Annotated in this window: 58 protein-coding genes (2 of these 58 running past the window's edge); 31 read left to right on the forward strand and 27 right to left on the reverse strand. The window is 64.1% G+C overall.

Features of this window, described 5'->3' with window-relative positions; all coding sequences use genetic code 11:
* The 6 genes from A3E1_RS0128710 to A3E1_RS0128735 all read left to right on the forward strand — a co-directional run.
* Window positions 1-681, forward strand: the 3' portion of a protein-coding gene (locus A3E1_RS0128710) for a hypothetical protein (RefSeq protein WP_157631794.1). Its footprint begins 381 nt before the window's first position; the window shows 681 of its 1,062 coding nt (coding positions 382-1,062); the start codon falls outside the window, past its left edge; the stop codon is at window positions 679-681.
* Between the two features lie 67 nt (window positions 682-748).
* Entirely contained in the window at window positions 749-1,321 is a 573-nt protein-coding gene (locus tag A3E1_RS0128715) for a DUF2975 domain-containing protein (RefSeq protein ID WP_020524253.1), read from the forward strand.
* Window positions 1,321-1,539 carry a helix-turn-helix domain-containing protein gene (locus A3E1_RS0128720; RefSeq protein WP_020524254.1) on the forward strand — a complete coding sequence of 73 codons (219 nt, stop codon included), beginning with the start codon at window positions 1,321-1,323 and terminating at the stop codon, window positions 1,537-1,539. The genes A3E1_RS0128715 and A3E1_RS0128720 overlap by 1 nt, the downstream gene beginning before the upstream one ends.
* 172 nt (window positions 1,540-1,711) lie before the next feature.
* Entirely contained in the window at window positions 1,712-2,137 is a 426-nt protein-coding gene (locus A3E1_RS42590) for a DUF6174 domain-containing protein (protein WP_020524255.1), read from the forward strand.
* A gap of 48 nt (window positions 2,138-2,185) precedes the next feature.
* Entirely contained in the window at window positions 2,186-3,526 is a 1,341-nt protein-coding gene (locus A3E1_RS0128730; protein ID WP_020524256.1) for an O-antigen ligase family protein, read from the forward strand.
* Between the two features lie 99 nt (window positions 3,527-3,625).
* Window positions 3,626-4,021 (forward strand): hypothetical protein, encoded by a 396-nt coding sequence (locus tag A3E1_RS0128735; protein WP_020524257.1) that lies wholly within the window; start codon window positions 3,626-3,628, stop codon window positions 4,019-4,021.
* A 221-nt stretch (window positions 4,022-4,242) separates the two neighbouring features.
* Here the strand turns inward: A3E1_RS0128735 and A3E1_RS0128740 are convergent, their stop codons facing one another.
* Complete coding sequence (locus tag A3E1_RS0128740) at window positions 4,243-4,983, reverse strand: class I SAM-dependent DNA methyltransferase (protein WP_020524258.1); 741 nt, start codon at window positions 4,981-4,983, stop codon at window positions 4,243-4,245.
* A 284-nt stretch (window positions 4,984-5,267) separates the two neighbouring features.
* Here A3E1_RS0128740 and A3E1_RS0128745 point away from each other — a divergent pair, with 284 nt between their 5' ends.
* Window positions 5,268-6,176, forward strand: a complete 909-nt coding sequence (locus A3E1_RS0128745) for an SDR family oxidoreductase (RefSeq protein ID WP_020524259.1) — start codon at window positions 5,268-5,270, stop codon at window positions 6,174-6,176.
* An 11-nt stretch (window positions 6,177-6,187) separates the two neighbouring features.
* Here the strand turns inward: A3E1_RS0128745 and A3E1_RS42595 are convergent, their stop codons facing one another.
* A complete protein-coding gene (locus A3E1_RS42595) occupies window positions 6,188-6,613 on the reverse strand; it encodes a PASTA domain-containing protein (protein WP_211216013.1) in 426 nt (141 codons plus the stop codon).
* A 131-nt stretch (window positions 6,614-6,744) separates the two neighbouring features.
* Between A3E1_RS42595 and A3E1_RS42600 the strand changes: the two genes are divergently transcribed.
* A complete protein-coding gene (locus A3E1_RS42600) occupies window positions 6,745-7,926 on the forward strand; it encodes a low temperature requirement protein A (protein ID WP_020524261.1) in 1,182 nt (393 codons plus the stop codon).
* Here A3E1_RS42600 and A3E1_RS42605 read toward each other — a convergent pair.
* Together A3E1_RS42605 and A3E1_RS48865 are read right to left on the reverse strand one after the other, a co-directional pair.
* Window positions 7,906-10,905 carry an AfsR/SARP family transcriptional regulator gene (locus A3E1_RS42605; protein WP_169454458.1) on the reverse strand — a complete coding sequence of 1,000 codons (3,000 nt, stop codon included), beginning with the start codon at window positions 10,903-10,905 and terminating at the stop codon, window positions 7,906-7,908. The two genes, A3E1_RS42600 and A3E1_RS42605, sit on opposite strands and share 21 nt — an antisense overlap.
* A 77-nt stretch (window positions 10,906-10,982) precedes the next feature.
* Entirely contained in the window at window positions 10,983-11,105 is a 123-nt protein-coding gene (locus tag A3E1_RS48865) for a hypothetical protein (RefSeq protein ID WP_281167406.1), read from the reverse strand.
* Between the two features lie 40 nt (window positions 11,106-11,145).
* Between A3E1_RS48865 and A3E1_RS0128770 the strand changes: the two genes are divergently transcribed.
* From A3E1_RS0128770 to A3E1_RS0128780, 3 genes are read left to right on the forward strand one after another with little or no spacing between them, the layout of a single operon-like run.
* The gene (locus A3E1_RS0128770; RefSeq protein WP_020524264.1) at window positions 11,146-12,258 is read left to right on the forward strand and encodes a globin domain-containing protein; all 1,113 of its coding nucleotides are present in this window, start codon (window positions 11,146-11,148) and stop codon (window positions 12,256-12,258) included.
* A 20-nt stretch (window positions 12,259-12,278) separates the two neighbouring features.
* Window positions 12,279-12,881 (forward strand): pyridoxamine 5'-phosphate oxidase family protein, encoded by a 603-nt coding sequence (locus A3E1_RS0128775; RefSeq protein ID WP_020524265.1) that lies wholly within the window; start codon window positions 12,279-12,281, stop codon window positions 12,879-12,881.
* An 8-nt stretch (window positions 12,882-12,889) separates the two neighbouring features.
* Entirely contained in the window at window positions 12,890-13,423 is a 534-nt protein-coding gene (locus A3E1_RS0128780; protein WP_020524266.1) for a gamma carbonic anhydrase family protein, read from the forward strand.
* Here the strand turns inward: A3E1_RS0128780 and A3E1_RS0128785 are convergent, their stop codons facing one another.
* From A3E1_RS0128785 to A3E1_RS42620, 6 genes are all read right to left on the reverse strand, one after another.
* Window positions 13,424-14,518, reverse strand: a complete 1,095-nt coding sequence (locus A3E1_RS0128785) for a PH domain-containing protein (protein WP_026208940.1) — start codon at window positions 14,516-14,518, stop codon at window positions 13,424-13,426.
* Window positions 14,519-14,523: 5 nt separating this feature from the next.
* Window positions 14,524-16,197: a hypothetical protein gene (locus A3E1_RS0128790; protein ID WP_020524267.1), complete on the reverse strand. Its 1,674-nt coding sequence runs from the start codon at window positions 16,195-16,197 to the stop codon at window positions 14,524-14,526.
* Window positions 16,198-16,267: 70 nt separating this feature from the next.
* Window positions 16,268-17,059 carry a class I SAM-dependent methyltransferase gene (locus A3E1_RS42610; RefSeq protein ID WP_051105180.1) on the reverse strand — a complete coding sequence of 264 codons (792 nt, stop codon included), beginning with the start codon at window positions 17,057-17,059 and terminating at the stop codon, window positions 16,268-16,270.
* Window positions 17,060-17,071: 12 nt separating this feature from the next.
* Window positions 17,072-18,238, reverse strand: a complete 1,167-nt coding sequence (locus A3E1_RS42615) for a histidine kinase (RefSeq protein ID WP_020524269.1) — start codon at window positions 18,236-18,238, stop codon at window positions 17,072-17,074.
* 28 nt (window positions 18,239-18,266) lie between these two features.
* Window positions 18,267-18,779 (reverse strand): 2'-5' RNA ligase family protein, encoded by a 513-nt coding sequence (locus tag A3E1_RS0128805; protein WP_020524270.1) that lies wholly within the window; start codon window positions 18,777-18,779, stop codon window positions 18,267-18,269.
* 31 nt (window positions 18,780-18,810) lie between these two features.
* Window positions 18,811-19,410 (reverse strand): hypothetical protein, encoded by a 600-nt coding sequence (locus A3E1_RS42620; protein WP_020524271.1) that lies wholly within the window; start codon window positions 19,408-19,410, stop codon window positions 18,811-18,813.
* A gap of 69 nt (window positions 19,411-19,479) precedes the next feature.
* Between A3E1_RS42620 and A3E1_RS45205 the strand changes: the two genes are divergently transcribed.
* The 5 genes from A3E1_RS45205 to A3E1_RS0128835 are packed head-to-tail and all read left to right on the forward strand — an operon-like array spanning window position 19,480 to window position 23,855.
* A complete protein-coding gene (locus A3E1_RS45205) occupies window positions 19,480-20,454 on the forward strand; it encodes a tyrosine-type recombinase/integrase (protein ID WP_020524272.1) in 975 nt (324 codons plus the stop codon).
* Window positions 20,454-20,765, forward strand: coding sequence for a GNAT family N-acetyltransferase (locus A3E1_RS0128820; protein WP_020524273.1), 312 nt, complete (start codon window positions 20,454-20,456; stop codon window positions 20,763-20,765). The genes A3E1_RS45205 and A3E1_RS0128820 overlap by 1 nt, the downstream gene beginning before the upstream one ends.
* 2 nt (window positions 20,766-20,767) lie before the next feature.
* Window positions 20,768-21,535, forward strand: a complete 768-nt coding sequence (gene ddaH / locus A3E1_RS0128825; protein WP_020524274.1) for a dimethylargininase — start codon at window positions 20,768-20,770, stop codon at window positions 21,533-21,535.
* Between the two features lie 40 nt (window positions 21,536-21,575).
* Window positions 21,576-22,055, forward strand: coding sequence for a hypothetical protein (locus A3E1_RS0128830; protein ID WP_020524275.1), 480 nt, complete (start codon window positions 21,576-21,578; stop codon window positions 22,053-22,055).
* A 57-nt stretch (window positions 22,056-22,112) separates the two neighbouring features.
* Window positions 22,113-23,855, forward strand: a complete 1,743-nt coding sequence (locus tag A3E1_RS0128835) for an ABC transporter ATP-binding protein (protein ID WP_020524276.1) — start codon at window positions 22,113-22,115, stop codon at window positions 23,853-23,855.
* Here A3E1_RS0128835 and A3E1_RS0128840 read toward each other — a convergent pair.
* A complete protein-coding gene (locus A3E1_RS0128840) occupies window positions 23,852-24,463 on the reverse strand; it encodes an MBL fold metallo-hydrolase (RefSeq protein WP_020524277.1) in 612 nt (203 codons plus the stop codon). The two genes, A3E1_RS0128835 and A3E1_RS0128840, sit on opposite strands and share 4 nt — an antisense overlap.
* Window positions 24,464-24,503: 40 nt before the next feature.
* Between A3E1_RS0128840 and A3E1_RS42635 the strand changes: the two genes are divergently transcribed.
* Together A3E1_RS42635 and A3E1_RS0128850 are read left to right on the forward strand one after the other, a co-directional pair.
* A complete protein-coding gene (locus tag A3E1_RS42635) occupies window positions 24,504-24,938 on the forward strand; it encodes a PaaI family thioesterase (RefSeq protein ID WP_020524278.1) in 435 nt (144 codons plus the stop codon).
* A gap of 15 nt (window positions 24,939-24,953) precedes the next feature.
* Window positions 24,954-26,048, forward strand: coding sequence for a winged helix DNA-binding domain-containing protein (locus A3E1_RS0128850; RefSeq protein WP_020524279.1), 1,095 nt, complete (start codon window positions 24,954-24,956; stop codon window positions 26,046-26,048).
* Here A3E1_RS0128850 and A3E1_RS42640 read toward each other — a convergent pair.
* Window positions 26,038-26,973 (reverse strand): endonuclease/exonuclease/phosphatase family protein, encoded by a 936-nt coding sequence (locus A3E1_RS42640; protein ID WP_063825171.1) that lies wholly within the window; start codon window positions 26,971-26,973, stop codon window positions 26,038-26,040. The genes A3E1_RS0128850 and A3E1_RS42640 overlap by 11 nt on opposite strands.
* A gap of 19 nt (window positions 26,974-26,992) precedes the next feature.
* Here A3E1_RS42640 and A3E1_RS0128860 point away from each other — a divergent pair, with 19 nt between their 5' ends.
* Window positions 26,993-27,697, forward strand: a complete 705-nt coding sequence (locus tag A3E1_RS0128860; protein ID WP_026208942.1) for an N-acyl homoserine lactonase family protein — start codon at window positions 26,993-26,995, stop codon at window positions 27,695-27,697.
* Here A3E1_RS0128860 and A3E1_RS0128865 read toward each other — a convergent pair.
* Both A3E1_RS0128865 and A3E1_RS0128870 read right to left on the reverse strand, forming a co-directional pair.
* A complete protein-coding gene (locus A3E1_RS0128865) occupies window positions 27,680-28,804 on the reverse strand; it encodes a hypothetical protein (RefSeq protein WP_020524282.1) in 1,125 nt (374 codons plus the stop codon). The two genes, A3E1_RS0128860 and A3E1_RS0128865, sit on opposite strands and share 18 nt — an antisense overlap.
* 34 nt (window positions 28,805-28,838) lie before the next feature.
* On the reverse strand, window positions 28,839-29,561 hold the full coding sequence (locus A3E1_RS0128870) for a metallophosphoesterase (RefSeq protein ID WP_020524283.1): 723 nt from the start codon (window positions 29,559-29,561) through the stop codon (window positions 28,839-28,841).
* A gap of 86 nt (window positions 29,562-29,647) precedes the next feature.
* Here A3E1_RS0128870 and A3E1_RS0128875 point away from each other — a divergent pair, with 86 nt between their 5' ends.
* The 5 genes from A3E1_RS0128875 to A3E1_RS0128895 are packed head-to-tail and all read left to right on the forward strand — an operon-like array spanning window position 29,648 to window position 34,047.
* Entirely contained in the window at window positions 29,648-29,929 is a 282-nt protein-coding gene (locus A3E1_RS0128875) for a hypothetical protein (RefSeq protein ID WP_026208943.1), read from the forward strand.
* A 29-nt stretch (window positions 29,930-29,958) separates the two neighbouring features.
* Window positions 29,959-30,594: a GOLPH3/VPS74 family protein gene (locus tag A3E1_RS0128880; protein ID WP_157631795.1), complete on the forward strand. Its 636-nt coding sequence runs from the start codon at window positions 29,959-29,961 to the stop codon at window positions 30,592-30,594.
* A 20-nt stretch (window positions 30,595-30,614) separates the two neighbouring features.
* The gene (locus A3E1_RS0128885) at window positions 30,615-31,550 is read left to right on the forward strand and encodes a DUF2332 domain-containing protein (protein WP_020524286.1); all 936 of its coding nucleotides are present in this window, start codon (window positions 30,615-30,617) and stop codon (window positions 31,548-31,550) included.
* Window positions 31,551-31,559: 9 nt separating this feature from the next.
* Window positions 31,560-32,681: a coiled-coil domain-containing protein gene (locus A3E1_RS42645; protein ID WP_063825172.1), complete on the forward strand. Its 1,122-nt coding sequence runs from the start codon at window positions 31,560-31,562 to the stop codon at window positions 32,679-32,681.
* 40 nt (window positions 32,682-32,721) lie between these two features.
* Window positions 32,722-34,047, forward strand: coding sequence for a trypsin-like peptidase domain-containing protein (locus tag A3E1_RS0128895; protein ID WP_020524288.1), 1,326 nt, complete (start codon window positions 32,722-32,724; stop codon window positions 34,045-34,047).
* Here the strand turns inward: A3E1_RS0128895 and A3E1_RS0128900 are convergent.
* Window positions 34,044-35,576 (reverse strand): sugar transferase, encoded by a 1,533-nt coding sequence (locus A3E1_RS0128900; protein ID WP_020524289.1) that lies wholly within the window; start codon window positions 35,574-35,576, stop codon window positions 34,044-34,046. The genes A3E1_RS0128895 and A3E1_RS0128900 overlap by 4 nt on opposite strands.
* 255 nt (window positions 35,577-35,831) lie before the next feature.
* On the opposite strand from A3E1_RS0128900, the gene A3E1_RS49230 reads away from it, so the two are divergent.
* From A3E1_RS49230 to A3E1_RS42655, 3 genes are read left to right on the forward strand one after another with little or no spacing between them, the layout of a single operon-like run.
* Window positions 35,832-36,941, forward strand: a complete 1,110-nt coding sequence (locus tag A3E1_RS49230; RefSeq protein WP_051105181.1) for a glycosyltransferase — start codon at window positions 35,832-35,834, stop codon at window positions 36,939-36,941.
* Complete coding sequence (locus tag A3E1_RS42650) at window positions 36,931-38,061, forward strand: acyltransferase family protein (protein ID WP_020524291.1); 1,131 nt, start codon at window positions 36,931-36,933, stop codon at window positions 38,059-38,061. The genes A3E1_RS49230 and A3E1_RS42650 overlap by 11 nt, the downstream gene beginning before the upstream one ends.
* A gap of 4 nt (window positions 38,062-38,065) precedes the next feature.
* Window positions 38,066-40,234, forward strand: a complete 2,169-nt coding sequence (locus A3E1_RS42655; RefSeq protein WP_051105182.1) for a N,N-dimethylformamidase beta subunit family domain-containing protein — start codon at window positions 38,066-38,068, stop codon at window positions 40,232-40,234.
* Here A3E1_RS42655 and A3E1_RS0128920 read toward each other — a convergent pair.
* From A3E1_RS0128920 to A3E1_RS42660, 5 genes are all read right to left on the reverse strand, one after another.
* Window positions 40,151-41,701 (reverse strand): lipid II flippase MurJ, encoded by a 1,551-nt coding sequence (locus A3E1_RS0128920; protein ID WP_157631796.1) that lies wholly within the window; start codon window positions 41,699-41,701, stop codon window positions 40,151-40,153. The genes A3E1_RS42655 and A3E1_RS0128920 overlap by 84 nt on opposite strands.
* 91 nt (window positions 41,702-41,792) lie before the next feature.
* A complete protein-coding gene (locus A3E1_RS0128925) occupies window positions 41,793-42,914 on the reverse strand; it encodes a glycosyltransferase (RefSeq protein ID WP_020524294.1) in 1,122 nt (373 codons plus the stop codon).
* On the reverse strand, window positions 42,911-44,257 hold the full coding sequence (locus tag A3E1_RS0128930; protein WP_020524295.1) for an O-antigen ligase family protein: 1,347 nt from the start codon (window positions 44,255-44,257) through the stop codon (window positions 42,911-42,913). Before A3E1_RS0128930 ends, A3E1_RS0128925 begins: the two co-directional genes overlap by 4 nt.
* On the reverse strand, window positions 44,254-45,189 hold the full coding sequence (locus A3E1_RS0128935) for a glycosyltransferase (RefSeq protein WP_245571441.1): 936 nt from the start codon (window positions 45,187-45,189) through the stop codon (window positions 44,254-44,256). Before A3E1_RS0128935 ends, A3E1_RS0128930 begins: the two co-directional genes overlap by 4 nt.
* Before the next feature lie 410 nt (window positions 45,190-45,599).
* A complete protein-coding gene (locus A3E1_RS42660) occupies window positions 45,600-46,679 on the reverse strand; it encodes an LCP family protein (RefSeq protein ID WP_020524297.1) in 1,080 nt (359 codons plus the stop codon).
* A gap of 141 nt (window positions 46,680-46,820) precedes the next feature.
* Here A3E1_RS42660 and A3E1_RS0128945 point away from each other — a divergent pair, with 141 nt between their 5' ends.
* A complete protein-coding gene (locus A3E1_RS0128945; RefSeq protein ID WP_020524298.1) occupies window positions 46,821-47,489 on the forward strand; it encodes a CDP-alcohol phosphatidyltransferase family protein in 669 nt (222 codons plus the stop codon).
* On the opposite strand, the gene A3E1_RS0128950 is transcribed toward A3E1_RS0128945, so the two are convergent.
* From A3E1_RS0128950 to A3E1_RS0128960, 3 genes are read right to left on the reverse strand one after another with little or no spacing between them, the layout of a single operon-like run.
* Entirely contained in the window at window positions 47,453-48,070 is a 618-nt protein-coding gene (locus A3E1_RS0128950) for a thymidine kinase (protein WP_322786268.1), read from the reverse strand. The two genes, A3E1_RS0128945 and A3E1_RS0128950, sit on opposite strands and share 37 nt — an antisense overlap.
* A gap of 14 nt (window positions 48,071-48,084) precedes the next feature.
* Entirely contained in the window at window positions 48,085-49,491 is a 1,407-nt protein-coding gene (locus A3E1_RS0128955; RefSeq protein ID WP_020524300.1) for an MFS transporter, read from the reverse strand.
* Window positions 49,488-50,309 carry a glycerophosphodiester phosphodiesterase gene (locus A3E1_RS0128960; protein WP_051105183.1) on the reverse strand — a complete coding sequence of 274 codons (822 nt, stop codon included), beginning with the start codon at window positions 50,307-50,309 and terminating at the stop codon, window positions 49,488-49,490. Before A3E1_RS0128960 ends, A3E1_RS0128955 begins: the two co-directional genes overlap by 4 nt.
* A gap of 50 nt (window positions 50,310-50,359) precedes the next feature.
* Here A3E1_RS0128960 and A3E1_RS0128965 point away from each other — a divergent pair, with 50 nt between their 5' ends.
* Window positions 50,360-50,590, forward strand: a complete 231-nt coding sequence (locus A3E1_RS0128965; RefSeq protein WP_020524302.1) for a hypothetical protein — start codon at window positions 50,360-50,362, stop codon at window positions 50,588-50,590.
* A gap of 4 nt (window positions 50,591-50,594) precedes the next feature.
* Here A3E1_RS0128965 and A3E1_RS0128970 read toward each other — a convergent pair whose 3' ends face one another.
* Window positions 50,595-51,326 carry an enoyl-CoA hydratase/isomerase family protein gene (locus A3E1_RS0128970; protein WP_020524303.1) on the reverse strand — a complete coding sequence of 244 codons (732 nt, stop codon included), beginning with the start codon at window positions 51,324-51,326 and terminating at the stop codon, window positions 50,595-50,597.
* Complete coding sequence (locus A3E1_RS0128975; protein WP_020524304.1) at window positions 51,323-52,084, reverse strand: lysophospholipid acyltransferase family protein; 762 nt, start codon at window positions 52,082-52,084, stop codon at window positions 51,323-51,325. Before A3E1_RS0128975 ends, A3E1_RS0128970 begins: the two co-directional genes overlap by 4 nt.
* Before the next feature lie 44 nt (window positions 52,085-52,128).
* On the opposite strand from A3E1_RS0128975, the gene A3E1_RS0128980 reads away from it, so the two are divergent.
* Both A3E1_RS0128980 and cydB read left to right on the forward strand, forming a co-directional pair.
* Entirely contained in the window at window positions 52,129-53,550 is a 1,422-nt protein-coding gene (locus A3E1_RS0128980; protein WP_020524305.1) for a cytochrome ubiquinol oxidase subunit I, read from the forward strand.
* Between the two features lie 9 nt (window positions 53,551-53,559).
* A complete protein-coding gene (gene cydB, locus A3E1_RS0128985) occupies window positions 53,560-54,555 on the forward strand; it encodes a cytochrome d ubiquinol oxidase subunit II (protein ID WP_020524306.1) in 996 nt (331 codons plus the stop codon).
* A gap of 191 nt (window positions 54,556-54,746) precedes the next feature.
* On the opposite strand, the gene A3E1_RS0128990 is transcribed toward cydB, so the two are convergent.
* Both A3E1_RS0128990 and A3E1_RS0128995 read right to left on the reverse strand, forming a co-directional pair.
* Window positions 54,747-55,238, reverse strand: coding sequence for a hypothetical protein (locus A3E1_RS0128990; protein WP_020524307.1), 492 nt, complete (start codon window positions 55,236-55,238; stop codon window positions 54,747-54,749).
* Window positions 55,239-55,271: 33 nt separating this feature from the next.
* Window positions 55,272-55,880, reverse strand: partial view of a hypothetical protein gene (locus A3E1_RS0128995; protein WP_020524308.1) — the 3' portion only. The gene runs 105 nt beyond the window's last position; 609 of the gene's 714 nt are visible here — the last part of the coding sequence; its start codon lies off the right edge, out of view — the gene reads right to left on this strand; its stop codon occupies window positions 55,272-55,274.

The following is a 55,880-nucleotide window of genomic DNA, read 5'->3' on the forward strand; positions in this document are numbered from 1 at the left end:
CGCAACCCGGGTGCCGGGCACTTCGCCTATCTGTGGAACGACAATCCCGTGCCTGGCCCGGCTGGGCACACGCCAGCGGCCGCATACTCCTACGATTCCACGGGCGCCCCGATGACCGTGTGGCGCAGTGCCGCAGGGCGCTACCGGGTTCGGGTCGGCGCTTTCCAGGCCGACAGCCCAGGACCATGGGCCGCCGGATACTTGCGGGTCACGCCTTACGGTGCGGCCGCGCGTCATTGCCAGATTCTGGACCCTTTGCTGGTACCAGATGAGCAGTTGATTGAAGTCAGGTGTTATGACGACACGGGTTCGGCGGTGGACACCCGGTTCACGCTGACCTACAGCCGTAATGTCGCCATGCTCGGCGGCAGCGGGACCCGCACGACGGCCACCGTGGATCTGTCCGGCCCAGGTCCGGTGATGCGCGGCTGGACGAACAGTTTCGGTGGTGTCCCGACCGCGACACAGATCGTCCCCGGCACATATGAGGTCGTGTTCCCCAACGCGGGCAACCCGAAGGGCCACGCGATCGCGTCCATCATGGGCACGCCGCCGATGTATTGCACGATCCAGTCGTGGTGGCAGGCGGCGGGGGATCAGCATCTGCTGGTGAGCTGTTTCGACGGCAACATCGGCGTGCCGAACCCGGCTGTGCTGCTCAACGTCTCGTTCATTGGCTGACTTGACAAACGCCTCTCACTTATCGATTATCGAGATATCGTTAATCGATAAGTGAGAGGCAATTATCGTGACCCGCAAACCAGACTGGCTCGCCGAACTCCAGGGACTGCTGACCGTTGTCCTCGCCGTGCTCGGCGCCGTCGCCCTTTTCAGCATCGCCTCGCTGGCCTTCAGCCGCGACATCGTCGTCACCGTCCCGGCCAGCACCATCACCGCGGGACTGCCCGCAGGCGCGACACCCACCGGTGACCTCGACGTCCTCATCCCCAATGCCACCACCGCACAGATCGTCGCGCACCAGCTCACCAGCCTGCCCACCTTCGCCGTCGCCGCCGCGGTGCTCACGCTGCTCTGGAAAGCATTGCGCCGCGCCCGTCGCGAAGACCCCTTTTCCGCTGGTACCGTCCGGAGCCTGCGCGTGATCGGAGCCGTCGCCGTAACCGGCATCCTCGCCCAGGTCATCGAAACCGCGGCCTCCGCCTGGCTCAGCTCCAACGTCCTGCCCGACGGCGGCTGGAGCACCACCCTCGATCTCGCCTCGGCCGGACTGTTCCTGCTGGCAGGATTCGGCTTCTTCGCCATCGCCGAAATCATCAACCGTGGCCTGGCCATGCGTGCCGAACTAGAAACCCTCGTCTAATGCCACCGGAAGAAGACCACCGCATCGACGTGCACCTCGACCGGCTGCTCACTGAACGCGGCATCACCCTGACCGAACTAGCCGACCGCGTCGGCGTCACCCTGGCCAACCTGTCCGTCCTCAAAAACGGCCGCGCCCGCGCGATCCGCTTCAGCACCCTGACCGCCCTGTGCCGAGAACTCAACTGCCAGCCCGGCGACCTGCTCACCGTGCATTGACCCTCGACGCTGTGTGGGGCGGCCTCCACAATGGACGGATGAGCCGATGGACGCGCCCACACGGCACAACCGGTGACATGATCCTGTCCGCGACGTTCCACGAGACCCTCGAGACACTGCGCCAACAGCAAGCGCACGCAACGCCGGAGGCCCCTCGTTCGTCTAGGACGGCATGAGACCTATCCTGCTCGCCACCGTGCTGGCGTTAGCCGGCTGCTCCACCACTAGCCCACAGAACACCATCGCGCCCACGTCGACGTGGCAGCCCACCTCCAGCTACACCTACACGCTGCAGTCGTCATGTGGCGAACAACTGTTGCACGGCATCATGAAGATAACCGTCCAGAATGGACAGACGACCGCCGCTGTGGGCCTCGACGAGTCAGGAAAACGCACCGTCGAAGCCGCCAAACTGACCAGCCTGCCCACGCTCGCGGCACTGATCCGCCAATACGAGGAGGCCGTGAGCAGGGGAGCGGCACTCGCCAACGCCGACTACGCCCCGGCCGGGCACCCGTCGCGCATCTCCATCGACTACGACAAGAACGCCCTGGACGACGAACTCTGCTACGTGATCACCGACTACACCCCAGCGTAGGTTCAGCGGGACAGCGGGGGACAGCCACGTTGATCGATAATCAGCGCCATGTACCTGGGGGCGCTGGTGTCATTGCTGTTGCTGGACACGGCTGTTGAGGCATGGGCCATAACCATCACGGGCTGGCCCTGGCTAAAGACCGGCAAGAACGCGCTCTACGCGCTGATCGCCATAACCGTCGCCGTGCAAGTCATCCGGCAACGGCGCTGGCGCGAATTCACCACGCCGGCCGACATCGCGCTACTCGTGTTCACCGGCACACTCGCCCTTAGCGCCGTGCTTTCTGACGCGCCCGCAACCCAAGCCGCCCAAGGCTCCTACGTCTACCTTCGTGCCGCGGTGGTGTTCTACGCGCTTCGCGTCCTGCGGCCAGGCCCGCCTTGGATTCGCCGCGTCACCATCGGCGCGCTCACGTGGGCGGGCCTCAACGCCGTCCTGGCACTAATCCAGATCGTGGCCGGGCCCACGGCGTACACGATGATGGGCTGGAATGATCTTGAAATGGCGCTGATTCACCGCGCCCAAGGGCTCTATCCACACCCGAACGACCTGGGCCATCTGCTCGGCCTGACTGTCGTGGGACTGTTCGCCTGGCTCATGTTCCGGGGCTGGCATTGGCCTTCCGCGGCGATGCTGCTGCTGTGCGCGGCCGGTCTCGCCGCCACTCAATCACGCGAATCCCTCCTGGGCGCGGGCGCCGCGATCATTGTCGTGGCCGTGAAAATGCGCCTGCCCGTGCGCAAGGCCGCCACGGTGCTAGCCGTCATGAGCGTCCTAGCGTTACTGCCACTCACCCTGCTTCCCGGCGCCCGAGCCGAAGTCGCCCGCCGCGCAACAGGTCTCGGCACCGCCTTAGGCCTCAACATCGCCCAGCCAGCCGCCGACCTGAGCCTGCCCGAATGCGGCCCACCACCACCTGTGCACACGGTCAAAGGCAGCCAGTGCCGTCGCACCGAACCAGAACAAGAAATCCGCGTCGTGTTCGCCAAGCAATCCTTTGTGCTGCTGCAGCAGCGGCCCATCACCGGCTACGGCCCCGGCACCTTCGGCGGCTCCGTCGCCCTCGCGCAGGATCCACAATGGAACCGCCACCCACGCTTCGGCCCCGGCGGCTTCTCCCTGCACGGCTTCCACGGCCGCACCGTCGACTCCTTCCTGCTGCACCTGCTCGTCGAAGCCGGTCTGCTCGGACTTTCCGCCTTCCTAGCGTGGTTCTGGTTCCTCACCCGCACCCCACGGGTGCCGTCGTTGTGGACCGTCCTCGCACCGGCAGCGATCGCGTTCGCCCTCATCACCGCCGTGTTCTCCAACGCCCTCGAAGGCGCACCCTTGCCACCACTCATCTTCGCCATCGCCGGACTCGCCTGGACGTCAGCCAGCACCGACTGATGTCACGGCTCCGATCATGCTGAATCAGAGGATCGTTCGTTATCTGGATCGCAGGGGAGAGGGCTGTCGAAAATTGAGGTGCCCATTCGACGCCTTGGTATGAAGCAGATTATTCGCGGCACGGCCGCTGTCATCGCTGGGATTGTCACTATCGTCGTGCTGTCCAACGGCACCGACTACGTTCTTGAAGCCATTGGCGTCTATCCATCCTGGACACACCAGCAAACCTATGGGTTCCACACGCCGTGGATGGTTGGGCTCGCGCTTGCTTACCGCACGATCGCCGCTGTCGCTGGCGGATACGTCGCCGCGCGCATCGGGCGCACACGAACGCCGGTGATTGTCCTTGCTGTCATTGGCACCGTCGGAGGCGCCGCCGGGATCTTCGCCGCCGGTGACATGGCGCCGTTGTGGTACTCCATCCTGATTCCCGCGCTGAGCCTGCCAGCCATCCTCATCGGAGCGCGTCTCGCAAGCAGGACGCGATCTTCCTAGGACGACAATGGGATTGCTGAAAAGTAGTTTGGCGGTGCCGCATAGTTCGTCACCCTTGACACGCACAACAAACCGCGACGGCGATACCGGCAAGATCTCCCCACTCGGCTCTGACCTGCCAGAATGGACCCTGAAAACGCGTTTGGCCCTAACTCTCACCCACACCGGGCCGAGTTAGGGCCGCTACGGCCTTCTCAGAGCGTTTTGCCTGGTCAGAGGCCCTATGTGAGCGGCTTTTGCCATACGGAGACGTGCTGCGCGCTCTCATTTGTGAACGGTTCCCGCGTCCAGCCGTCCCAACGCTCCACCAACGACAGTCCAGCGATCTGGGCCATCAGATCAAGCTCAGCCGGCCACACGTAGCGAAACGGAATCGACCACACCGACACGCGGCCGTCGGCGACGCTGATGTAATTCGAACTCATCGTCTGCGTCGCCACGTCGTACAAGTCGAACGCCCAGCGCTCGGGACCGGTGCGATATGGAACGGCCCGCTGACCGGCAGGCAGACGGCGCAACTCGGGCACCATCACTTCGACAACGAACAAGCCTCCCGGCTCCAGATGCGCGGCCACGTTACGGAAACACGCGACCTGAGCTTCCTGCGTCGTCAGGTTCATGAGGGTGTTGAACACTAGATATGCGAGCGAAAACGTTCCGTCCACAGTGGCCGTAGCGAAGTCGCCGATCGTCACACCTATAGCGTCACCACCGGGTTTGGCCCGCAACTGGTCGACCATCGCCCGTGACATATCGATCCCGTGGACCTCTACACCACGCCCAGCCAGCGGCAACGCGATCCGGCCAGTGCCAATGCCCAGCTCAAGCGCCCGGCCGCCACGCGCCAGGTCCACGAGAACGTCCACAGTGGAGTCGATCACCTCCGCCTGGAACATCTCCGAATCGGGGTCGTCGTAAGTCTCAGCGACGCCTTTGCCGAAGTACCCGTCCTGATCAATCACGCGCCGACGGTATCGCGTAACTCCTCCGCGATGCGCGCGCTTTTCCGCGTACCAGCTGATTATTTTGATTATTGGTTTAGGAATATCGGTAATTAAATAAATGGTTAATCCGCTCTTCCTGATAAAAACAAGTGTCCCGATAATTCCAGTTATCGGGACACTAAGAAAATAGGGAAGTGGACCTTCAGCAACCTCCGCCGCGCGATAATCTTGGCGTCTCGGATCCGCAACCTCCGGAATGACGGAGGCGCAAGATCTCCGCTTTAGCGTTGGAGGGTCTTGCCATGGGCGATGTATTGCTGACTGCTGTCAAAGCGCGTAAGGATGCCGGCTGCAGCCCCACCGGGATCGTCGGCCGGAGTTTGGCGCGGCAGCTGCTGCAGGCTGGTGATTCGGTGCGGGTGCTGGCCGAGCCGGAACAACTGCACGGCTGGCCGGATGGCGTCGAGGTCGTCGAAGGGTCGATTACGCGGCCGGGTGAGCATGCTGAGGTGTTCGACGGCGTGCGGGCCGTGTTTTTGGCCGGTGCTGTTCCGGAGACGGTCCGTGAGGCGCTGGCTCTGATCACGGGACGGGTTGTCGTCCTGTCGTCGCATGGGCCGGAGTATGAGGAGGCCTATCCGCCGGAGACGTGGTTCTGGCTGGCTATCGAGCGGGCGGTTGAGGCTTCGGGTCTGGAGTGGACGCATATCCGCCCGTCCGCGGTGATGGGTGCGGTGGTTGAGGGCACGTATCCGGCGACGGGGTCGGATTGGCCGGAGACGATCCGGGCGCTGCGCATGGTGCGGGAGGCGTTCGCGAACGACGGCCACTATCCGTTTATTCACGAGGACGATCTCGCGTCGGTTGCCTTGGCGGCGTTGACAAGCGGCCGGTACGCCGGGCGCGTGCTTGAGGCGGTGGGGTTGCCGATCAGCACGCGGTCACGAGTGGACAGCATCGCGAAGGCCATCGGCGCCGACGTCACGGCGGTCGAGCTGACGCCGGAGGAAAGCCACCAGGTGTGGCGTGATCGCGGCTGGCCCGATAGCGGGATCGATGTGACGTTGTATGCGCTTGAGGAGTACGGCGCACGGCTGTCAGAGCTGACGCAGTGGACGCTCGACCAGCGGCCGTCGGTGCGCGAGATCATTGGCCGGCCGTTGCGTGGCTTTGATACCTGGGCGGCCGAGCACCTTCAGTTATTCCGATGAGCCGAACCACATCATGGGCAGGTCTCCGTCAGCTTGACCACACCGAAGTCGATCGCACCCTCAAAATCCGCGGCTTTGCCCTTGATGTGGCTCCCCGCTGCCGGAGTCTGTGTGCAGACCTGCCAGTTCGAGTCCAGGACCTGGTTGCGGCTTCCTCGCAGGTCATGGGAGCGAGAAAAGAAGATGCCGTTCTTCTGGACCTCATTCTGAGCGTCCTGGAGGTTCATTCCCCTGAAGTTCGGCATCGTGAAGTCAACCGTCGGCTCCGGTTTGGACGAAGTTGGAGCAGGGCCCGACGGGCTTGGCTCGGCTGCCGTTGGGGTGGGCTGCGTTGCTGAACTAGCGACGACGTCGTTTGGCTTGTCGCCTGAGCGTGGGTTGGCCGAAGCGCATGCGGCGAAAACCACGACGGCCGCGACGTACATGAATATCCGCACCGTAGATCCCACAAAGCCAGTATGACCGGCCACCGGCACACGGATGCCTGTCAGTCGGATGCTGGCCGCGAAAAGTGGTCGATGAATGGGGGTGCGGGACTCGTGACCGCAGCCAAGGCCATAATGGCCCGATGATCACCGAGACCGTGGAAGAGAAGAAGACCTCGTGGGTCGAGCTGTACTTTGACCTGATCTTTGTGCTGGCCATCGCCCAGGTGGCGCATATGATCGCGAGCGGTTCGCGGTGGACGGTGGTCTGGCCGGCGCTGGGGTTGTTCGCGGTGCTGTGGTGGACGTGGATCGGTTTCGCCTTGTTCTACAACAGGTTCGGCGATGAGAACGTGCTGTGGCAGCGGCTCGCGCTGGTGGTGGCGACGATCCCCTGCGGGCTGGCGGCGATCGCGGTGTACGAGATCGCGCATGGTGAGCGGACCGCTTTCACGCTCAGCCTGGCGGGTGTGCGTGTGGTGCTGGCGGTCGTGAACCTGATGCGGGGTGGGGTTCTCCCCCGCAAGATCGCTGCTGGTTATGGTGTGGCCGCGGTGCTGATTGTGGCGTCGATTCCGCTGGAGGGGCCGTGGTGGTGGTTGTTGTGGGCGGCGGCGATCGTGGTGGAGTCGCTATTTGTGTTCGCTGCTGGGCCGTCGCGCAAGCTGTCTAGTGCCGACGAGAAGATTTTGACCCGTGACTGGGTCAAGGGTCTGCGGCTGATGAAGCCGACGGATCCGGCCTATGCGCTGAATGTGCCGCATCTGGCGGAACGCTTCGGGCTGTTCATGATTATCGTTCTCGGCGAGGTTTTGGTGTCGGCTGGGCGTGGGGCGCTAAGCGGTGGGCATGTGCCGTGGTGGCCGCTGGCCGGGGTGCTGGTGTTGTCGGGGGCGTTGTGGTGGGTCAGTTTTGACTCAGCGGCCCAGAACAATGAGCGGCTGCTGGAGCTGACGGGCGGGTCGCCGCAGATGGCGCGGTCGATGTTCGCGTTTGGGCGGATGATTCCGGCGTTCGCGCTGGTGGTGATCGCTGCCGGGCTGACGTTGTTGCTGGAAGGGCACGCGACGATGGCGGCTTACTGGTTTGTCAGTGCTGGGCTGGGTGTGTATTTGCTGGGGACGCGTGCTGATGTGGGCACGTCGCCGGGGTCGTGGTTCCGGCTGGCACTGGCGTTTTTGGCGTTACCGTTCGGTCTACTGGGTGCGGTGGTTTCGCCGGCGGTGTTCATTTGGATTGTCTGCGGCTGGACGGTCGTGTGTGCGGTGGCGGCGACAGTTGGCGGGCGGGAGCTCAAGACGGTGTTAAGCGCTGAGGCGGGCTAACAGCTTTTCGGTCTGTTCCAGTCCGGGCTGGTGTCCGGTGGCGGTGTGCAGGTCCAGGGCGAGCTGTGCGCTGACTAGCGCGTTGCGCATGTCGCCAGACAGGTAGTGGGCGGTGGCCAGGGCGGTGTGGGCCCGGCCTTGCAGGACGCGGTAGCCGCAATTTTCGGCGATCGATAGCGCCGTGCGGCACCACGATGGTGTGCCGAGGCTGACGGCGATGTCGGCTTCGATGTAGCGGTCGCCTGCGGTGCGGGCACAGGCCAGGGCCTGCTTCAGAACTTCAGCGTTGGTGCCGATGATGCCGAGGGTGTGGCGGGCCATGGCTTCCAGCCGTGGTTCGGGTGGGTCATGGGCCATGGTGAGTGCTTGCTGGGCGAGACGGGTCGCTTGTGGACGGTCGCCGCGATCGGCGTGGATGCGGGCCAGGGTGCACAGGGTGGCGGCGCGGCCGCGGCTGCCGGTTTGCTCGTGCAGCCGCAGGGCTTCGGCCAGCGTCTGGAACGCTTCGTCGCAGCGGCCGAGCAGGTGGTAGACGTCGCCGAGGTTGGTTAGCGCGAGTGCCTGGCTGGGCACCGATTTCGCTTGCCGGGCAAGGGCTAGGGCGGCTTGGCAGTGTGCGGCGGCTTCGGTGAGCCGGCCAAGGTCGAGGCAGACGAGGCCGAGATTGTTGTGGTTGACGGCGACTCCGGCGACGCGGCCGGTGCGCCGGTTGAGGGTTAGCGCCTCGCCGAGGGTGTCTAACGCGTGTTGTGGGCGGCCTTGCATGCGGTAGACCGGGCCGAGGTTGCCGAGGGCGGCGGCTTGCCCTTCGGGCCAGGAAGCGTCGCGTGCGCACGCGACAGCTCTTTGGTAGTCGGCGATCGCGGCGTCGAAGTGTTCGAGTCGCCAGTTCAGGGCGCCGAGGCTCAGGTGTGCGGCGGCTTCGGCTTGGCGGTTGCGGTCGGCTTGTGCCGCTGCCAGGCCGAGGTGAGCGACTTCGGTCCAGGCGGTGGTGTGCATGCCCAGCCATAGGTACCCGCGCAGGGCGTCGGCTAGGGCCCAGACGAAGGTGTGTTGTCGTTGCTGTGCCCCGTGACGGATCGCGCTGACAAGGTTGGGCAGGTATCCGTCTAGCCAGGAGCGGGCGTGTACATGCGAGTCGAAGGTGTGTGAGGTGGCTGTCGGTAGCCGCAGGACTTGTGGGCACAGGCGTTCCGCGGCTGCGCTGGCCGTGTCGAGATACCAGGAGAGCAGGTCGGCAAGCGGCGAACGGTCGGTGGCCAGTTGTGCGGCGTACAGGCTGAGCAGGTCGTGTGTGGTGAACCGGCCGGAGGCGCGTTCGTGGATCAGGTGCGCGCTAGCCAAGGATGACAGCAGGTTCGCGGCGGCCGACGGTGGGCAGTGCAGCATGACGGCCGCTGAGTCGGCGGTCACGTCGCTGCCGGGTATCAGGCCGAACAGGCGGAACAGCCGTCGCACGTCGGCTGGCAGGGCCTGATAGGACACCGTGAACGCGTGGCGCACCGCGATTTGCGCGTCCTCGCCGACGGTCAGGATGGTGAGCGGGTCGCCCTCGCGCAGCTGTGCCACGTACCCGCTGATGGTTTGATGTGGCCTGTTATGCAGATCGGCGGCGGCGATGCGCAGGGCCAGCGGCAGGTGGGCGCAGGCTTGGGCTAGTTCGGTGGCCGCTTGTTGTTGCCCGGTAAGGCGTCCGGGGCCGATGACTTTCGTGAGCAGCTGGCTGGCTTCGCCCGGGGCGAGCACATCGAGGGACAACCGTTGCGCGTCATGGCTGGCGATGAGCCCGTCGAGGCGGGCGCGGCTGGTCACGATCACCAGGCAGCCTGGGCCGCCGGGCAGCAGCGGCTTGATCTGAGCGGTGTCGCGGGCGTTGTCGAGCAGGATAAGGACCCGCCGGTCAGCCAGCATGCTGCGGTAAAGGCCCGCCGCTTCTTCAATATCAGCTGGTACGCGCGAAGCTGGCACCCCCAGCGCACGAAGGAACCGTGATAGCGCCTCGAGCGCGGTCAGCGGCTGCGCGGGTGAGAAGCCGCGCAGGTCGGCGAACAGCTGCCCGTCGGTGTATCGCTGGCGCAGCTGATGGGCCCACTTGATGGCCAGTGCGGTCTTGCCCACGCCCGCGGTGCCGACGATCGCGACGACCGGTGTGGCACGGCCGAGCATGGCGTCCAAGGTGGACAGTGTTTCGCCGCGTCCGGTGAACGTGGACAGATCCGCGGGCAGTTGCGCCGGGCCGCCAGGCTGCACTGGCCGGGGCGAGTGCACCTGCTGGCGTAACACGAGCAGCTGGGTTTCGGCCAGTTGCGCGCCGGGTTGCACGCCGAGGTCTTCGGCGAGCCGGCGGCGGGTCTGCTCATAGACGCGCAGGGCTTCGGCTTGCTGGCCTGAGCGGGCTAGAGCGGTCATCAGCTGGGCGGCGAGCCTTTCCCGCCAGGGGTTTTCGGCGAGCAGTTCACGTAACGGCGCGGCCGCGGCGGCGTGCCGTCCGAGCGCGAACTCGGCATCGAACAAGTCTTCGTGAGCGGACAGTTTCTGCCCGTGCAGGTTCGCCGCGGCCGCCGTGACGAAAGCGCCTGACGCTCCGGCTAGCGCCGGGCCGCGCCACAACGCCAGTGCTTGGTTGAGCAACTCGACGGCCTGTGCTGGCGGTGCGTGGCGTGCCTGGGCGGTCAGGGTGTTGAAAACGTCGATATCGAGTTCACTGGAGGAGACGGTGAGGCGGTAGCCGCCGGCAGTTGAGGCGAGCAGGTCTGCCGCTCCAGCTTGGCGCAGCCGGGACACGCACACCTGGATCTGGGTGCGTGCCCGCGTTGGCGGGTTGCCGCCCCACAGCGCCTCGGCCAGTTGCTCGGCGGGCACCACGACGTTGGCGTTGAGCAGCAGGTACGCCAGCACCGCGCGGTGCTGTGGACGGCTGACCGGCAGCGGTTGCCCGCCGATGGCAGCCTCGACCGGGCCCAGGACGCGCCAGTTCATGAAGTCCCCCATGCGGATTGCGGCTTGCGTTAACACCACGTCCGCATTGACGCATTGACAACTGTACCCGCTCTGCCCTATTCGGCGTCGTGTGACAGCAGCGCGAGCTGGATGCGGTTGCCGATCCCGAGCGCCGCCACGTTTCGCACCGGGCCGATATCGCACACCGTGTGCGACATCGGCCGGGGTGCGGCTGTCATACATGTCTGACGATGTTCCCGGCCGGGAGGAACCAGGCTCGTGGGCGCTGATCTATCAGCATTACTCAAGGAAAGCTGGACCCTGGTCGAGGAGGACCAGGAAAGAGTCGCCGGATACTTCTACGCCCACATATTCACCGCTCATCCGCACCTGCGCGACATGTTCCCGGTGCAGATGCAGCTGCAACGCGAACGGCTGCTCTCGGCGATCGTGTCCACCGTGCACGGCTTCAACGACCTGGAACGCACCGACACCTACCTGCGTCAGCTCGGCCGCGACCACAAGAAGTTCTCCGTCGAGCCGGAGCACTACGCGCTGGTCAAATCGGCCCTGCTGCGCGCGTTGCGCTACTACGCCCGCGGCGGCTGGAACCTGCAATTCGAACAAGCGTGGAGCGATGTCTACGACCTGATCGCCGCGAAGATGATCGCCGGAGCCAACGAGGACGACTCACCGCCTTACTGGTACGCCGAAGTCGTCGCCCACGAACGCCGCGGCCGTGACGTCGCCGTGTTCACGTGCCGGCCGTTGCGGCCCATGCTCTTTGAGCCCGGGCAGTACTGCAGCCTCGAAACCCACTACCAGCCACGCATGTGGCGCACGTATTCGATGGCCAACGCTCCCCGCCCCGATAACACCATCGACTTTCACGTGCGTGCCCTGGATTCCGGCTGGGTTTCCGGGCCGCTGGTGTGGCGGCTGCGTCCCGGCGACCTGATCAAAATGGCCGCGCCCATGGGCTCGATGACGCTGGACCGCCAGTCCAAACGCGACATCGTGTGCGTGGCCGGCGGCACCGGGCTCGCCCCGATCAAGGCGATCATCGATGAGCTGAGCCGGCATCACAACCGGTCGCGGTTCGTGCACCTGTTCCGTGGGGTGCGCACGCGCGACGACCTCTACGACCGGGCACACCTCGACGAGCTGGTAGCCGCCTACCCGTGGCTGGTGCTCACGCGAGCTGTCAGCGACGATCCCACCTTCGCCGAAGCCGAGCACGGCAACGTCTCCGACGTCTTGCGCCGCACCGGCCCGTGGCAAAACCACGACTTCTACGTCTGCGGCTCCCCCGCCATGGTGTCAGCGACGCTGCGGGCCATCAGCGACATGAACGTGCCCCGGATGCGCGTCAGGTACGACACGTTCGCCTAACACCCCTTGAGGAGCAACGCATGAGCGCCCTTCTCCCACAGACCGGTGAACATGAGCTACAGCAACGTTTCGGCACCACCGAACGGGCCACCCGGTTTTACCGCGACCAGATGACCTCGCGCCTGAACACGAAAATGCGTGCCTTCATCGCCGAACAGGAAATGATGTTCGTGGCGACCGCTAACGCGGCAGGCGACTGCGACAACACCTTCCGCGCCGGGCCGCCCGGTTTCGTGCACACGCTCAGCGACACCGAACTGACCTGGCCGGAATACCGCGGCAACGGCGTGATGGCCTCCCTGGGCAACATCACCGAAAACGCGCACGTCGGCATTCTGTTCGTCGACTTCTTCCGCAACGTCATCGGGCTGCACGTCAACGGAAGCGCCACGATCGTCGACGACGCCCAGATGCGCCTGGCTCGCCCGGCCCTGCCCTTGGATCCGGCTCCCGGCCGCCGCCCGGAACGGTGGGTCGTCGTGCACGTGCACGAGGCCTACGTGCACTGCGCCAAGCACATTCCCCGGCTATCCAAAGCCGACACCGGCACACGCGCGTGGGGCAGTGACGACGTGCGCCGTAAGGGTGGCGACTTCTTCGGCGTCGCCGCCGGGCAACAATAATTGAGGTCATGACCGCTTGGATCTCGCCTGACGCGACCGTGCAAGGAAACGTGACCCTCGGCGATGGCTGCCGCATCATGCCCGGTGCCCGCGTCGTCGCCGAATCAGGAGGCACCATCACGCTTGGGCGCAACTGCATCGTGCTGGAAAACGCTGTCATCCGCGCGACCGGCAGCCATCCGTGCGTCATCGGCGACCACTGCCTCATCGGCCCCAGCGCCCATATCGTCGGCGCCACCTTGGAGGATCAGGTCTTCATCGCCACGAGCGCCGCTGTCTTTCACGGTGCCCACCTTGGCCGCGGCAGCGAAGTGCGCGTCCACGCGACCGTCCACTTGCGCACGACCCTGCCGCCATCGACCGTCGTGCCGATCGGCTGGGTCGCTGTCGGCGGCCAGATCCTGTCGCCGGACAAGCACGAGGAGATTTGGGCCGCCCAGAAGCCGCTAGATTTCCCCGGCTACGTCTACGGCATCGACCGCGAGACCCCTGACCTGATGGTCCATGTCACCACCCGCCTGTCCACCGCCCTGGGCGAGTAGTCACTGGACCCAGAACTTCTTAATGGTCAGGCCCTGACCGAGCGCATGGTCGCGTAACTCGTGGAACAAATTTTCCATGAACGCGGCGGGCCGCTCCCGCACCGGCGGTTCGGTGGCGGTCATGCCGACGATGGTGCGCGTGACGGGTTTACCGCGACGGCCGATCTTGTCGGTGACGAGCCGCAACCGGGCATGGCCCACGAGCGCCAGCCACAGCGGCTGTTCGAAATGGACCGAAGCGACCTGGTAGAGCCACACCGAGTCCAGGCGGCGGGTCAGGACGCCTTCTTTGATGTCGATGCGGCCTTCAAAGATCTGATAGCGGGTCGACAGCGCCAGCAGCACCCCGTGGAAAATCATGACCGCGGCGCTGACGACGAGCAGGAAACCCAGTAGTTGCAACGCGGACGCCATGCGGCTGACCGTCACGTCAAGGGCCGCCTCAGCGGCGGCGAGCTCTTCGCGTACCGCCCGCAGCTGAGCCTGGCTGGCCCCGCTGCGCTGCATGAACTCCAGCTGTTCGCGCAGATCGGAGGCACGCCGGCCCGGGGTCAGGAAAAAGAAGAAATCGGCGATACCGCGAAGTCCAGCCGTCGGCCGGGCCACCACTAGATAAAACCCAAGCGCACCAAGCAAAGCGGCTAACAGAAACCGTCCCAGCAAGGAGCTGATCGCGCGGCGCCCAGAAACGACAAGTTGCCCTTTGGCCGCTCCAGGGTCCGCCGCCCCGCCATTCGGAGGCGGGGCGGCGGACTGGCCGAGCTGAGCGAGCTTCTGTCTGGCGGCGGAGAAATCAGGGGCGACACGCAACGCCGTCGTGAACGCTTCCCGTGCCGTTTGCTTGTCGCCCATGGCCAGCATCGTGATGCCAACGCTGTAGTGCGCCCACGGATCGTTGGGCCGCAACGCCACTAGCTTGACGAACGCGTCAGCGGCTGCCTGCAGGTTGTTTGTGCGGTACATCGCGGTGCCATAGGCGTACAAGGCGTCGGGGTCGCTGGGATGCGAACCGAGATAGTGGCCGAGAACCTGGGCGGCCGGAGCGTAACTGCCAGCCCGCATCAGGCCGTCCGCGAGCTTGAGGTGGCCATCCATGATGCTCAATCTCCTTCCTGTGCCTCATCCTCACCGTTGCCGGGCGTGTTCGCATCGGGAGGCTCACGAAACCAGCTGCCTTCCGGGTCAGCGCCATCGGGCAACTCGGCGAACCCAAAGAAGCCAGCCCCTGGGCTGTCCGGCGCCCCCGCCGGGGGCGTCTGGATGTCGCGGAACTCGATACCTTGTTTCTGCAAGCCTTCCGAGATGCCGGTTACATGGGTACTGCCGGAGTTGGTCACGACGAGGTGGACCTCGGACGGCATGGGTGCTCCGGTGGAAACGGCTTCCCGTGCGGCGGAGATGGACTCACGGACCTCAGCGATGCGTGGCACATCGTCAAAAGCCTTGTCGTTGGCGCGTGCCGCGAGGTTGTCGAGATTGACCTCAAGGTTCTTCGTCAGTGCGCTGGCACCGCTTATCGGACGGTCACTCTTAAGCGACTTGTTGTCCAAGATATGAATCTCCAGTGGACCGTCAGTCTTGAACGCGACGCCGTCGAAACCCCTGGCGCTGGCCGCGTGCCCGGCCGCTCCGCTGGGCCCTTCCAGAAACGCCCACCCCGATTCCTGGTTGTAGAAAAACCCCATCCCCTGTTCGCCCTCGTGCCCACGGGCCAGGTGCTTGGCCATGTCGCGGTGCGCGACTTGCATCGCGTCGGTTTCGACAATGCCGGCCACGATCTGCTCGACCTCATCGGTGGAGTGGGCCACCGCTTCGGCGCCTTCTTTAGCACCCTTTTCGGCGAACTCCTTGGCCACGAACTTCATACCCGCCTTGACCAACCCGACGCCGTCGATAGCGTCGATGACCCATTCGATCGGGCCGATTCCTTCACTTTCGAGGCCCGGCTCACCGGCAACGCGGGTGTGGTTTTCCAGTGGCTCACCGGTTTCCGGGACCACCGAGCCAACTTTGATGTCAGCGTTTCGCTCAACGGGCACGGTCTCAGAAGGTTTGAACGGCAGCGGAACCTGTTCAGTCCACGTGACTTTGGCCCGGATGTCGTGCACGTTCATGGGTTTGCCGTCATAGGGGCTGCGCGGATGGTCAGACTCGGTGTGCTCGTCTTGGTATTTCGGCGGTGCCATCGCGTTGTCGGCACACGAAACCGCGTACACCTCAACGATTTCCAGCTTCTCGCCCGCCGGGGTGCGCAGGTTCGCTGAGCGCAGCTTCTTTTCGGCCGTCGCAAGGTAGGACAACATCCAGTCCTGCTCCCACCGGGCGGTTACCTCAGGGTCGCGTTCGCGTTCCAGGGCTTGCCCGGTGTACTGGCGTACCGCGCTCGCTTCAGGTGAAGAAGCCTTCCCGTCACCGGAGACGGAAAGCATCGCCCCGTCGCGGTCCTTGAACGACAGCGCATACGCCCCGGAACCCGACGAGCTGACCCGAAGTTCATAACCGGGGCCGGAGACAAAGACTTCAGCTCCCCCACCGGAATCGAGCATCGCGTCAACCCGCCCGTGCGCCTTGAACGCCTCCTGGGCGATCGGATCGCCGTTGCTCAGCCGCATCCCGGCTTCCGCGTTGGCGAGCCCTTCGGCCAGGCGTTTGGCACTGGCTTCAGGCAGAGACCAGATATCGACGCTCAAAGCGTCAAGAAGCAGCTGCTGCGCCTCAGTGAACGCTGGGTGCGGCTCGGAAACCAAGTGTGGCTGAGCGCTCGTGGACGTCATGCGTACCGCCCTGGACTCCCCCGTCCGCGGCCTGGAACTGGCCCGCTGACCTCAGTATGCCCCCGGCCGGCTAGAGCGCGATAGTGCCTGTGACGTGCCAGATCGGGTGCTGGGCGCGGATGAGGCGGTCCGGGATCGGGAGGTCTTCGGCCAGGTAGCAACGGGTGGCCCAAGCGGGCGCCAAAGAGGCCGGGTCGCTGCTAAAGCCGGTGAACGGCGAGCCGCGCTGAGCCATGAACGCCAGGAACTCCTGATTGGACGGTTCGTCGCGGAACGCCTCGTGCGGAATGTCGAAGGCGAGGCACGAGCCGGGAAAGACCAGGTTCGCGATCAGGTCGCGGGCGAAATCGGTTGAGGTGTAATAGAAAAGACCTTCCACCAGCCACACCGCCGGGCGCGCCACGTCGAATCCGGCAGCCCGCAGGGCCATCATCCATTCAGGATCCCTCAAATCAGCTGGTACCCGGATGAGCCGGCACGTGGGCTCGAATCCAGCCGTGGCAAGCAGTTGCGTCTTGTGCGGATGCTGGCCGGGAAGGTCAACCTCGAACAGCGTCACGGAGGCGGGCAGCCCGAGACGCCACGCGCGGGCATCACTGCCGGCGGCGAGCAGGACGACCTGGTCGAGCCCGCCGGCCACCGCGTCGCCAATGAGCTGGTCGCCGAGCCAGCCCCGGCTGATGACGACTTCGGACGGGCCGCCAAGCCCCGTCAGCAGCTCGGCTGGTTCCGTGGAGTGCCCGCACAGCACACCCGCGCACGGGTCGCTCAGAAAGGCGTCGGGCCGCAGCGTCTCGCGGTAACGGATGCTGGCCATCCAGTCGCTTGTGCTGCGTACGCCCTCGTCAGGCCTTTGCCCCATTACTCCATCTTGTCAGCATTCTTCTTCCTCCCCGGGCGGCAGCGGCAAAGCGGCGTGCAGCGTATAGCCGCCGTCCTCGCGCGGCCCGGTGGTCAGCGTGCCGCGCATGTGCGTGATGCGTTCGGACAGCCCGATCAGCCCGAGCCCGCCCGAGGGCATTTCAGCGCTCGGCCCGGTCGCGGGGCCATTGCTGACGGTGATGTCGAGCTGGCTTTCGCCGTAATGCAGGTTGACCGTCGTTGGTGGCGTGCCGGCGTGCTTGGCGATGTTGGTCAGGGCTTCCTGGATCACGCGGTAGACGGTGAGTTCGATGGCTGGCGGCAGCGGCCGCGGGTCACCTGTGCGGTGCAGCACCGCGATCAGGCCAGCGTCTTTGGTTTCCCCGACGAGCCGGTCGATATCGGCAGCGCTCGGCTGTGGCGTGAGCGAGGCGCTGCCGTCAGCGCGCAGGACGCTGAGCATTTGGCGCAGCTCGGTCATGGCTTGCCGGCCCAGCGTCCGGATGAGAGCGGCGTGTTTGGCGGTGTCCGGGCTCGGGGCGCTGAGCTGCATCGCCCCGGCATGCAAGGTGATGAGCGCGACGCGGTGGGCGACGATGTCGTGCATTTCGCGGGCGATAGCGACACGTTCGTCGGCGCGGGCGTTGTCCTCGCGTGCCTTCTGGTTGCGTTCGGCGGTCAGCGCGCGAAACGTCAGGTCTTTCATCATCTGCGTGCGGGTGCGGTACATCCGCCCGAGCAGCACCGGCAGCACCACGAGCACGATGTTGAACGCGGCCGCGTAGTAGGCGGCGGCGAACTTCGGCCACGGCACGCGGGTGGCCGCCACGTACACCGGAATGCTGGTCAGCAGCACACCCGCGACGAGATAGACGATCGCCCACGCCCGGCGCAGCCGCAGGCCGACACACCACGAGGCGACAAAGATCGCCGGCCACAGTCCCGCCAGAAACCAGCCCGCGATGGCCATGACCAGAACCGGCCAGGTGTAGCGGTGCGCGTAGGCGGCCGCCACGCCAGATAGCGCCGCCAGCACCACGGCGGCACCGTTGAGCACCGTGAGCGGGGCGTCCCAGCCTAGAAACGAGGGCAGCCCGTTGTCGATGGTGACGCCGGACAGGAGGAAGACCGCAGCGCCGAGCACCCAGGGCAGGAAACGCATGACCCGGTCGACGCGCATGATTCGTACATTAGCCGCAACAGGGTGCTTATCGTGCTCGGAGCGGAAACTCGCACAGCGTGTACCAGTTCGCCTCCGTGCGCGCCATCAGGCGCACGTGAGTCACGCTGGCGTGCACGGGAAGCGCCGCTGTGACGTCTTGGGCGGCCGCTTGCAGCACCGGCAGCGGATGGTCGTGTCCGACGGTCAAGTGGGGCACAACATCATCATGTTCGCCGCCGTAAGGCTTGAACCCAGGAAACGCCTCGCACACGGCTAGGGTCAGCTCGCGAAACCGTTGCGCTGGTTCAGGTTTGAGCCAGCACACCGAGTCGCCGAACCACGCCACCTCGGCGAAACTGGCGGCGAACGCCTCGTACCGGCCGATGGTGTGGCTCAGGATTTCCAGCACCGTCGGCGTAATCTCGGTCGGCTTCAGGAACGGGTAAAGGACGGTCACGTGTGCGGGCACTCCATGTGCCGCTGAACTGTCCAAAGTGGCCCGATGGTGCCGGACGGCTAGTTCAGCCTCCGGCACCGCGATAATCAGCCCCGTTTCCACACGGTCATTTTGCCACCGCGCACGCCGGCGGTCAGCAGAAGTCGGTGCCTGACTGCCAGCTGGACTTGAGGTAGCTGGCCTCACCCGCGACCATGGCGATGGTCTTCTTCGCCCCGTCGAGGTCGAACAAGATGCCGCGGCCGGTGCCGGTCGTGACGAGGTAGGCGTAGATCGAGCCCTTGGTCAGGTCCTCCCCGATCGCGGGATAGATCGACTGCAGGCCCGCCAGGTTGGTGCCCAGCCACGCGCCCGACGGCGTCGGGATCGTGGTGGAACGGTTCGTCACCAAATACAGTGTGCCGTCCGGGCGAAACGACAGGCGGATGTCCTTCCACACGCCCTTGCCACGGGCGAACGTGTTCTGGGCACACATTTCGCCACCGGTCTTGACCTCGTCGAGGTGCCCGGCCGTTTGCAGGTCGGCGAGCTTGAGTCCCAGCTGGTAAGGCCCGGCCCCGTCGACGGTGAAGTGGATCTGCGGCGACGGTGACGCGCTAGGGGCGGCGGAAGCGGAGGCGGCTGCCGTAGCCGATGGCGTAGCGTTCGGGTTTTCCCCGGCAGAAGGGGACTTCTTGCCGCAGCCAGTGGCCGCGGCAAGCAAGACGACGAAAATGAGGGCAGCTCGCTTCATGGTCCTTAGTGGAGCGTATCCGCTCACGTTTCGCAGTCCGCTGCCTGACAATGCGTATCCTTTGTGACCATGGGTTCTGAGCTGGTGCCGGTTGCGGCGGGTGGCCGCGATCAGCGTATCGCGGGCCTCGCCCAGGTATTCATCCAAGGCAGACGCTCCCCCCACACCCGCCGGGCCTATGAGCAGCACCTGGGCACGTGGATCGACTGGTGCGCCGGCAACGGCGTCGACCTGCTGGAGGCCCGTCATGCGCACGTGTCGCTGTGGCTGGCGTTCCTGCAGGAGGCGGGCGCTTCTGATTCGACGCGGGCGGCTCGGCTGTCGGCGATCTCCTCGTGGTACCGGTGGATGCAGCGGGAAGGTGTCGTGACCCGCAATCCGGCCACACTGCTGCCTGAGGAGCGGCCCCGCCCCAACCCTGAGCACACGCCCGCGTTGTCGGCTAAGCAGGCTGAGCTGCTTTTGGCGGCCGCTGACGCCGACGGTCACCGCAGCTCTGCGCTGATCGCGCTGATGCTCTACACCGGTGCCCGCATCGGCGAGCTGCTGCCCGCCCAGATCTCCGACATCATCCAGGAAGCCGGCGTTCCCGTGCTGCGCATCGTCGGCAAGGGACGCAAACGCCGCAGCCTGCCCGTGATCCCGGCGGTCTATCAGCGCCTCGACCGCTATCTGCGCAGCCGCCCGCACGCCGCCGACCTGCTGCCCACCCTGCCCGGCCACGTGAACGCCCGCTCCCAGCCTTTGTTCGTGACCTCGACCGGCAAACCGCTGGACCCCAAGCAAGTCCGCCGGATTCTGCTGCGCTGTGCGAAACGGGCCGGCCTGGAACCCGAAGTCGTCGCCCAGCTCACGCCACACTCGACCCGCGCCACCTATGCCACGAGCAACCTGGCCGCCGGGACGCCGCTGCGTGACGTGCAATACGCGCTCGGGCACGAGGACCCGCGCACGACCGAAGGCTACGACCGCTCCGACCTGCAACTGGACCGGCACCCGTCGAGCCGCTTGGCCGCCGTCATCCGCCCGCCTACCGTGATTTGATGGTGAGCGTGCAGATAACCATCAGCGATGTGCCCGGCAAGGAACGTTTCGAAGCGCGCGACGACAAGGGTGACTTGGCCGGGTTCGTTACCTATCAGGTGTCCGGCAACATCGTCGTGTACACGCATACCGAGACGATCCCGGAGTTCGCTGGGCAGGGCATCGGGTCACAGCTGGCGCGGGCGGTGCTGGAAGACGCCAAAGCCAAGGGACGCACCGTCGTGCTGATGTGCCCGTTCATCAGCAGCTGGGTGGAGTCACACCACGAATACGACGACATCATCGCCAAGACCACCCGGCGTGTGAAATAGACATGACGCCCACCGCGATCGTCCGCCGTCCCAGCCCGCGCCTGGCCGAAGGCATCGTCACTCACATCGAGCGCACCCCGCTCGACGTGGACCTGGCTTTGCGGCAGCACACGTCCTACGTTGAGGCCTTACGTGGCGCGGGATTCGCCATCATCGAGGCCGAACCGGCCGATGACTGTCCCGATTCGGTGTTCATTGAGGACGCTCTCGTGGTCGTTGGCAAGGTGGCGATCGCGACCCGGCCGGGTGCGCCGGCCCGCCGGGCGGAGGTCAGCGGAGCCGCGCAGGCGGCACGGGAGGCGGGGCTGAAACTGGCCAGCATCGACGCTCCGGCCACTTTGGACGGTGGCGACGTGCTGCAAGTGGGAAACACGATTTACGTGGGCCGTGGCGGGCGCACCGACCGGTACGGCATCCGGGCGTTTCGTGAGATCGTCGAGCCCCTGGGGCGGACAGTCGTGCCGGTGCCGCTCAACGCCGTGCTGCATCTGAAATCGGCCGTCACCGCCCTGCCCGATGGCACGTTCCTGGCGTTGCCTGACCTGGTGCCAGCTGGGCTGTTCCCAGCTGTCCGCCCCGTGACCGAAGAGGCGGGCTGTCATGTCGTGCCCCTGGGCGGCGACCGGATCCTCATCGCCGCGTCGGCGCCGCAGACCGCCGAACATCTCAAAGACCTGGGCTTCACCCCGGTCGTGGTCGACATCAGCGAGTTCGAGAAACTCGAGGGCTGCGTGACCTGCCTGTGCGTCCTTGTCGGGATAGTGTCATAGACATACGTTCATGGGCCGCTGGGGCCTACCTTGCGGGAGCATGAGATTCAAACTCGCAATCGCGACCGCGATCGCCGCAGCGGCAACGGTTCTGGCCGTGCCGACGGCGGCCCATGCCGCCGCTGACGGGCTGGCGTGCTCGGCTGCCGGCAGCTACAGCAAGCCGTTCCCGACTCCGACAACCTTCTGGTTAGTCGGCACCGTCGGAACCTACCGCTACTGGCACGTCACCATTCCGGGCAGCCCGGAAACGTACTCCCGCAGCTATGTCGTTCGCTGCAGCGGCGACACCATCGCCTGGCAGGCCGACCTGACGGTCACCTCCACCAGTGGCGACCGTTGCGGCACAACGTCCACATCGCAGTATCAGTACGTGGGCGCGCGCAGCCACACCGTCCAGCTCGGGCAGTTCTACCTCATCTACAACTACCGGTACTGGCACGTCAAAAAGTTTGTCACCAGTGGCACGTTCGGCTTCTGGGTGTACGACCATTCGGAGCTAGCTCGCTGTCTGTTCTAGCAGGTGACGTAGCTAACGCTTGAAGGTGCGCTGGGATGGCCTGGAGGATGGGGAGGCGTGACCCTCAACGCCCAGAAACCCGCCCGGGCCATCCTCAAACTTCTCGCACCCAGCAAATGGCGCATCGCTTTAGCGGTGCTCACGTTCACCGTCAAGCACAGCCCTGTCTGGCTGCTGCCCATCCTGACCGCCAACATCATTGATGTCGTTGTGGGACACCGGCCGCTGGCCCAGCTTTGGATCAACGCGGCGATCCTGTCGGTGGTGCTGCTGCAAAACGTGCCCACCCACGTGGCCTGGGTGCGGCTTTCCAGCAAGGTGGTACGCCGTATCGGCGTCGACCTGCGCTCAGCCCTGACCCAGCGGATGCAGCAGCTGTCCATCGGCTATCACACCAAGGCCGGATCGTCGCGGTTGCAGAACAAGGTCGTCCGCGACGTGGAAAACGTTGAGCTGATGCTGCAGCAAACCGCGGAAGCGGGAACCTCAGCCGTGGTCACTCTCGTCAGCGCGCTGTTGATGACGGCTCTTCGAGTACCACAGTTTGTTCCTCTGTTCCTGCTTGTTGTTCCTTGTGCCGCAGTGCTTGTCAGCATCGTGCGCAAGCGTGCGGCGATCCGCAACGAGCAGTTCCGCACGCGGGTGGAGCAACTGTCGGCACGGGTCGGGGAAATGACGCACCTGATGCCGATCACGCGGGCGCACGGTCTGGAAAAGACGGCGCTGCGGCGCATTGGCGGCTCGGTGCAAGACGTTGGCGAGGCGGGTCTGCGGCTGGATATGGTCAACGGCCGGCTCGGGGCGATGTCGTGGGTGACCTATCAAATGCTTGGCGCGGCCTGTCTGGTGGCCGCGGCGTGGGCGGCGTGGAGTGGTGCCGTGCCGGTCAGCGCCGGCGATGTCGTGCTGCTCAGTAGCTACTTCGCGTTGCTGACCTCGTCGGTCGTCATGCTTTTCGGCCTCGCCCCGATCATCACCAAGGGACTGGAATCGGTACGCTCGATCGGCGAAGTCCTTCAGGCGCAAGACCTTGAAGACAATGAAGGCAAGACGGCCCTCAAGGAAGTCCAGGGCGCGTTCGAATTGCGTGGCGTGACACTCGTGTTCCCTGACGGCGAAACCACTGGACTGTCCGGACTGGACCTGTCGGTGCGGCCCGGCGAAACGATCGCGATCGTGGGCCCGTCCGGTGCCGGGAAGTCCACGTTGCTCAGTCTGCTGCTCGGTTTCACCCGGCCGACGTCGGGTCAGGTGCTCCTGGACGGCCAGTCGTTGCAGGACATAGATCTGCGCACCTATCGCGGTTTCGTGTCGGTGGTGCCGCAGGATTCGCTGCTGTTCGACGGTTCCGTGCTCGAAAACGTCACCTATGGGCTGGAGACAGTGGCGCCGGAGACGGTGGAGCAAGCCTTGCGCGACGCGAACGCGTGGGACTTCGTCGCCGAGCTGCCCGAAGGCTGGCACACGCGCCTGGGCGAGCGCGGCGCACGGCTGTCGGGCGGTCAGCGCCAGCGACTGGCGATCGCCCGTGCGCTCGTGCGCAATCCGCGGGTGCTCCTGCTCGACGAGGCGACGTCGGCCTTGGACAGTGCGTCTGAAACCCAGGTGCAGCAAGCTTTGTCGCGCTTGATGAAGGGCCGCACGACTTTCGTTGTGGCACACCGGCTCTCCACCATCCGCACCGCCGACCGGCTCGTGGTCCTCGACGCCGGCCGTCTCGTGGAGCTCGGCTCCCACGACGAGCTGCTCACCCGCACCGGCGGCCTCTACGCCCGCATGCACGCCGCCCAGGCGGCTTAAAGATCTATGTGGGTACCAGGGGAAAGGTAGGAGTATTCGGCGCCGGTGTTGTTGTCCATCCAGCCGCTGAAGTTGGCGATGCCGCGCTCGTTGAGCAGGCCGTCGTGAATCGCGATGGCCTGGCGCGGTTTGACCGCCCGGGTGAAGGCGACGGCCTCGCCGAACTTGAGCCACGGGCCTGACGCGGGCACGAGCAGGGTGGTGACCGGCTCGTGCGGCACGAATAGCGAGTCGCCGGGGTGGTAGACCGCGCCGTCGATGATGAAGCCGATGTTGGCGCAGCCGGGCAGGCCGTCGATGATTTCGGCGTGCTTGCCGCCGACCGCCTTGACGTGGAATCCGGCGGCGGTGAACTCGTCGCCAGGCAAGACGGCCTGGGCGTTTGCCGAGCCGATCCGGGCGGTCAGGTCGAGGGTGGTGAAAATGTTGAGGTCTGGCAAGGACTTGAGCCGGTCGAGGTCGGCGTGGTCAGCGTGTTCGTGGGTGATGAGCACATCGGTGGCGCCGTCGAGGGCTTGCGGTTCGGCCCAGACACCCGGGTCGATCACGAGCACCCGGCCGTCTTGTTCCAGGCGGACACAAGCGTGGGTGTATTTGGTCAGCAGCACCCCTACAGCGTAATTCTAGAACGTGTTCTATTTTGTAGGGATGCTGGAAACCTTCGACTTCCCCTGGGTGCGGTTCCTCGGAATGCACATCACTCATATCGCTGACGGAACGTGCACGGCGGTGCTGGATCCGCAGGACGTTCATCTCAACCACAACGAGACGGTCAACGGGCCGGTTCTGTTCGGGGCAGCCGAATACGCCGCTGGCGCGGCCGTGACCGGTGGCATGATGGACCTGCTGCACAACGCCTATGTCGTGGCCAAGACGGCGCAGATAGACTTCCTCGCCCCGGCGCGCGGGCCGGTCACCTGTGCCGCGACCGTTGACGCGGAAGCTTTCACGCAAGCACGCTCCAAAGTGGAGCAACAGCAGCCCGTGGAACTGACCGCCCACGTGACCGCGACGGACAGCCAGGGCAGGCAGGTGGCGACGGTGCGGCTGATTTTCGCGGTACGCCCGAAACGGCAGGCTTGAGATAGGTTGGCGGGCGTGGGTGATCAGCTCAGTCTTCGTGCCCTGAACCGCGCGACCTTGCACCGGCAGCTGCTGCTGCAGCGCAGTCCGCTCACAGCGCTGCAGGTGCTGCACCAGGTCGCTGGCATGCAGGCCCAGGCACCCAACCCGCCCTACTACGGGCTGTGGACGCGGATGGCCGCCTTCACCCAGCAGGATCTGATCACGCTGGTGCAGGACCGTGCCGTGGTGCGCATTTCGCTCATGCGCGGCACGATTCATCTCGTCACCGCCGCTGACTGTCTCGCGTGGCGGCCGCTATTGCAGCCGGTGCACGAGCGTGGCTTCACCGGCAACTGGGGCAAGCACCTGCCTGGCGCCGACCTGGACAGCATTGCCAAGGCTGGGCGGGAGCTGGCCGAGGCCGAACCAATGACCTTCGCCGTGCTGGGCGATCGGCTCAAGGAGAAGTTCCCCGAGCTTGACGGACCGTCGATGGCGCAGGCGATCCGCACCTATGTCCCGCTGGTGCAGGTGCCCCCGCGCGGGCTGTGGGGCTTTTCCGGCCAGGCCAAGCACACCTCGGCCGAGCACTGGCTGGGCCAGCCGCTGCACCCGGCACCGTCGCTTGAGGACATGTTCCTGCGTTACCTGGCCGCGTTTGGCCCGGCCAGCGTCAAGGACGCTCAGGTGTGGTCGGGGCTGACCAGGCTCAAAGAGGTCGCCGACAAGCTGCGGCCACGGCTGCGCGTGTTCCGTAGTCCTGACGGCGTGGAGTTGTTCGACCTGCCCGGCGCGCAACATCCGGCCGAGGACACTCCGGCGCCGGTGCGCTATCTGGCCGAGTTCGAAAACATGCTGCTGTCCTATGACGACCGCACCCGCATCATGAGCGATGACTACCGTCAGCGGATCCTCACGCCCAACGGCGTCTTTCCCGGAGTGTTCACGGTGGACGGTTTCGTGGCCGGCACGTGGAAGGTGAGCGCCACGAAGAAGGCCGCCACGCTGACCGTCACCCCGTTTGCCAAACTCTCCAAACGCACTGTCAAAGAGCTGGAAGCCGAAGGGTCGCTTCTGTTGTCGTTCGCGGCGCCGGGCGTGGCGCACGAGACGGTGTTCACAGTTTGAGGTCTGCCTGCACCGGCCGGTGATCGCTGCCGGTGCGGCCCAGGACAGCGGCGTCAGTGGCGGTCATGCCCTTGATGAGCACGTGATCGATGCGTGCCAGCGGGAACGCCGACGGCCACGTGAACCCAAACCCAAACCCGGCTTGAGCGTGTGCTGAGGTGAGCCCGTAGGTCAGCGGGGCCAGCTCCCGGTCATAGGCGGTGCCGTTGAAATCGCCCAGCACCAGCACTTTGGGCAGCCGCTCACCGGCGATGCTGTCAGCCAGCTCGGTGATGGTGGTGTTGCGCTGCTCCGAGCTGAAACCTTCACTGCCCACGCGCACGGAAGCCAGGTGCGCGACGTAGACCGCGACCGGCCCGCCAGGTGTTTGCACCTGTGCCCGCAGCGCCCGCGTCCAGCCGATGCCGATGTCGACCGACGACGATGTCAGCGGGTGTTTGCTCCACAGGGCGACCGTGCCGCGGGTCGCCGAGTGTGGATACGTTTTGGACAGAACCTGCCGGTACGCCGAGGCGTCGCTGAGTTCCTGCAAGGCGATTAGATCGGCGCCTGTTTCGGCCAGGGCCGCGGCGGTGCCAGCGGGGTCGGGATTGGACGCTCCAACGTTGTGCGAAACGACGCGCAGATCGTGATCGCCGCCGCCTTTGCCGGGCAGGAGCAGCTGGCCGAACTGGCCCAGCCACACGACGGCGAGCAACGCCACCGCGGCAGTGCCCACTTTTGACCGCGTCAGCAACGCCACGGCGAGCAGCAGCGGCACGGCCAAGCCGAGCCAGGGCAGGAAGGTCTCCAGGAAACTGCCTATGTTGCCGAGCCTGTTGGGGACGTAGCGGTGACCGATCATGAGCACGGCGGCCATGGCGGCCAGCGCGGCGATAACCCACCCCGGCCAGCTACGTCGTTTCGTTGGCTGTGGCTCGGTCACGAAGCTAACCTACCGTGACATGAACGAGATCCGCAGGCTCGACTATGGCTACATAGTGCGGCCGGGCCGCGAATACGGTGCCGGTCTCCCCCGCGCGGAACCGATCTTCGGCTACCTCGTGCACCACCACGGCAAACTCCTGCTGTTCGACACCGGCATCGGCGGGGCCGGGCACGAGGACCTCAACACCCACTACCGCCCGGTGCGCCGCGAACTGGAGCAAGCGCTCGCTGACGCCGGCGTTACGGTCAGCGACATCGATCTCGTCGTCAACTGTCACTTGCATTTCGACCACTGCGGCGGAAACCCTTTGCTGGCAGGCAAACCCATCTTCGTGCAGGGCGCCGAGCTGGAGCTGGCACGCGGGCAGAATTACACGCTCCCCGAGCTGACCGACTTCGCGGGAGTGTCCTATCAGGAGCTATCCGGCGAGGCCGAAATCCTGCCCGGTGTCTGGATCATTCCCACGCCGGGGCACACCGCCGGGCATCAGTCGCTGGTGGTGGTGCGTCCGGACGGGACAGTCGTGCTGGCCGGTCAGGCGCATGACTTCGCCTCGGAGTTCACGGCCAGCGTGACGGGGCTGACCGCGGTGCGCGATGGGCTCACGGCACCGCTCCCGGAGTACCCCCTATGGCTTGAAAGGGTTTTGGGGTTTGACCCGAAGCGGGTCGTCTTCGCCCACGACGCCGCCGTGTGGGAGCCATCAGCAGCCCTCCGGTGACGGAAGGCTCAGCACGATGTCCTCATAGCGGCCGAGCGAACGCGGTGTGCCGCCGACACTGGCCACCAGCTCCGTCGTCCCCTGAGCATCCGGTTTGGACGGTCGCAGCACGACCGACAGCAGGTCGCCGCACGCCGGCCCGATGCGCCGCGCCGCGAGCTCGGTTGTCCCTGGCGTGTCAACGACATCGCTGGTACGCGGATCCACGCTGCGCGTCCACGGCTGCGGCGTGAAATCGCAGTCCTCGCGCGGCCCCAGGGCGTAAAGCAGGCTCGTCGCGACGACTTTGCCGTCGCGCCACACCAGATCGGTGATCAGTGACCAGGCGCTGCCGCCGGCGGTGAAGAACTTCGGCAGGGCTGGCCCCAGGTTCAGCGCCTCAAGGCGGTCTAGAGCGACCACGGCGAGTTCAGCTGACGTCACGCACCAGCCGCCGGACCCACCGAACCCTGCCGCCAGGAACGCGCCGTCGGGTGAGACCGCTGACGTGCGCAGGATGCCGTTGACCCGGATGCTCTTGAGCAACTGTCCCGTGGGCGAATACTGCGCGATGATCGACGGCCCGCGCCGCGCACCGCCGTCGCGGGCCAGATAGGCCACCGTGATCCGGTCGCCGGAGGCGGCGAGTGTCACTGGCGATTCAGTGTTTTCCGGCGGATAGTCCGTGGTCACCTCTTCGGGTAGCCGGCTGGCCGGCACTACCTGGCTCGCCGCCAGTTTCGCGTCAAAGAACACGAAGTCAAACCCGTTGCCTGGCTGGCCATTCTTACGTGTAGTCACGATCTCGCCGTTGATCACGGCAACGCCGGCGCACTCGGCACACTCCTTGCTGACTGCCGCTGTGTGCGGCTTGGCCAGCGTCACGGAATCGTTGCGCACGATCGCGGCCGACCCGTCAGGCAGCGCTACGGCCAGCGGCCCTGGCTCCCAGCCTTCGTTTGGCGTCGCCTCGGCGACCTTTTCCAGCCAGTGCCCGTTGGTCAGCGCGACCCCGTCCTCGCCAGCCACCACGACGAACGGCTCCGCAGCGGGTGGCGTGTCTTTGGCGGTGCACGAGACGCTCACCATCAACGGGACGATAAGGAGGAAGATCCGGCTAAACCGCACGGCCCAACATACAACGTCCGCTTTGGACAGCGCCCTAGTCGGTGGGGAAGGCGCGGAAGTGGGTGGTGATGTGCCCGCCGTCGTCGATGACATGGAAGGCGATCATTACCGGCATGCCCTTGTCGATAGGGACGCCGCCGTCTTTTTCCCAGGGCAGCAGCACCGTGGACGTGACCCCCGGCGCGACCAGCAGCGGCCGCCCGGCGAACGTGGTGGCCGCGGCCATGTGGGCGTGCCCGCACAGCACGGCGAGCACCTGTGGATGGGCGGTCACGATCGCGGCCAGCTCGTCGCTGTTGCTGAGCTTGATGTTGTCGATGAACGGCTGATGCAGATCGGCGGGCGGATGGTGCAGCCCGATGAGCACCGGCCCGGCCGCGGCGGACAGTTCGGTTCGCAGCCACTGCAGCGTTTCTGGGGCGAGCAGGCCTTCGTCGCGGCCCTGCAGGACCGAGTCGGCCATCAGCAGCCGGATGCCCCCGATGTCGAACGCCCGGTTGAGCGGACCGTCGTAAGGCGTGTAGCCGTCATGGTTTCCCGGGCACATGTAGACCGGAACCGTGGGCGAAGCCAGGACCTTTTCGGCCTCCTCAGTTTCGCTGGGCAGGCCGTGATCGGTGATGTCGCCGGTCACGATGATGGCGTCAAGGTGCCCGGGCAGGCTGTTGAGATGATCCATGGCCTGCCGGGCGCGAAATGACGCGCGGTCACCGCCGTCGAAGTGGGTGTCGCTCAGGTGCGCGAGAACGGTGCTCACGAGTTCGAGCCTGCCACATCGCGGCCGCTAAGACGATCACAAGGCCGCCAGCCAGGCTCAACAGCCCAGCCTTGAACAGCGACCCGGTGGCAGCTGTGCCCGTTTCGGGCAAAGTGCCCGAAGGTGACGGCGATGCCGACATCGAAAGAGACGTGGAGCTCGACGGTGAGGGCCGGGAGCGTGACGGTGTCGGGCTCGTGCTGCCGTACCCATATCCGGGCTCCTGCGCGGTGGCCGTTGCCGGGCTGAGCAGGAGCGCGGCGCTGCCAGCGAAGACGGCGGCGGCGAGGGCGAGCGCCGCCAATGCGCGGCTGATTCTCATGTCCTCGATAACTCAGGCTGCCCGGCCGGGTTGTGTTTGTGACTAGATACTGACAATTCGCCTAAACTGGTGACCGTGGAGCTATCCCTGGGTGATCAGCTGCTTCTGCTGAGCTATGACGACGAGACCGGCAAGCCGCTGATCCCGCTCAAGAACATCGACTACGGGCTGGCGGGCGCGGTGCTCCTGGAGCACTCCTTCGCCGGGCGGCTCGCCATCGATCACCAGCGGCTGCGGGTCACCAGCGACCCTGGCCGCGACCCCGTGCTGACCCAGATCGACGCCAAGGCAGCGCACACACCCGGCTGGTGGGTCTATCACCTGGCAGATCCGCACCGGCGCGAACATGCCCTCAGCCAGCTCGTCACCGCCGGAATCCTGGAAGAGCACCCGCACCGGTTCCGGCGCGCCACCTATCCTGAGATCGACACGACCGCCGAAAAGCAGCTGGTAGAGCATCTGCGTGAGGTTGTCGGCGGGCAGGCCGACCCGGATAAGCGGTCCGTGGCGCTCATCGGGCTCGCTCACGCGTGCGGTCTGGACAAGCACCTGTTCCCAAGCCTGAATAGGCGCCGGCTCGCCGAGCTGACCGAAGGCGACTGGTGCGGCCATGCCGTGCAGAACATCATCGACGCGATGAACGTCGCCGTGCTATCAGCGGTCACGGGCGGATTTGTGTCCTCGACCGCATCGGCTATCCCGGCGACATAAACGAGGCTTAAGGTCTGCCCATGGACGGAATTCCGCGGGAAGACCACGAGCTGTCCCAGACTTACCTGACCTTCGCCAAGAACGAGGCGGCCGGCCAGTCCACTGTCTACTTCGCACTGTCATCAGGGATCGCCTATGACCCGGTGCTGCTCGGCCTGATCGGTGAGCTTCCACTGCTCAAACGCCAGCCCAACCTGGTCCTGGCCGCCGCCCGCTGGCACGGGGCGCCGCTGGAGTCCTATGTGGACTTCGCCCGGTTCGTTGCCGATCACTGGGCCGAGGTGTCGCAGACGATTTTGGCCCGCAGCACGCAGACCAACGAGCCGGCTCGCTGTGCCACGCTGCTGCCTTTGCTGGCGCAGCTGCCGCAGCCGCTGGCTCTCATCGAAGTCGGAGCCTCGGCCGGGCTGTGCCTCTACCCCGACCGCTACGCGTATTCCTACAGCGGCACCCGCCTCGGCGATGCCAGCGTGGTCTTCCCGTGTGTCACCGACGGAGCCGTCCCCGATGCCCTGCCCCAGATCACGTGGCGGGCCGGCCTGGACCTCAACCCACTGGACGTGCGCGACTCACAAGCCATGGCCTGGCTGGAAAACCTCGTGTGGCCCGGTCAAGACGAAAGGGTCGCCCGGCTGCGCCAAGCCATCGATATCGTACGCGCCGACCCGCCCCGCATCCTCAAAGGCGACCTGCTCACCGACCTTGACGGCCTCATCGCGCAAGCGCCGCGTGACGCGACGGTCGTCGTGTTCCACACCGCCGTGCTGGCATACGTCTCGCCAGCCGACCGTGAGGTGTTCCGCGAGAAGATGTCCGCCCTGAAAGGACACTGGATCTCCAACGAGGCCCCGTCCGTTCTCGGCGACAGCCCCGCGCCGGGCAAATTCGTGCTTTCGCTTGACGGCACGCCCGTGGCGCACACCGGACCGCATGGTCAGGCGATCCACTGGCTATAAGCTGCTGGGGTGTCCACTGACGACGATCTGACCAGGCCCTGCGCACATTGCGGAAAGCCGGTGCCGCAGCGGGCCGCGGCCGGGCGGCCGTTTAGGTATTGCCGCGACAACGATGGCGCCTGCCAGAACTCCGCCCGCAACAACCGCATGCGTTACCGCAACTCCCCTGGGCTGGCCGGGCAGGTCGCCAAGGCACACGAAGTCGTCGACCGCCTCGAGCAGGTCGTCGAAACGCTCACCGACGCTCTTGGCATCGAGCTGTCCCCCGCGGGGGTAGAGCGGCAGCTCGCCGAAGTGCGGGCCGAAACGTCAGCACAGATCGCCGCCGCGCAGGCCCAGCGCGACGCCGAGATCGTGCGCTACGTCGCCGAACGCGATGAAGCCCGCGCCCTGGCCACTGCCGCCCAGGTGGCAGCCGCTGCCGCCGAGGCCGCCGCCACCGCCAGCGAAACCCGCGCCGTGGCCGCCGAAGAATCAGCCGCCACGCGGATCGCAGACGCTCTTTCCGCCACCGCCGCCGCCACCGCCGAGGCGGCCGCCTCGGCATTGTCCGAAAAGGAGGCACTCGCTGCGCGCGACGGGGCGCAGCGGGAACTTGCGGCCGCCGAAGCCCTTCGCATTGAGGCCTATCGCGACCGCGATGCCGTGCGCGCCAGCTTTGAGAAGCTGGAGGGCAACGTCGAACAAGCTCGGGCTGAGGCAGAAACGTTGCGCTCGGAAGCGAACCGATCCGCCGAGGAACTGGCGCGTGAACGCCGCGAACGTGCCCATGCCGTCGAAGTCTTACGATCCCAGCTATCCAAACGCGATGCCGATCTGCTTGCCATGGCAGCGGCGCACGAGGAAACCACGTCGCGCCTTAAGAGTGACATTTCCCGGCTGCTGGCCGCACAGGAATCCGCTGTCGCCGCACATGACACGACGGTAACCAAATACGAGGCCACTGCTGCGCGCTTGGAGTCTGAACGTGGTGCGGCTCAAGCCGAAGCCGCGGGGCTGAGGGCACGAGTGGACGAACTCACAGGCCAAGTTGGGCAGCTCGCGGCCACGTTGTCTCAGCTCACAGCGCGGATAGCCATCCCGGCACAGGGTGAGGCCACCGTGGGCGGGCACGCGGACCTACACTCGTAACCGGTCCGAACCGCCGCCCCGATCCACAGGAGTTCCATCAATGCCACCCCAGCGGTCGCTGCTGCGCCAGCGCAACGCTTCATTTGTATGCGCGGCGATTGCTATCGCATTGAGCGTTTTTAACAGCCCTGCGTCAGCCGTTGACCCGCTATATACGGTTGAGGAGCGAGCGTTCGCCGTCGCGAGCCCGTCACTGATTTACCTCGAGGCCCAGGTAACCGGATTCCTCCGGCGGAAAGACACCGGCGAAAAGTTCGACGCCGCCGCGATTCTGGTGAGCAACAAGTGCACCGGGTTTGCTGTTTCGGCTCAGGGCCACGCGATCTCTGCTACGCACTGCGTGCGTCCCACAGCAGATGCTGTTCACCGCACCGCGGCATCTCAGCTCGCCGCCAGCCGGGTACGGGCCGGACACCTGCAACCCGGCCAGCGGGAAGCTTTCGCCAAAGAGGTACTCGACAGCACCGACTTCACCGGAGAAACCCAAGGATCGAAGGCGAAGTCAGTCGTTCTGGGCCAGCCGTACAAGGGCGAGGCGGGAGCACCGGCCGGAAAGGCGCTGGAGGCCGAAGTGGTTGCATCGCAGTCCATAGCCGATGGCGACGTCGTACTTCTCAAGTTCGCCTCAACTATTCCTGCCGTCCAGCTTGCCGAGGCCGGGACGTCAACGGGCAGCCCGGCCACTATCGTCAGCCTCGCTGTGGATAGCGATGGCCGCAACTTCCTGCCACGTTTCAAACCGGCCAAAATCACTGGCGAGTACGGTTCACGGGTGCCACCGTCATTCCAAATGGATGCCGACCTCGGAGAAGTTTCACTGGGCGGAATGGTTGTCGACGCGAGCGGCCGTGTGGTCGGCATGATCAACGTGAACCCAAGCGCGCCAAGCAAGGTAAACAATCACGTCACCAATCTCGAACACATCAAACGGATTCTCTCGCAGGCGAACACGCAGAACTCGGCGTCACCAGCTGACGATGCATACCGCGCCGGGCTTAACTCCTACTTCAGCGGCCGGTACAGCGATGCGGGCGGCAAGTTCGATGCCGTCTTGGCCGCGCACGCGGATCATCCGCTGGCGGCGTCCTACAAGAAGTTCGCGGCGGAACTGCTTGCGGTGGAGGGCGAAAAGACTGAAGACTCAGGCCTTCCCGGATGGGCGCTAGCACTAATCGTTTCGCTCGCGGCGGCTTTGGTCGCTGCCGTTGGCCTTATCTTCTACTTAAATGGCAAGCGCCGGTCAGCAACTCCTGCCGCAACCGCTGGATATAGTCCGGCAACGGGCCATGACTCGGGGCAAGCAGCCGAGTACGACTACATGAGCATTTTCCGTCAGCCCTCGGACGGCGCCGAGAAGACCGACTAGCGGCCGCCGCCTCTAAAGACTTCAGCGAACGTCCGCAGAAGGACTTTGAGGTCAAGCCACGGGCTCCAGTTGTCAATGTAGTAGTTGTCGAATCGCGCGCGGTCAGAGATCGGTGTGTCGCCTCGAAGCCCGCTGACTTGTGCGAGGCCGGTCAGGCCGACCGGCGCGCGATGCCGCAGCTCGTATCCGGGATGCTCGGCAGAGAACCGGTCAACGAAGAAGGGCCTTTCTGGCCGCGGCCCAACGAATGTCATGTCTCCGCGGATGATGTTCCAAAGCTGGGGCAGCTCGTCTAGCGATGTCTTGCGCAGCAACCGCCCAATTGGACCCACGCGCGGGTCGTCAGCGACCGACCAATTTGTCTGAGACTCGTGCGAGCTCGCTGGCCGCATCGAACGGAACTTCAGCACGTCAAAGGGTTTACCCCAACGGCCAATCCGCTGCTGCCGGAAGATGACGCCCGGACCGCCTTCGATCCGTACGGCGAGAGCGCACAGGAGCATCACCGGCGAGACGACGATGAGCGCGACGGTGGCCAGGAGGAGATCCATGAACCGCTTGAGCATCCACTTTGGACCAGTCAGGGTCGCACGATGTAGGCGGGCCACGGGAATGGCTCCAATGTGGTCGTTCACCCCGCCGCTTGCGCTGTGGAAGTCACATAGCCTTGGGATAGTAAACACGTCTGTCCTCATCAGAACTGGCTGCCGGACGAGTTCCATGAGCTTAGTCTCGCTGACCCGGGCGTCAGCTATAATCACAACGTCTGTCTCGGCTGCTAGCACGAGCCTTTCGAGGTCGTCAGCTGTTCCGATGAGCAGTGGGTGCCCAGCATTGCCTTCCGATTCATCGACGAAGCCGCTAAAACGCAACCCGTATTGTGGATAACGCTTAATCAGGCGCGCGACCTCGACCGCGAGTGGACCACTCCCGACAACGATTGCCCCATGCTCGACCCAACGCTTCTTGCGCGCAAGAACGACGACACCAGTGGTAAATGTACGGCCCAGGACAACCAGTCCACATGAGACAGCAATAGTCCGCATGAATTCCACGACATATTCCGCTGAGCCGTGCCGTTGAGCGGCAATTATTCCGACGATTGCGGCTGCGATGAGCAGACGCCCAAGGATTGCTGGAAGCAGGTCGAGAATACTGAAGTGCCTCCGGCCTTTATACAGGCCACTCAACGCGAAAATTCCAATGGTGATTACCGCTGTCGCGAGGATGCCTTTCCAATTTGCGGTTGTCCACGCCAGGGGCGCGATTATCGCTATGCCATCAACCGGCATAGTTAGCATCCACGCGCGCAATGACCGCGTCCGCCGCGAATGCTTCGAACCGATGTAGGGCATCACCAGCGTGGTGCTAGACGCTGGCGCACTACGTTGCGTGGGCACGAAGGGGAGTTCGGTAGTGTGCAGATGATGCCATTCGGCGGGATCTTCCACGGCGGACGCGACGATGTCAGAAACGTCAGATTTTTCCGTTTTGATCGCAGCTCGTAGCGATTCAGTGTTCCCGCGCATCCAGTTTGCTCCCCGTAGTTACCCGTGCAGCGAGCTACGTCAGCTGCGGCGCGAAGATTACAGGCCAGGTTGCTGAGGCTACAATAGTTTGTTCGGCCCTTTGATCACCAGCTGTAGGCACTTAGATGATGCAGGCCAGAGGTCTTATGACGAGGATCACCGAAATGTGATCTTCGGCGGGCTCATGCGCTTGCCTTTCGTAGTTTATTGTTCCCGGGCGCGAGTAAATAGGAAGCGAACGGGGCATGCAAAATAATGGATTCGGTTATCACGCCTGAAATTTCGTCTTTAGCCGGGCGGTCAGTCGCCGTGGTCCATGAATGGTTTGGGGCTACTGGTGGATCGGAAGCCGTATTCCTTCAGATCGCTAATCTCATCCCGCATGCAGAACGCTTCGTTCTATGGAAAGATGCTGATTCTGAGCAGTCCGGACTTAGGGAATCATGGCTTGCCAGGACCCCTTTGCGACACGCCAAACCTCTCGCCCTCCCCCTAATGCCGATGGCCTGGCGGAGCCTTACGCGCGCAAAGTTTGATGTGGTTGTTTCCTCGAGTCACGCCTTCGCGCACACCGTAAAAGCCGGCCATCGCGACACCCGGTACCTCAGCTATGTGCACTCGCCTGCCAGGTATGTGTGGAGCCCAGATTTCGACGGCCGCGGATCAGGCGGCTTGCTCGCAGGCCCACGAAAGGTCCTGCAGGCAGTCGACAAAGGCATGAGCGCCCATGTGCACAGCTATGCCGCCAATTCACACGAGGTTCAGTCCCGGATCCGCAAATTCTGGCACCGAGACGCGCGGGTGATCCATCCACCGGTGAACACGGCCTACTTCTCTGAACAGCCGCAAGGCATGAACCAGATGGGACGCGATTACCTCCTGGGCGCTGGACGCTGGATCGGCTACAAGAATTTCGGGCTGATGATTGAGATCGCCCAGCAGGCCCGTGTTCCGCTCATTCTTGCAGGATCAGGTCCAGAGGAGGCAGCCCTGCGGCGGGCGGCGGCTAAGGCCAGCGTCCCGGTGTCATTCGAGGTCCGGCCGAGCCTGCCCCGGCTGCGCGAACTCTATTGGGGCGCCAAGGCTTTGCTATATCCAGCGCATGAGGATTTCGGCATCGTTCCCGTGGAAGCGCAGGCGTGCGGTACACCCGTTATCGGCTTGGCTCGTGGCGGGCTGCTGGAGACGGTGGCCGACGGGGAGACGGGTTTTCTGGTCGACTCACTCAATCCGCAACGATATGCAGAGCTAGTTGGCAGATCTGACCTGCTGAGCCGTCAAACAATCCAAGGGCATACCGCGGCCTTCTCACAGGCGGCATTCGCTCAGAACATCGCCCAATGGCTTGAGCAAGATGCTCGCTGAGGTCGTTGCAGGACCAGATTCTCGGCAAGTCTCCGCGGCGTTGCCCGTAAGCCAAGCGCGTGCGCGGCTATATGTCCTTGACCTGTTGCGATTTGTGGCAGCGCTATCCGTGCTGGGCTATCACTTTCTTGTTGACAACCGTGGGATGTGGGGCGCGAACGCCAAGACGCTCTTTGGCGAGCATCTTGTCAGTCCATTTCGTTATGGCTGGCTAGGAGTGGAGTTCTTCTTCGTCATCAGCGGCTTCGTGATCTGTATGAGCGCCTGGGGACGCCCGCTGTCGAAGTTCTTCACGTCACGAGTCGTGCGGCTGATGCCCGCATACCTGTTCGCCATGCTCCTGACAGCGGCCGTGTTAACGCTATGGCCCATGGCGAGTCGGCCAATTCAGCTCCGCCAGGTGCTTCTCAACACAGCCATGCTAAACGAGTTCTTTCATGTACCTGGGGTCGACAATGTCTACTGGACTCTGTTTGTCGAGCTGAAGTTCTACATTGTGTTCGCTGTGCTTGTCGCGTTTGGCCTGACCTACAAGCGGGTCTTCGCCTTCTGCGCGGTCTGGGCGCTGGCTGCCCTTTACTCGCATTACCTCGGACCAGCGGCCGTCCTGCAGCTGACCGAGGCAGGTTACGCACCGTACTTCATCTTTGGGATTGGCCTATACCTGCTCTACCGCAACGGTCCAAACCTTCTGGTATTTGGCCTGGTCCTCGTGTCCCTCATCCTTTGCGTTGCGACCCTAGAGCTCCACGTCAAGCCTCACAACACGAAGTTCGTAGCTATTTCGTATCAGACAGCCACGTTGATCTTCCTGTTCTTTGGCCTTGTCATGATCGCTGTTTCACTGCATTGGTTCACCTGGCTGCGCTGGCGCGGGCTCGTCGTGGTTGGCGCACTCACGTACCCCCTCTACTTACTTCACAATCAGCTCAGTCGGGTCATCGTAAGCCGGCTGCGCGATACCGTGCATCATGTTCTCTTGCTCGCGCTATTGCTTACGGTGATGCTGCTACTTGCTTATGCAGTGCATAGAATAGTCGAGCGCCCGCTGTCACATAAGCTCAAAGCCGGGCTAGACAGGGCTTTCACCCAGATTAGCGCTCCAGCATCGTCTAAATAGGAAGGTGATTGCGACGTCTGCTGACGATCCGTCGAAGGTGACTCCCGCAGCCGGGATGCCCCGGCGCAACGTGATCCGCTTGGGTGGGGCGCTCGCCGTAGCCGGCACCGGAATCGCTGGGGTGTCAGCCTTAAGTGCGATGACTGACAATGACGTCGCGGAAAGCCAATGGGTCGACCCCGTAGGTCCTGACCCTGAACAGAGATTCGTCGCACTAACCGCGGCCGCCGATGGCGTGATCTATGGGGTTCAGTCTGACGGGACACTGGCTTGGATGCGGCACGAGGCGTGGCGTGACGGGCGGCCTGTCTGGGCCAACGATGGAAATGCGCGGGTGATCGGCACTGGCTGGCTCAAGTACCGGTGGATATTGCCTGGCGCCGACGGGCAAATTCTGGCGCTAACCGCCAACGGCGATGTCGCCTGGCACCGCTACATCCTCACCAACCCAAAGACCGGCGATGGCACCTGGGATCAGCGCAGCGGCAGCGTCATCGGGCAGAAGCTGGGCGACTATTGGCATTGGTTCGGCGGCTGGGACGGAGTGCTTTACGGCGTCAACGGCCATGGTCTGTACCGGTTCCGGTATACCGCGGGTGACGGAACCGCCGGTCCAGACGGCTGGGCACAGGCAGGACGCCCGTTGCGAATAAGCAACCCCTTGTCTGGCACGCCTTTCGCGGCGGCTGATGGGCAGATTTTTGAGATCGATGGAGCCCGGTTACTGTTACGCCGCTACACAGGCAGCGACAGTGCGCCTGCATGGGCAGGCGGCGGCAAACCGATCGAACTCGGCGATGCGTGGGCCGATCAGCGATGGGTGTGCGCTGGCGAAAGTGGCGTGCTCTACTCCATCGACAATGCGCGCGGCAATCTGATAGCGCGTGCGGGAAAGTTGAGGTGGCGACGCTACTCCGGGCCAGCCGGCCAGGAAGTATCTTGGCCGTACGGGGAAGCCCGTGACATCTCAGACGGGTTCACCATCGAGCGGCTCGCGAGACTGCAAGGCTACGCCATGGGACTGGCCACAACGTCTGGCAAGAAACTCGGATTGGCTGTCTCCACAGGGCACTCGCACTATTCGGTCACCGTATCGCGGCTCGCGAGTGGAACGCAGCCGTTAGCGACGGTGGCTGAGACTCAGCGTGTCAGAGGGCGGCTGCAGCACCTGCCTGGCAGCTATCAGCAGGACGGCTGCGGCTGGACCGCTCAGTACGAGGTGAAGGTCGCAGATGACTGGCGCTCGGGCCTATACGCGGCTCGGTTGCAGACTGACGACGGAACACATTTTGATATTCCGTTTGCTGTTCGCCCAGCCGGCGACCCCAATCCTGTGGCGTTTCTGTGGCCTACCAACACATATAATGCCTACAACGAATGGGGTGGGCACAGCCAGTACACCGAAGGTCTAGAAGGACAGCAGCGGACGCTGACGTTTAAGCGCCCTAGCATCTTCAGCAATGTGGATGGTCCCGCCGACCGCAGAATTACTGGCGACCTGATGCTTCTTAAATGGATGTCATCGGAACGGATCCCGTTTGACTGCTATCACGACCATGACCTTCATGAAGCTGGTGAGTGGCTTGACCCCTACAAGGCACTTATCCTCGCTATGCACCCGGAATACTGGTCTGAACAGATGCGGCGCAATCTCAAGCGGTACATGGAAAATGGCGGCCGGGTGATTTATGTTGGCGGCAACGGCATTTACGAGAGGGTCACGTTCGGCAACGCCGGTGGTGCTCTGACATTCCGGCGCCCAGACGGCGAACGGGACCTCTTTAGGAATAGTGGACAACCAGAGCATGAACTCCTCGGTGTGGGTTATCACGAACCCTCATTCGGCACGCGCGCAGCGTACAAGGTGTTGCGCGAGCACCCTTTGCTAAAGGGGACAGGTCTCAAACCGGGCGACCTATTCGGTGAAACTGGGTCACTGGGTGCCGCGAGCGGCTGGGAAGCAGACCGCCGTGGGCTCGTGGGCGGCGCCAGCGCCGAAGAGGTCATCGCGGAAGGCCTGAACCCCCGGGGAGGGGCGGAAATGATCTTCCGTCGTGGCCCAAAGGACGGCTGGGTCTTCAGCGCCGGTTCAATCACCTTTACCGGCGCGCTCCAAACCGACCGGGCCGTGCGGCGGCTGCTCCGCAACGTCATTGACTTGGCCCTCGGCTAACGTTGTGGGATCTGGCAGACGTGTCGCTCGCCGATGTTTGCCGCCGGATCGCGGCATTCTGGAGTCCAGCACCGCCGTCAGATAGCTGCGTAAGCCGGGGATCGCGATGCAGTATCCAATGAAGACCACCGCGACCGCGATGCAGGACAGGAGAAGCCGGGCGAGGCCGGGCCCGCTCGCGGCACTGCCTGCCAGCCCCGTGAGCAGTACGCCAGGGCTGAGCAGGCAAAGCAAGCGCACGGTGAACCGCCCGACTGAAAGTGCCCAGGCTGACGCGAGCAGCATGATGATGCCGCAAACTGAGTAAGCCGCCCCGATGGTGAACGCGCCCCAGTGCTTGTATAACGCTAGATTCATCCCGATAGCGGTGATGAAGGAGGTCGCCATGATCATCGCTACACGGCGGTTCGCGCCTTTGGCATTGAGAACTTTGACGAAGCAGTATCCAAGGACGTGGGCCCAGATACCGATGGCGAATCCAGTAAGCAGGGTCGCCGACACGTCCACCGCTTGCTGATCAAACTGACCGCGCCCATACACGATCCTGACTATTTCCGTGCTGTTGATTCCAATCATCAACGACAGCGGCAGCATCGCTAGAAGAACTGGCGGGGCCAGCTGCCGTAAACGGCTTGCTGCTTCAGATGCACTGAGCCTCGAGAACGAGGCGAGGCTGGCTAGGCCAAGCGGTGCGGCGAGAAGCGCCATACACGAATCGACGATGTACCTGGCATATTCTGTCGCGGCGACTACCTCGATTCCCAGAAGCGAACCGACGATTCGTTCCACCGCGATCGAACCCTGCAGAATGACCGGCACGAGTAGCAGCGGCCGAAGCCGTTGCCAGAATCCAGCTAGAACTATCCGGTGTGGACTGGGTGAGATGAGTTTGGCGCCACCCGTTTGGCGGTACTTTCGTCTGCGGATCCAGTAGCTGCCCCAAAGTGCCAGCCCAGCGTACGGAACGGTGAAGCCCCAGGCGAGCATCGCGAACTCGCCGGTCCAATAAGCGGCAAGTGTCCCGGCGATCAGGCCGATGCTTTGGAACGATGCTCTGATGTTGACAAGCCGGACGTCATCGTGAGCCAAGGCGACGAGAGCATTGAGGTTGTACATCACGTAGAACGGAATGCCGATGGCCGCGACCTGCAACATGGTTGCCGCGATGCTTGCTGTTGTGTGGTCAAGACCGGGCCCTAGAAACGCGACCCACAACGAACTGCCGAGCAAAAGGGCGCCAGTCAAGCATATGGACAAGGCGAGCAGGATCATTCTCACGCTGCGGTACAGGGCATCGGCGTATTCCGGGTTGTCGCGCCGGTACGTGATATAAAGCGGGAGGAAGCCTGCTGTCAATGCGTCCGAGGTGAAGAAGTTCACCGGGATGAACGTCGCCGTGAGGGCGATTCTGTTGGCGGCGACGACTTTTCCCACCCCGAATAGTGCGGCGAGCAGTACCTCCCGCACGACCCCCAATATCTTGCCCGCAATGCCCCCGAGCGCCATCCTGACGAACATCTGGATCATTCGGTGACCGCCTTGGGCATACCTAGCGCGTTCACAGGAGGCTCCTGTAGAGGGCCTCAAGCCGGCGGTTCTGTGTGCCCAGATTGTATTCGGCCTCCACCATCGCCCGGCCAGCCAAGCCGAACTGCCGGCACAGGCTTGTGTCGGCCAGCAGAGTGATCAACCGGTCCGCGAGGGCGTCCTTGTCGCGCTCGGGCACAAGGAATCCGTTGATGCCGTCGCGCACTGCCTCTGGAATCCCTCCGCTTAGTGTGCCAACGACGGGTTTTCCTGCTGCGGCGGCTTCCAGCAGGACCAGCCCTAGTCCCTCTTGAGCGCCGTTGGCCGCGGTGACGCTGGGAAGGCAGAACACCGAAGCCTGCGCGATTACCCTCAATGTTTCGGCGTGTGGCAAGGCCCCGGTGAACTCGATACTGTCGCTGAGCCCGAGCTCACTGGTGAGGCTCTGGAGCTGCGGGCGCAGTGGCCCGTCACCAACGATAACCATGGATGCGTCACGGACCTGCTTTCGCACCCGTTCGAAAGCCTTGATCAGCAGGGCTGTTCCTTTAACTTCAACGAGGCGCGCCACGTGAACGATGGTTGGGCGCTCAGGCTGCGGTGGGCTCGGCTGGATCAGATCTGTGTCAACGCCGATAGGCAGCAGAACCGTCCGGTCGGCTGGATATCCCCACTCGATGGCGCGCTGGCGGATATAGCTGGAGACGCACACAAAGGCGGCGGCCTTGCTGAACAACGACTTGCGCCATGCCACATAGTTCAGCCACGACAAGCGTTTGGACGCGACCAGCTGGCGCTTGGATATCGTTACGTCAAAACCGTGCAACGTTGTTACTAGCGGAACGTTAAGGGCGGTCGCCGTCTTGACCGCGTACGCACCCTCGACGCCGAAGTGTGCGTGAATCAGCACGGTTCCACGCCTGGCGAGCTGGGAGACAAGCGGCCGGCACGTGCCAGTCAAGGTGTAGGCAGCGATGGCTCGCTTGCCGAAATCAGCGACGCTAATGGCGGGGAGGTCGCTGGAACGCAATGGATCGCGTCCGATGAAAAGCGGAGAGAACCCGTCTAGCGCGAGTGCCTGGCTGCGAATGAAGGTTTCCGACGGCTGAAACTGCTGGTGTCTAAGGATACCGACGACGGGGGCACCGCTCATGGCGATTCACGCTTTGTCTGCGCGAAACGGATAAGGTAGCAAATCAGCAACGCGACAACAGGTATGAAATGAACGTCGCCGAAGACGTCGGTGTTCTCCCCCATCCCGTGGATGACCACCCAGGTCAGTGCTGCGCCTGAATACGCGATGAATCCAAGGACATCCGGCGCCTTCCGGTAGGCCCTAAAGCCGAGTCCCAGCATGATCCAGACAACGACACTGGTAACGAGAACGCCTGCGGCGCCCGTGTTCGACCATGCGGCCAGCAACAGATTGTGCGGCGGAAAGGTCCCTTTGTACAGGCCATGCTCGGCTGCGTAGGCGGGGAATTCTGCGGCCCAGCCGCCGAACCCAAGGCCAGGAAGTGCGTTACTGGCAAACGACTCCACTGCGAATCCCCAGATAATGGTCCGCTCGCCGAACGTGGATTTCAGTGCGCTGAAACTAATATTGCTGGCGATCATCAATCCTGCGGCGATCACAAGGATTACCAGACACCCCACCACTGAAGCGACAGGATGTCGCTTCAGGATAGTGAATTTAGGAAAGCGCCGCCGGTACACAGCGAAGGCTAGGGCTGGAAGCAAGACGGCAAGCATCGTGCCGGACTTCGATCCAGTGAATGGCACGGTGACAAGCAGTGAGACACCAGTTAGCTGGAGGAAGCGCGAAGAGGTACGCGTGGCGATAGCTAAAGCCGCAAGACCGTTGACACCAAGGAACATCGCGGCAACGTTGGCATTGACAAACAGACCGCCGGATTTCGCCGGATCCAAAACGTTGTTTCTTCCTTCGCCGAACAACGCGCCGATGGTGTTGTGCCCGGCGAAAAATCCGGCGACAGAGTCGAGATATGCGGCTTCGATCGCCGGTGCAACCCGGAACAGCACCACTATCGCGGCGAGACCGAGCACAAGCGGCCAGTAAAACCGCTGCAGGACCTTTGCGACCTGCTCGATCGGCTGCGGCAGGGTTGCCAGAAGCAACAGCGTGAGCATGAACTGGGCGAGCAAGATGATTGGCGGCAAGCCTGCCGACGGCTCCGGCGACCAAAGTAACGCCACGACTCTTACCGCGAGCAGGGTACCGAGTGCGCTAAAGACGGAGCTCTTAAGTACGCCATGAGTGCCGTTCTGCCAGACCGCGATAAGGATCGCCGGTGTCATCAAGCCAACGACAAGCGTGCTCGCTGCGATGTCCTTGGTTCCTTCGGGCAGGACGTAGATTAGGGGCACGGACAAGCAGAAAACGACAGCTACTTGGATCCACTGCACCTTGGCGGAAGTTAGGCGGGCGGCCAACTGTGCGTATGTTGAGGCTATGCGCCCCGCATAGACGCTCATGGGGCGCCCATGCTGCCCAACGCGCCAGCCATGGTTTTGCTGAGTATTTCGCGCAGGACCTGCCCGCGCCCCTCCCAGCCGTTTGCGGAAGCCAACTCCATCCGGTCCGCGATGTCGTGGGTTGTCGGCGGGATGCGCAGAACTTCGGCCAAGACTTTTGCGAACTCGGAGGTGCTTGCCACACGGATGTAAGGGTTAGTGGTCGCGAGTTCGTCTACTGCTGGAACGTGGGTGCTCACGACGGTTAGCCCCGAGGCAAGGTATTCGAAGCACTTTAAAGGGCTGACGCCGCTGGTGTATTCGTTGAGGGAGTAAGGAATGATGCCTGCGCTGCAGGTTCCGGCGACCTTCGCAAGCTCCTCATGGGACAGGACACCAAGGTAACGGGCACCTAGCTGTTCAAGTTCGCGTAATGCGGCGGTGAAGTCACCACCACCGGCCGACAGCGGGCCAGCTAACAGGAGCCTCCCCTTGCCTTGCAGAGACATCGCGACGGACCGCAGTACTTCAAGGTCCAGTTTGTGAAGGGTCAGGTTCCCGGAAAACAGCACGTGAGGGTGTCGCTCAGCGGCCGGCTTGCTCTGAGCGGAAAACACGGCGGCGTCTGCCACGTTGTGCAGCATTTGGATGTTTGGGTAGCCCAGCGTGGACAAATGCCGGGCTACCGCATTGCTCGTCGCGATCGCCAGATCAGCCCGCAGGGAAAGCGACTTCTCCCCCCGCTCCACGGCGACCTTGTCGACGCCGGGAAAGCTAGCCAGCAGATCCACACAATGGTAGATGGTTGCATCGGCCGCAGCTTCAAGCCCGTAAGTGACAGGAGTAAAGGTCCACAGAACGCGCGGGCGCGTACTTTCGATCCATTGGGTCGTCGATCGCCGCAGGAGCGCGGTGTTCAAGGCGCGAGTTGGATAGCGGTGCAGCGGAATCACAAGGGGCGACACGACCCGGGAGCGCTCCGGCTTTGGCCGCTCGCTGACGGCCGCGGAGGACGTGCGACCGGTGCCAACAGACCGGCGCAAGCGCGATGCCATCCTCACTACGTCAGCCCGGCGCAGCGTTGGCCGCCTCAGGCCAAGTGATTCGACGAAGGTCACGTCCCCCATGGCAGCGAGCTCACGTGTCACGTAGTGCTGATTGGTCGCGATCGGAGAATTCCACTCTGCGGTCCCCAGAATCAGGATGTTCGGAACCTGTGCTTCACGCTGTCCCTGGACGCGCGCATGCGCTTCCCCCATTTTGATTTTCCCCGTCTCGCAGACACACGGCGTGGCCATGCTACGTGAGTAGTGCTCCGATTCCAACAACAAGCTCACTGAGTGTGATGGCACCCAAAGTGCGGCTACAAACTGGCGACTTCGGGTTGCGGGTGCTCGGCGAGCCACTGTTCGGCTCGGTCCTCACGGACCGCGGCGAAGAGCTCCTGGGCCGCCTGCATGTCAAGCTGGACAGAGGAACCGGCATGGGTGGTCATCGTGCCAGCAACTGGAGTAGTGGCGAATTTGATCGCTTCCTGATCGATGTCTTTCATCTCGCTCGCGAGATCGATGAGGTTCATACTCTTGTCGATGGTCAGAGACTTGGCCGCGATGGTCAGCAAGTTGTTGAGTTTCGACGGATTGGTGAGGGTGCCACTTTCCTTGACCTTCCCGATGAGACCCTTTATGACGTGCTGCTGATTCTTGATACGGCCGAGGTCGCCACCGGGCGTTCCCTTGCGTTGCCTGACGAACTCCTCGGCATCGGCTGGGCTGAGGTTATGGCAGCCCTTGTTCCATACTTTCGTCGAGAACGAGGACTTCACGCTGTAGGGAATGCAAACACGCACTCCGCCGACTGCGGAAACCATTGACTGAACTCCCTGGAAGTTGACGATGACCGCGCCATTTAGAGGGATCTGCGTGAGGTCATAGACAGTCTTTGCCGCGAGCTTGGCCCCGCCGAACGACATGGCAGAGTTGATCTTGTTTTCTCCGCCTTTCCAGTTACCGCTGGCGGGGATGTTCACATAACTGTCTCGTGGAATGGAGAAGATGAAAGCGCTCCGGCGGTCCTTGCTGACGTGCGCGATCATGATCGTGTCAGAGCGGTTGCCTTGCTCCTCCGAATCAGTCGTGCCCTCGTTGTCCCGCGTGTCCGTGCCCAAGATCAGGTAGTTTAGTGCGGTCCCTTCACCTCCACCGGGGACGGTGGGAATGCCTTCCAGGATGTCTTCTTTAGTGACCATGCTGTCGTAGTGATCGCTTAGCTTCTTGAACGCGATCAAGCCGCCAGCACTCACGAGGATCAGGAACGCGCCAATCCCGATGGCGATCTTCTGCCAAAGCCGACGGCCGCCTGCCCGACCTTTCGGGTCCTTGCTGTGCCGGTCTGATCGGCTATTGCGAGGTTGGTCAGGGTGCGGGGCGGTGGTGGGGTGCATTTGCCCTTCCAGGCTTTCGATGGATCCGATCAAGGAAATGGTCCCAGCATTCTAGGCTGGCATCACGAGCGCTGCCTGCCCCATGGCACGGCCGGCGCACTGACGTGATGGGCCTCTCACGATAAAGGGACCTCGATCGCTATGGTCGCTAGCGTGACAATTTGCGCAAACCCGGCGGTCTTCTTCGCCGCCAATCGCGGCGGCGGCCTGTTCACTGAGACCGTCAATCAGCGGGCCGGCTCGTACCTCGCCTACGCCGCTTCGCGGCTGGGCCTGTCCCCGACCGCCTTGACGCTGGGCAACCTCGCTGTCGCCTTCGTAGCAGCCGCGGCCGCGGTGACCGGGATTCCGCTGCTAGCACTGGTCCTGTGGCAGCTTGCGTACAGTTTGGACTGTGCCGATGGGCAACTGGCGCGGGTTACAGGAAGAACCAGCCCCGCCGGTGCCCGCGTCGACGTCTTGTGCGACGTCGCTGTCCAAATCTCCCTCGTCACAGCGGTCAGCATCGCGGCCAGCGCCCCACCGTGGCTGTCCGCAGCCTTCGCCGGCACTTGGCTGGTCAACCTGTTGACCTCGGTGCTGGCCTCAAGCCCAGGCGCAGCGAGCCTAATGCCATCCACCTCGCTGCCGGTACGCCTGCTCAAACTTGTCCGCGACTACGGCGCGATGGTTCTGGCGTTGGGTTTGGTGCTCGCGTTCGCTCCACAGTGGACCGCAGGGGCGATGGCTGTATTCACCGTGACCAATGGAGGCTTTCTCCTCGCCAGCATTGCTCAGACCGCAGCCGCGGCAAGTGCCCCGGAACGGTAGTGGCGCCGGCACAGCACCTGGTAGCGAACCTGATCGTCGTCGGCCGCGGTGTCGCCGATGACGATCTGCTCGCCTTCACGCACCACGGTGTCGCCGAAAACGCGGGCGTTGAGCCGGCCGGGACGCCCACACCAGCACAGCACCTCGACCTGCAGCCGGAACACCTCGTCGGCCAGTTCGAACAGACGCTGTGCCGCCGGGAACAGGTGCGAGGTGAAGTCAGTGGCCAGGCCGAAGGCGTACACGTCGACTTCGTGATAGTCGACGAGATCAGCTAGCTGCTCGATCTGGGCGACGGTGTAAAAGCACGCCTCGTCGCAGATCAGATAGTCCACTTTGAACGGCTGCTCGCGTACCAACTCGGCCAGGTTGAGCGACGGCTCCACTTCGATCGCCGCCGCGACCAGGCCGATGCGGGTCGTGACCTGTGGCTTCATCGACCGGTCCAGGCGGGTGAGCACGAGCCCACGCCGGCCTTGCCGGGCGTGATTGTGCCCGATCTGCAAAGCCAGCGTGGACTTTCCGCAGTCCATCGGTCCCCAGAAGAACTTTAGCGAAGTGGTGCAGGCAGATTCAGACACGAATCGCGACGTTACTACAACCGCTCCGGTGGATTATTGCCAGCCGCGATGATGGCCCGCCGCAACGGCACCAGCAGCAGCAGGATGAACCCGAGCACGAAGAAGAACAGCACCACACTGACACCGAGGCGGTAATTCTTCGTCGCCTCGAACACCAGCGTGAACGCCAGCGGCCCCATCCAGCTCGTGCCCTTGTCGGAGATCTCGTAGAAGCCGAAGTATTCGCCTTCTTTGCCCTTGGGGATCAGCTGGCTGAACATCGAGCGCGACAGCGCCTGGCTGCCGCCGAGCACGATGCCGATCGTGGCGCCCAAGGCCATGAACGGGCCAGCCGCGCCCACAGGCAGCGAATAGGCGGCACCGATGATGAGACACCAGATCACCAGGTTGATTAGCACTGTCTTCTTCGCACCGATGCGCCCGGCGAGCCAGCCCATGCCCAGCGCGCCGCCGAAGGCCAGGAACTGAATGATCAGCACCGTCATTGTCAGCGTCGTGGTCGTCAGCTGAAGTTCTTCCACCGCGTACACACTCGACACGTTGATCACGGTCTGGATGCCGTCGTTGTAGACCAGATACGCCGCCAGGAAGAACAAAGTCAGCGGGTACTTACGCATGCCTTTCATCGTGTGACCAAGCTGCTTGAACCCGTCGGTCAGCACATTGCCGCGCGCCACACCCTCCAGCGGCGGGCGGTCCTTGAGCCACCGCAACGGAAACAGTGTGAACAAGCCCCACCACACACCGGCCGAGCACAGCGACAACCGGGCGACCATCGCCTCGCCGCCAAGCGCGTCAACGAACGTGGTGTAGGCGACGAGGTTGAGCACCAGCAGCAAACCGCCACCGAGGTAACCCCACGCCCAGCCGATGCTGGAAACCTTGTCGCGGTCCTCCTCTTTGCACAGTTGCGGAAGGAACGAGTGGTAGACCACGATGCTGGCCGCGAAAGCGACGGTGGCGATGATGAACAGCAGACCACCCAGCATGTACCCGGTGCCGGAGACGAAGAACATCGCCGCCGTGGCACCGGCACCGATATAGGCGGTGATCCCGAGCAGGCGGCGCTTGTGCGGCGACCGGTCGGCGATGGCGCCCATGACCGGCAGGATCAGCACATTGAGGATCACCGCGACGGTCAGCACGGTGGTGTAGAAGGAACCGGCCAGAAGCTCAAACCACAGCACCTTGATCGGCGCGGTCAGCCGCTCGTCGGCCTTGGTCGCCGGGTCATCGAGCACCCCGGTCGCGACCTTGGCGATGTTGCCCAGATAGGGGCCGAAGAACACGGCGACGACCGTGGCCGAGAACGCGGAGTTAGCCCAGTCGTAGAGGTACCACCCGGTGCGCTCGCGTTTGGTGCTGGACCCGTAGCCGATGGTTTCCGGGGACGGATCTGAGGCGGTGACCATGTCGGTCATCGGGGGTCCTTCCACAAGCCTCGCTGGACGAAGACATCGCGCAACACATGGATGCGATCGGTCATGATGCCATCAACACCGAGATCAAGTAACCCCTTCATTTCGGCAGGGTTATCGATCGTCCAGACGTGTACCTGCATCCCGGCCCGGTGAGCGGCGGCGATGAACCGCCCGGTCACGATCCGCACCGGCCCCTGGCGCACCGGAACCTGAGCCGCCACAGCCGTCGGCGGGGCCTTGAACCGCAACCCTGTACGCGACGCGACCAGCAGCCGCGCGACCTCCCGCTGCGCCAAAGACGTCGCCACCCGGCCCTGCGTCAGCGCGCGCAACGCCCGGACGCGGCTGTCTGAAAAGGACGCCAGCAGCACCCGCGGCTCAAACGAGCGCACCGCATGGGCTGTCGGGGCAACGGCCAAAGTGGACTTCACATCAATGTTGAACCGCACCTGCGGCCACGCTTCCAGCACCTCTTCCAGCCGCGGGATCACCGAAGCGCCCGCCACCCGAATAGCCGAAAGGTCCGCATAGGACAGTGCACTGACCGCAGCGTCCGTACCCGTCATCCGCGCCAGCGACGCGTCATGCATGACCACGGGCACCCCATCACGGGTCGCGTGCACGTCGGTCTCCACATACCGGTAGCCGGCGTCCACGGCACGCGCGAACGCCTCGACCGTATTTTCATCACCGTCAGCGGCCCCGCCGCGATGGGCGAACGCCAGCGGCGGATCATCCAGAAAGTCCAAGGGGCTGGTCACAGCGCGAAGGATCGCACGAATGTGTGCGATATGGTGACCGGCTCGCCAACATCCCATGACATCGGTGAGAATGTCCCAACCGTATTCCGTTGAGGATAGTCGATCTAATGGGGGTCCACGTGCCCGACGATGAGCCGAGCGACTGGCTGCGCCGCTTGTCCCCGGTGGAACGGGCCCTGCTTGAGCGGCTGGCTACCGGTGCCACCATCGCCACCGCGGCAGCCGCGGAGTTCCTCTCCTTACGCACCGCCAACCGGCGCATCGCCGATCTGCGCCGCAGAGCCGGCGTGCCCACAACACGTGAACTCGTCCTGATCTACCGCGCCTCACGCGGCTAAACCGTCACGGCCGCCACGGGAACGATGGCTTGCGGCGGGCCAGGAACGCGGCCGCGCCCTCGGCTGCCTCACCGCTATCGCGCACGAGACGCATCCAGCCCTCGGCACGCTCGTCAGACACCGGCCCGGCCAGCATCTCCTTCATCGCCACCTGGCTTAGCAGCGACCGGCTCACCAGCGTGGCCGCCAGCGACGCCACACGGGCATGCACGTCCTCAACCACCTCATGCACGAGGCCAAACGAGCGGGCCTGCGCAGCGGAAACCAGCTCGCCGGTCAGCAACAGCCACTGCGCCGGTGCCGTCCCCGCGACACGGGTCAACCGCCGGATGCTCGTTTGTGGATAGATGACGCCCAGCCGCGCCGGCGTGATCCCAAACCGGGACCCGGCCGCCGCGATCCGCAGATCACACGCCAGCGCCAGCTGACAGCCGCCACCGATGCAGTCGCCCTCGATCGCTGCGATCACCGGCGCGGGAAACGCCGCCAGCGCCTCCTCCGCCGCGACCGCCAGATTCTCACCAGCCGTCGCCGCGCCAATGTCAGCCAGCGCACCGATATCGGCCCCAGCGCAGAAAGTCGTCCCGGCACCACGCAACACCACAGCGCGTACCCCCGAAAGGCCCGAAAGAACAACGGGAACGGCCCGCCACATCTCGGCGGTCATCGCGTTGCGCTTGCCCGGATTGTCAATCCAGAGCGTCGCCACCTCACCGGCGACCTCAACCCGGATCACGGCACCGCCCGCTTGTGCAACCGGCGCGTCTCAGAAACCTTCGTCGGATCCATGAACCGCGGCCACGACGGCTCCTCAGCACGCAACGGCGCCAGCTCCGCGACAATCGCGTCCAGCAAACGGTCCGTCAGCCTCTGCGCCCCTCCCGGCCGGCTCACATCGATCCCCTCCGTGGACACTGGACGGCCAAAATGGACCTTCACCACGGGGCGCCGCCGCACATTGCGCCACAGAAACGGCCACATCCCTTTAGGCGCCGTATAAGGCAGCACCTCATGCGAACCCCAGATCGCCACCGGAATCAGCGCCGCACCCGTGGCGAACGCCAGCCGGCCTGTGCCCGTCTTACCCCGCTCCGGCCACAACTGCGGATCACGGCCAATCCTGCCCTCCGGATAGACCACGACAGCAGCGCCGTCGCGCAGCGCCGCCTCAGCCTCGGTCAGCGAGTTCGTCACCGTCGGCTTATCCCGGTCTACCCGGATGTGCCCACACGCCCGCATGAACGCACCCACCACCGGAACCGTGAACAGCTCCTCCTGCGCCATGAAACGCGGGGCCAGCCCCCGCAGCGAACACGCCGCCGTAATCGCGATCGGGTCGAAATTGCCGATGTGATTGACCGCCAGGATCAGCCCGTGAGATGTCTCATAACGGGCGTCACCGGATACCTCCAACTTAGACAGCAACCTGGTGATACCCCTGCCCAGCGCCATGCCAAAGCGCCAGACGAGCGGTGGCGTGGGGTGTTTCACCATCAAACATCCTTCCGGAAAGGATCACGCTGCGTAATGTTCAGCATATGGACGCGACAGAGCTGGCCAGATGGCAGTTCGGCATTACCACGGTCTATCACTTCCTCTTCGTGCCGCTGACGATCGGGCTGGCGTTCCTCGTCGCCATCCTGCAGACCGTCTATGTTCGCACCTCGCGCCAGGGGCGGCATGAAGCAGCCGAGAAGTGGCTCAAGCTAACCAAATTCTTTGGCAAGCTCTTCCTGATCAACTTTGCCATGGGTGTCGTCACCGGCATAGTCCAGGAATTCCAGTTCGGCATGAACTGGTCCACCTACTCGCGTTTCGTGGGCGACATCTTCGGCGCCCCACTCGCGATCGAAGCCCTGCTGGCCTTCTTCCTCGAATCCACCTTCCTCGGGCTGTGGATCTTCGGCTGGGACAAGCTGTCCAAGCGCATCCACCTGGCCTGCATCTGGGCCGCCGCGATCGGGACCGCTTTATCGGCCTATTTCATCCTCGCCGCCAACTCCTGGATGCAAAACCCCGTCGGCTTCACCTACAACGCCGAGAAAGGCCGGGCCGAACTCACCGACTTCGCCGCCGTCCTCACCAACAAAGTCGCGCTGATTACCTTCCCCCACACCATGTTCGGCGCCTTCCTCGCCGGCGGCGGACTCATGGCCGCCGTCGCCATGTGGCACCTCATCCGCCGCCCCGGCGCCGACACCGCCGCCTACCGCTCCGCCCTCAAACTCGGCGCCTGGACAACGATTCTGGCCACCGGCGGGCTCTTCGTCACCGGCGACATCCAAGGCAAGATCATGACCGAAGTCCAGCCGATGAAAATGGCCGCCGCCGAAGCCCTCTACGAAACCCAGCAGCCCGCACCCTTCTCCATCCTCACCATCGGCACCCTCGACGGCTCAAAACCCGTGTGGCAACTAGAAATCCCCGGCCTGCTGTCCTGGCTCGGCACCGGCTCCTTCGACGGCGAAGTCAAAGGCATCAACGACCTGCAAGCCGAATACGTCTCCCTTTACGGCGAAGGCGACTACAAACCCATCATCCCCGTCACCTACTGGACGTTCCGGTTCATGATCGGATTCGGGGTGCTGGCCGCCCTCCTCGCCCTCTGGGCACTGTGGTCCATCCGCAAAGGCCGCGCGCCAACCAGCAAATGGCTCAAGTGGGCCATCATCGGCCTGCCGCTACTCCCCCTGGCCGCCAACGCCATGGGCTGGATCTTCACCGAAATGGGCCGCCAGCCCTGGATCGTGTTCAGCCAGCTCCTCACCGCCAACTCCGCCTCCCCCTCCGTCACCGCCGCCGACGTCACCACCTCACTAACCGTCTTCACCCTCCTCTACGGCATCCTCGCCGTCGTCGAAGTCGGGCTCCTCCTGCGGTTCGCCCGGGCAGGCGTGCCCGACGTCAAGCCAGCCCAGGAAACCGACGACCCCGACCGCCCCCTAGCGTTCGCCTACTAGGAGTCCACAGTGGAACTTCACACCATCTGGTTCCTTCTGATCGCGGTACTTTTCACCGGGTACTTCGTCCTAGAAGGCTTCGACTTCGGCGTCGGCGTCCTCATGCCCGTCCTCGGCCGCGACGACAAAGAAAAACGCGTCCTCATCAACACCATCGGCCCTGTCTGGGACGGCAACGAAGTCTGGGTCATCACCGCCGGCGGCGCCATGTTCGCCGCCTTCCCCGAGTGGTACGCCACCCTGTTCTCCGGGTTCTACCTACCGCTGCTGCTCATCCTCGTCGCGCTCATCATCCGCGGCGTCGCCTTCGAATACCGCGGCAAACGCCACGACGCCCACTGGAAACGCCGCTGGGACTGGTGCATCTTCATCGGCTCACTCCTGCCCGCCATCCTGTGGGGCATCGCGTTCGCCAACATCGTGCGTGGCGTGCCGCTCGACGCCAACCACGAATACGTAGGCGGATTCTGGAACCTCCTGAACCCCTATGCGCTCCTCGGCGGCCTCACGACCCTGGCCCTGTTCGTCACCCACGGCGCGCTTTTCCTCGCCCTGAAAACCACAGGCGACATCCGGGTACGCGCCAACGCCCTCGCCCTGCGCGCAGGCATCGCCTCAGCGATCCTCGCCGTCGGCTTCCTCGCCTGGACCTTCGCCCAGCGATCGTCCACTTTGGCCATCGTCTTCGGCGTCGCCGCCGCGCTCGCCCTGCTGCTCGGCCTGTTCGCCGCGGCCCGCAAACGCGACGGCTGGGCGTTCACCGGAACGGCGGCCGCCATCGCCTTCACCGTGGCGGCGTTGTTCGCGGCGCTTTTCCCGAACGTCCTGCCCTCCACACTGGACGCCGCCAACAGCCTGACCGTCTCCAACGCGTCCTCCACGCCGTACACGCTGAAAATCATGACGTGGGTGGCGGTCATCTTCACCCCCATCGTGCTGCTCTACCAGGGCTGGACCTACTGGGTGTTCCGCAAGCGCATCGGCGTGCAGCACATCCCCGACTGATCCGCGGTCCACATCGAGAGCTCCCGCCTAAGCGGGAGTTCTTTTATTGGTGAGACTGCCGCGAAGCGGCAGGCATTTGAGGGTTTTAGTGATGTCACATCCCGTAAGCGATCCTAGGACGCTAGTTTGATGGCCAAAGGCCAAAAGAAAGTCCCCGCGACAGCACGAGTCGCGGGGACTGGCCTGGTGTCCTAAGCGGACAGTCGCACCGGGGCTGCGGACAGGATGGACCCGCCCATGATGCTGACGAGCTGAACGTGCCCGATGCCCGCGTTGCCGCAGGCGGCGGTGATGTCGCTGGCGGGCAGCTCGAACGGCCCTGCCACGGCGGTGCCGTTGCCATCGGTCTTGACCGCGTCGGCGAGTTTGCCGATCACGCCGTCGGTGCGCGCCGGGCTGGTGCCACAGAAGACTTCAAGCTGGTAGCTCAGCCCGGCGGGTGCCGACTTGATGTTGAACATGAGGCGCAGGTCGCCGTTGGCCTTATGACGGAACTTGACCACCCCGGCGAAGGTGCCGATGGCGTCAAGGGAAAGGCATTCGCCGTTGATGGAGCCGTTTCCACAGTCGTTGACCAGGGGGATCTTGACAGTGTTGCTGGGTGTGCCGGGTGCGGCCATGGCAGCGCCCGGCACTGCCAGTGCGGCCATGGCGGCCGCACTGAGGGCAATGAATGGGTTCATACCGGACATAGTAGGACTGTCCGGGCTGGACCCTCAGCCGCCGAGTTCGGCGAGTTTCACCTCAAGCTCGGCGAGCTCGGCCCGGAGTTTTTCCGCGTGTGCCTGCGCACTGGCCCGCTCGGTCGACAAGATCTGCTCGACCGCCTCCTGCACGCCCGGAACATCAAGCAGCCCAACCATTTTCAGCGCCTCGGCCGGCTTGATGAGATAGGGCTTGGCGAGGGTCTTAGCACCCTGCACCGCGCCAACGGTCCACTCCCCTTCCGTGTAGGACAGAGTCACCGTGAACGACGGCAACGGCTTGACCTTGGGACCCTTTGGTGCCGCCGGCTTGCGTGGGGCTGGCGGGGCACTGTCTGGTTCGGACACGGTCTTCTCCTGCTTTGAGGCCGGCGGCTCTTGCTGAATCGGGGCTTGCTGCTTGGGAGCCTGCTGTTTGGGGGCGGGCTCACGCACGATCTTGAACTCTGGTTGCGGCGGCGCCGGTGGCTCCGCTTTCTTCGGGGCGCCCTTGGCGGGAGCGGCCCCCTTCGGCGGGATGGCCAGATCGGCTGGCGGGAACGGCAAAATATCAGCGCCGAACTTAACCAGGATCCAGTCTTCCTGCTTGCCCGGATCATCGAGCTGCACCACGTGGCCCAT

Origin of the sequence: Catelliglobosispora koreensis DSM 44566, from assembly GCF_000379685.1 — a bacterium.
Taxonomy (GTDB): domain Bacteria; phylum Actinomycetota; class Actinomycetes; order Mycobacteriales; family Micromonosporaceae; genus Catelliglobosispora; species Catelliglobosispora koreensis.

Bases quoted from the DNA above. Each gene is read 5' to 3' on its own strand.
- A3E1_RS0128720 (WP_020524254.1), top strand. From the start codon at position 1,321: ATGCCACCGGAAGAAGACCACCGCATCGACGTGCACCTCGACCGGCTG.
- A3E1_RS42590 (WP_020524255.1), top strand. From the start codon at position 1,712: ATGAGACCTATCCTGCTCGCCACCGTGCTGGCGTTAGCCGGCTGCTCC.
- A3E1_RS0128730 (WP_020524256.1), top strand. From the start codon at position 2,186: ATGTACCTGGGGGCGCTGGTGTCATTGCTGTTGCTGGACACGGCTGTT.
- A3E1_RS0128735 (WP_020524257.1), top strand. From the start codon at position 3,626: ATGAAGCAGATTATTCGCGGCACGGCCGCTGTCATCGCTGGGATTGTC.
- A3E1_RS0128745 (WP_020524259.1), top strand. From the start codon at position 5,268: ATGGGCGATGTATTGCTGACTGCTGTCAAAGCGCGTAAGGATGCCGGC.
- A3E1_RS42600 (WP_020524261.1), top strand. From the start codon at position 6,745: ATGATCACCGAGACCGTGGAAGAGAAGAAGACCTCGTGGGTCGAGCTG.
- A3E1_RS42605 (WP_169454458.1), bottom strand. From the start codon at position 10,905: ATGAACTGGCGCGTCCTGGGCCCGGTCGAGGCTGCCATCGGCGGGCAA.
- A3E1_RS48865 (WP_281167406.1), bottom strand. From the start codon at position 11,105: ATGACAGCCGCACCCCGGCCGATGTCGCACACGGTGTGCGATATCGGC.
- A3E1_RS0128775 (WP_020524265.1), top strand. From the start codon at position 12,279: ATGAGCGCCCTTCTCCCACAGACCGGTGAACATGAGCTACAGCAACGT.
- A3E1_RS0128780 (WP_020524266.1), top strand. From the start codon at position 12,890: ATGACCGCTTGGATCTCGCCTGACGCGACCGTGCAAGGAAACGTGACC.
- A3E1_RS0128785 (WP_026208940.1), bottom strand. From the start codon at position 14,518: ATGGATGGCCACCTCAAGCTCGCGGACGGCCTGATGCGGGCTGGCAGT.
- A3E1_RS0128790 (WP_020524267.1), bottom strand. From the start codon at position 16,197: ATGACGTCCACGAGCGCTCAGCCACACTTGGTTTCCGAGCCGCACCCA.
- A3E1_RS42610 (WP_051105180.1), bottom strand. From the start codon at position 17,059: ATGGGGCAAAGGCCTGACGAGGGCGTACGCAGCACAAGCGACTGGATG.
- A3E1_RS42615 (WP_020524269.1), bottom strand. From the start codon at position 18,238: ATGCGCGTCGACCGGGTCATGCGTTTCCTGCCCTGGGTGCTCGGCGCT.
- A3E1_RS42620 (WP_020524271.1), bottom strand. From the start codon at position 19,410: ATGAAGCGAGCTGCCCTCATTTTCGTCGTCTTGCTTGCCGCGGCCACT.
- A3E1_RS45205 (WP_020524272.1), top strand. From the start codon at position 19,480: ATGGGTTCTGAGCTGGTGCCGGTTGCGGCGGGTGGCCGCGATCAGCGT.
- A3E1_RS0128820 (WP_020524273.1), top strand. From the start codon at position 20,454: ATGGTGAGCGTGCAGATAACCATCAGCGATGTGCCCGGCAAGGAACGT.
- ddaH (WP_020524274.1), top strand. From the start codon at position 20,768: ATGACGCCCACCGCGATCGTCCGCCGTCCCAGCCCGCGCCTGGCCGAA.
- A3E1_RS0128830 (WP_020524275.1), top strand. From the start codon at position 21,576: ATGAGATTCAAACTCGCAATCGCGACCGCGATCGCCGCAGCGGCAACG.
- A3E1_RS42635 (WP_020524278.1), top strand. From the start codon at position 24,504: ATGCTGGAAACCTTCGACTTCCCCTGGGTGCGGTTCCTCGGAATGCAC.
- A3E1_RS0128860 (WP_026208942.1), top strand. From the start codon at position 26,993: ATGAACGAGATCCGCAGGCTCGACTATGGCTACATAGTGCGGCCGGGC.
- A3E1_RS0128885 (WP_020524286.1), top strand. From the start codon at position 30,615: ATGGACGGAATTCCGCGGGAAGACCACGAGCTGTCCCAGACTTACCTG.
- A3E1_RS0128895 (WP_020524288.1), top strand. From the start codon at position 32,722: ATGCCACCCCAGCGGTCGCTGCTGCGCCAGCGCAACGCTTCATTTGTA.
- A3E1_RS0128900 (WP_020524289.1), bottom strand. From the start codon at position 35,576: ATGCGCGGGAACACTGAATCGCTACGAGCTGCGATCAAAACGGAAAAA.
- A3E1_RS49230 (WP_051105181.1), top strand. From the start codon at position 35,832: ATGGATTCGGTTATCACGCCTGAAATTTCGTCTTTAGCCGGGCGGTCA.
- A3E1_RS42650 (WP_020524291.1), top strand. From the start codon at position 36,931: ATGCTCGCTGAGGTCGTTGCAGGACCAGATTCTCGGCAAGTCTCCGCG.
- A3E1_RS0128925 (WP_020524294.1), bottom strand. From the start codon at position 42,914: ATGAGCGGTGCCCCCGTCGTCGGTATCCTTAGACACCAGCAGTTTCAG.
- A3E1_RS0128930 (WP_020524295.1), bottom strand. From the start codon at position 44,257: ATGAGCGTCTATGCGGGGCGCATAGCCTCAACATACGCACAGTTGGCC.
- A3E1_RS42660 (WP_020524297.1), bottom strand. From the start codon at position 46,679: ATGCACCCCACCACCGCCCCGCACCCTGACCAACCTCGCAATAGCCGA.
- A3E1_RS0128945 (WP_020524298.1), top strand. From the start codon at position 46,821: ATGGTCGCTAGCGTGACAATTTGCGCAAACCCGGCGGTCTTCTTCGCC.
- A3E1_RS0128955 (WP_020524300.1), bottom strand. From the start codon at position 49,491: ATGACCGACATGGTCACCGCCTCAGATCCGTCCCCGGAAACCATCGGC.
- A3E1_RS0128960 (WP_051105183.1), bottom strand. From the start codon at position 50,309: ATGGGATGTTGGCGAGCCGGTCACCATATCGCACACATTCGTGCGATC.
- A3E1_RS0128965 (WP_020524302.1), top strand. From the start codon at position 50,360: ATGGGGGTCCACGTGCCCGACGATGAGCCGAGCGACTGGCTGCGCCGC.
- A3E1_RS0128975 (WP_020524304.1), bottom strand. From the start codon at position 52,084: ATGGTGAAACACCCCACGCCACCGCTCGTCTGGCGCTTTGGCATGGCG.
- A3E1_RS0128980 (WP_020524305.1), top strand. From the start codon at position 52,129: ATGGACGCGACAGAGCTGGCCAGATGGCAGTTCGGCATTACCACGGTC.
- A3E1_RS0128990 (WP_020524307.1), bottom strand. From the start codon at position 55,238: ATGAACCCATTCATTGCCCTCAGTGCGGCCGCCATGGCCGCACTGGCA.